At 64.3% G+C, this 56022-nt stretch carries 52 protein-coding genes and 2 tRNA genes (1 of these 54 only partly in view); 20 read left to right on the top strand and 34 right to left on the bottom strand.

Features of this window, described 5'->3' with window-relative positions:
• Window positions 1-565, bottom strand: partial view of a penicillin-insensitive murein endopeptidase gene (gene mepA, locus V7082_RS04300; protein WP_334146384.1) — the beginning only. The gene continues 722 nt to the left of window position 1, outside the view; only the first 565 of its 1287 coding nucleotides appear in the window; its start codon is at window positions 563-565; its stop codon lies beyond the left edge, outside the window.
• A gap of 107 nt (window positions 566-672) precedes the next feature.
• Between mepA and V7082_RS04295 the strand changes: the two genes are divergently transcribed.
• Window positions 673-1311 carry an alpha/beta hydrolase family protein gene (locus V7082_RS04295; RefSeq protein WP_334146383.1) on the top strand — a complete coding sequence of 213 codons (639 nt, stop codon included), beginning with the start codon at window positions 673-675 and terminating at the stop codon, window positions 1309-1311.
• 61 nt (window positions 1312-1372) lie between these two features.
• On the opposite strand, the gene V7082_RS04290 is transcribed toward V7082_RS04295, so the two are convergent.
• Together V7082_RS04290 and V7082_RS04285 are read right to left on the bottom strand one after the other, a co-directional pair.
• A complete protein-coding gene (locus V7082_RS04290) occupies window positions 1373-1786 on the bottom strand; it encodes a tellurite resistance TerB family protein (RefSeq protein WP_334146382.1) in 414 nt (137 codons plus the stop codon).
• A gap of 57 nt (window positions 1787-1843) precedes the next feature.
• Window positions 1844-2848 carry an alpha/beta fold hydrolase gene (locus V7082_RS04285; protein ID WP_334146381.1) on the bottom strand — a complete coding sequence of 335 codons (1005 nt, stop codon included), beginning with the start codon at window positions 2846-2848 and terminating at the stop codon, window positions 1844-1846.
• Window positions 2849-3160: 312 nt separating this feature from the next.
• On the opposite strand from V7082_RS04285, the gene folE reads away from it, so the two are divergent.
• The 3 genes from folE (at window position 3161) to V7082_RS04270 (ending at window position 5308) form a co-directional block, all read left to right on the top strand.
• Window positions 3161-3775, top strand: coding sequence for a GTP cyclohydrolase I FolE (gene folE / locus V7082_RS04280; RefSeq protein WP_334146405.1), 615 nt, complete (start codon window positions 3161-3163; stop codon window positions 3773-3775).
• Between the two features lie 68 nt (window positions 3776-3843).
• Window positions 3844-4662, top strand: coding sequence for an SDR family oxidoreductase (locus V7082_RS04275; RefSeq protein ID WP_334146380.1), 819 nt, complete (start codon window positions 3844-3846; stop codon window positions 4660-4662).
• Between the two features lie 229 nt (window positions 4663-4891).
• Complete coding sequence (locus tag V7082_RS04270; protein ID WP_334146379.1) at window positions 4892-5308, top strand: universal stress protein; 417 nt, start codon at window positions 4892-4894, stop codon at window positions 5306-5308.
• Here the strand turns inward: V7082_RS04270 and truA are convergent.
• The 4 genes from truA to def form a co-directional block, all read right to left on the bottom strand.
• Window positions 5305-6045: a tRNA pseudouridine(38-40) synthase TruA gene (gene truA / locus V7082_RS04265; RefSeq protein ID WP_334146378.1), complete on the bottom strand. Its 741-nt coding sequence runs from the start codon at window positions 6043-6045 to the stop codon at window positions 5305-5307. The two genes, V7082_RS04270 and truA, sit on opposite strands and share 4 nt — an antisense overlap.
• 66 nt (window positions 6046-6111) lie before the next feature.
• On the bottom strand, window positions 6112-6363 hold the full coding sequence (locus V7082_RS04260; protein ID WP_334146377.1) for a hypothetical protein: 252 nt from the start codon (window positions 6361-6363) through the stop codon (window positions 6112-6114).
• Between the two features lie 88 nt (window positions 6364-6451).
• Window positions 6452-7402: a methionyl-tRNA formyltransferase gene (gene fmt, locus V7082_RS04255; RefSeq protein ID WP_334146376.1), complete on the bottom strand. Its 951-nt coding sequence runs from the start codon at window positions 7400-7402 to the stop codon at window positions 6452-6454.
• A 54-nt stretch (window positions 7403-7456) separates the two neighbouring features.
• Window positions 7457-7975 (bottom strand): peptide deformylase, encoded by a 519-nt coding sequence (gene def, locus V7082_RS04250; RefSeq protein WP_334146404.1) that lies wholly within the window; start codon window positions 7973-7975, stop codon window positions 7457-7459.
• Between the two features lie 175 nt (window positions 7976-8150).
• Between def and V7082_RS04245 the strand changes: the two genes are divergently transcribed.
• The gene (locus tag V7082_RS04245) at window positions 8151-8630 is read left to right on the top strand and encodes an ATP-dependent zinc protease family protein (protein WP_334146403.1); all 480 of its coding nucleotides are present in this window, start codon (window positions 8151-8153) and stop codon (window positions 8628-8630) included.
• Between the two features lie 23 nt (window positions 8631-8653).
• On the opposite strand, the gene V7082_RS04240 is transcribed toward V7082_RS04245, so the two are convergent.
• The 4 genes from V7082_RS04240 to V7082_RS04225 all read right to left on the bottom strand — a co-directional run bounded on the left by V7082_RS04240 (window position 8654) and on the right by V7082_RS04225 (window position 13023).
• A complete protein-coding gene (locus tag V7082_RS04240; protein ID WP_334146375.1) occupies window positions 8654-9757 on the bottom strand; it encodes a glycosyltransferase in 1104 nt (367 codons plus the stop codon).
• Window positions 9758-9873: 116 nt separating this feature from the next.
• Window positions 9874-11247, bottom strand: a complete 1374-nt coding sequence (locus V7082_RS04235; protein WP_334146374.1) for an MATE family efflux transporter — start codon at window positions 11245-11247, stop codon at window positions 9874-9876.
• Between the two features lie 41 nt (window positions 11248-11288).
• Entirely contained in the window at window positions 11289-11894 is a 606-nt protein-coding gene (gene recR / locus V7082_RS04230) for a recombination mediator RecR (protein WP_334146373.1), read from the bottom strand.
• 46 nt (window positions 11895-11940) lie between these two features.
• Complete coding sequence (locus V7082_RS04225) at window positions 11941-13023, bottom strand: helix-turn-helix domain-containing protein (RefSeq protein WP_334146372.1); 1083 nt, start codon at window positions 13021-13023, stop codon at window positions 11941-11943.
• Window positions 13024-13221: 198 nt separating this feature from the next.
• Here V7082_RS04225 and V7082_RS04220 point away from each other — a divergent pair, with 198 nt between their 5' ends.
• The 5 genes from V7082_RS04220 (at window position 13222) to V7082_RS04200 (ending at window position 19734) form a co-directional block, all read left to right on the top strand.
• Window positions 13222-13719 (top strand): MarR family winged helix-turn-helix transcriptional regulator, encoded by a 498-nt coding sequence (locus V7082_RS04220; protein WP_334146371.1) that lies wholly within the window; start codon window positions 13222-13224, stop codon window positions 13717-13719.
• A 293-nt stretch (window positions 13720-14012) separates the two neighbouring features.
• A complete protein-coding gene (locus V7082_RS04215; protein ID WP_334146370.1) occupies window positions 14013-16190 on the top strand; it encodes a DUF1217 domain-containing protein in 2178 nt (725 codons plus the stop codon).
• Between the two features lie 499 nt (window positions 16191-16689).
• Window positions 16690-17412, top strand: a complete 723-nt coding sequence (locus V7082_RS04210) for a GntR family transcriptional regulator (RefSeq protein ID WP_334146369.1) — start codon at window positions 16690-16692, stop codon at window positions 17410-17412.
• A gap of 215 nt (window positions 17413-17627) precedes the next feature.
• The gene (locus V7082_RS04205; protein ID WP_334146368.1) at window positions 17628-18065 is read left to right on the top strand and encodes a TadE family protein; all 438 of its coding nucleotides are present in this window, start codon (window positions 17628-17630) and stop codon (window positions 18063-18065) included.
• A gap of 10 nt (window positions 18066-18075) precedes the next feature.
• A complete protein-coding gene (locus V7082_RS04200) occupies window positions 18076-19734 on the top strand; it encodes a pilus assembly protein TadG-related protein (protein WP_334146367.1) in 1659 nt (552 codons plus the stop codon).
• A 143-nt stretch (window positions 19735-19877) separates the two neighbouring features.
• On the opposite strand, the gene V7082_RS04195 is transcribed toward V7082_RS04200, so the two are convergent.
• The 3 genes from V7082_RS04195 to V7082_RS04185 all read right to left on the bottom strand — a co-directional run bounded on the left by V7082_RS04195 (window position 19878) and on the right by V7082_RS04185 (window position 24431).
• Window positions 19878-20645, bottom strand: coding sequence for an SDR family NAD(P)-dependent oxidoreductase (locus V7082_RS04195; protein ID WP_334146366.1), 768 nt, complete (start codon window positions 20643-20645; stop codon window positions 19878-19880).
• A 118-nt stretch (window positions 20646-20763) separates the two neighbouring features.
• Complete coding sequence (locus tag V7082_RS04190) at window positions 20764-22956, bottom strand: ethanolamine ammonia-lyase (protein WP_334146365.1); 2193 nt, start codon at window positions 22954-22956, stop codon at window positions 20764-20766.
• A gap of 41 nt (window positions 22957-22997) precedes the next feature.
• Window positions 22998-24431, bottom strand: coding sequence for an ethanolamine ammonia-lyase reactivating factor EutA (locus tag V7082_RS04185; protein ID WP_334146364.1), 1434 nt, complete (start codon window positions 24429-24431; stop codon window positions 22998-23000).
• Window positions 24432-24647: 216 nt separating this feature from the next.
• On the opposite strand from V7082_RS04185, the gene eutH reads away from it, so the two are divergent.
• Window positions 24648-25895, top strand: a complete 1248-nt coding sequence (eutH, locus tag V7082_RS04180) for an ethanolamine utilization protein EutH (RefSeq protein ID WP_334146363.1) — start codon at window positions 24648-24650, stop codon at window positions 25893-25895.
• Window positions 25896-26106: 211 nt separating this feature from the next.
• On the opposite strand, the gene V7082_RS04175 is transcribed toward eutH, so the two are convergent.
• Window positions 26107-26183: transfer RNA gene (locus V7082_RS04175), tRNA-Met, on the bottom strand.
• Between the two features lie 350 nt (window positions 26184-26533).
• On the opposite strand from V7082_RS04175, the gene pabB reads away from it, so the two are divergent.
• Window positions 26534-28387 (top strand): aminodeoxychorismate synthase component I, encoded by a 1854-nt coding sequence (gene pabB, locus V7082_RS04170; RefSeq protein ID WP_334146362.1) that lies wholly within the window; start codon window positions 26534-26536, stop codon window positions 28385-28387.
• A gap of 66 nt (window positions 28388-28453) precedes the next feature.
• On the opposite strand, the gene V7082_RS04165 is transcribed toward pabB, so the two are convergent.
• Complete coding sequence (locus V7082_RS04165; protein ID WP_334146361.1) at window positions 28454-28600, bottom strand: hypothetical protein; 147 nt, start codon at window positions 28598-28600, stop codon at window positions 28454-28456.
• A 197-nt stretch (window positions 28601-28797) separates the two neighbouring features.
• Complete coding sequence (locus V7082_RS04160) at window positions 28798-28974, bottom strand: hypothetical protein (protein WP_334146360.1); 177 nt, start codon at window positions 28972-28974, stop codon at window positions 28798-28800.
• A 323-nt stretch (window positions 28975-29297) separates the two neighbouring features.
• Between V7082_RS04160 and V7082_RS04155 the strand changes: the two genes are divergently transcribed.
• Window positions 29298-29570: a hypothetical protein gene (locus tag V7082_RS04155; protein ID WP_334146359.1), complete on the top strand. Its 273-nt coding sequence runs from the start codon at window positions 29298-29300 to the stop codon at window positions 29568-29570.
• 24 nt (window positions 29571-29594) lie between these two features.
• Here the strand turns inward: V7082_RS04155 and hrpB are convergent, their stop codons facing one another.
• Window positions 29595-32114, bottom strand: coding sequence for an ATP-dependent helicase HrpB (gene hrpB, locus V7082_RS04150; protein ID WP_334146358.1), 2520 nt, complete (start codon window positions 32112-32114; stop codon window positions 29595-29597).
• 235 nt (window positions 32115-32349) lie between these two features.
• Here hrpB and V7082_RS04145 point away from each other — a divergent pair, with 235 nt between their 5' ends.
• Window positions 32350-32847 carry a DUF2147 domain-containing protein gene (locus V7082_RS04145; RefSeq protein ID WP_334146357.1) on the top strand — a complete coding sequence of 166 codons (498 nt, stop codon included), beginning with the start codon at window positions 32350-32352 and terminating at the stop codon, window positions 32845-32847.
• A 190-nt stretch (window positions 32848-33037) separates the two neighbouring features.
• Here V7082_RS04145 and V7082_RS04140 read toward each other — a convergent pair whose 3' ends face one another.
• Together V7082_RS04140 and rpe are read right to left on the bottom strand one after the other, a co-directional pair.
• Window positions 33038-34282 (bottom strand): cyclopropane-fatty-acyl-phospholipid synthase family protein, encoded by a 1245-nt coding sequence (locus V7082_RS04140; protein WP_334146356.1) that lies wholly within the window; start codon window positions 34280-34282, stop codon window positions 33038-33040.
• A 35-nt stretch (window positions 34283-34317) separates the two neighbouring features.
• Window positions 34318-35010, bottom strand: coding sequence for a ribulose-phosphate 3-epimerase (rpe, locus tag V7082_RS04135; RefSeq protein WP_334146355.1), 693 nt, complete (start codon window positions 35008-35010; stop codon window positions 34318-34320).
• Between the two features lie 776 nt (window positions 35011-35786).
• Between rpe and V7082_RS04130 the strand changes: the two genes are divergently transcribed.
• On the top strand, window positions 35787-36263 hold the full coding sequence (locus V7082_RS04130; RefSeq protein WP_334146354.1) for an SRPBCC family protein: 477 nt from the start codon (window positions 35787-35789) through the stop codon (window positions 36261-36263).
• 17 nt (window positions 36264-36280) lie between these two features.
• Here the strand turns inward: V7082_RS04130 and V7082_RS04125 are convergent, their stop codons facing one another.
• From V7082_RS04125 to V7082_RS04110, 4 genes are all read right to left on the bottom strand, one after another.
• Window positions 36281-37210, bottom strand: a complete 930-nt coding sequence (locus V7082_RS04125) for a glutaminase (RefSeq protein WP_334146353.1) — start codon at window positions 37208-37210, stop codon at window positions 36281-36283.
• 256 nt (window positions 37211-37466) lie between these two features.
• Entirely contained in the window at window positions 37467-39125 is a 1659-nt protein-coding gene (locus tag V7082_RS04120; RefSeq protein WP_334146352.1) for an isovaleryl-CoA dehydrogenase, read from the bottom strand.
• A gap of 95 nt (window positions 39126-39220) precedes the next feature.
• Window positions 39221-40099, bottom strand: coding sequence for a phosphoribulokinase (locus tag V7082_RS04115; RefSeq protein ID WP_334146351.1), 879 nt, complete (start codon window positions 40097-40099; stop codon window positions 39221-39223).
• Window positions 40100-40168: 69 nt separating this feature from the next.
• Window positions 40169-41209, bottom strand: a complete 1041-nt coding sequence (locus tag V7082_RS04110) for a class 1 fructose-bisphosphatase (protein ID WP_334146350.1) — start codon at window positions 41207-41209, stop codon at window positions 40169-40171.
• 222 nt (window positions 41210-41431) lie between these two features.
• Between V7082_RS04110 and V7082_RS04105 the strand changes: the two genes are divergently transcribed.
• Window positions 41432-42466, top strand: coding sequence for a hypothetical protein (locus V7082_RS04105; protein WP_334146349.1), 1035 nt, complete (start codon window positions 41432-41434; stop codon window positions 42464-42466).
• Here V7082_RS04105 and V7082_RS04100 read toward each other — a convergent pair.
• A complete protein-coding gene (locus V7082_RS04100; RefSeq protein WP_334146348.1) occupies window positions 42416-43147 on the bottom strand; it encodes a proteasome-type protease in 732 nt (243 codons plus the stop codon). The genes V7082_RS04105 and V7082_RS04100 overlap by 51 nt on opposite strands.
• A gap of 402 nt (window positions 43148-43549) precedes the next feature.
• On the opposite strand from V7082_RS04100, the gene V7082_RS04095 reads away from it, so the two are divergent.
• Window positions 43550-43639 (top strand) — tRNA-Ser (locus V7082_RS04095).
• Between the two features lie 206 nt (window positions 43640-43845).
• On the opposite strand, the gene V7082_RS04090 is transcribed toward V7082_RS04095, so the two are convergent.
• The 6 genes from V7082_RS04090 to V7082_RS04065 form a co-directional block, all read right to left on the bottom strand.
• Window positions 43846-45561, bottom strand: a complete 1716-nt coding sequence (locus V7082_RS04090; RefSeq protein ID WP_334146347.1) for a recombinase family protein — start codon at window positions 45559-45561, stop codon at window positions 43846-43848.
• Window positions 45554-45973, bottom strand: a complete 420-nt coding sequence (locus tag V7082_RS04085) for a DUF2924 domain-containing protein (protein WP_334146346.1) — start codon at window positions 45971-45973, stop codon at window positions 45554-45556. Before V7082_RS04085 ends, V7082_RS04090 begins: the two co-directional genes overlap by 8 nt.
• 78 nt (window positions 45974-46051) lie before the next feature.
• Complete coding sequence (locus V7082_RS04080; protein WP_334146345.1) at window positions 46052-46393, bottom strand: DUF3489 domain-containing protein; 342 nt, start codon at window positions 46391-46393, stop codon at window positions 46052-46054.
• A 497-nt stretch (window positions 46394-46890) separates the two neighbouring features.
• Window positions 46891-47487 (bottom strand): hypothetical protein, encoded by a 597-nt coding sequence (locus tag V7082_RS21525; protein WP_442909750.1) that lies wholly within the window; start codon window positions 47485-47487, stop codon window positions 46891-46893.
• The gene (locus V7082_RS04070; RefSeq protein ID WP_334146344.1) at window positions 47460-47786 is read right to left on the bottom strand and encodes a SulP family inorganic anion transporter; all 327 of its coding nucleotides are present in this window, start codon (window positions 47784-47786) and stop codon (window positions 47460-47462) included. The genes V7082_RS21525 and V7082_RS04070 overlap by 28 nt, the downstream gene beginning before the upstream one ends.
• Before the next feature lie 11 nt (window positions 47787-47797).
• Window positions 47798-48784: a helix-turn-helix domain-containing protein gene (locus V7082_RS04065; RefSeq protein WP_334146343.1), complete on the bottom strand. Its 987-nt coding sequence runs from the start codon at window positions 48782-48784 to the stop codon at window positions 47798-47800.
• A gap of 1237 nt (window positions 48785-50021) precedes the next feature.
• Here V7082_RS04065 and V7082_RS04060 point away from each other — a divergent pair.
• The 3 genes from V7082_RS04060 to V7082_RS04050 are packed head-to-tail and all read left to right on the top strand — an operon-like array spanning window position 50022 to window position 53011.
• A complete protein-coding gene (locus tag V7082_RS04060) occupies window positions 50022-51269 on the top strand; it encodes a DUF3300 domain-containing protein (protein WP_334146342.1) in 1248 nt (415 codons plus the stop codon).
• Window positions 51270-51298: 29 nt separating this feature from the next.
• Complete coding sequence (locus V7082_RS04055; protein ID WP_334146341.1) at window positions 51299-52228, top strand: DUF2950 domain-containing protein; 930 nt, start codon at window positions 51299-51301, stop codon at window positions 52226-52228.
• A gap of 54 nt (window positions 52229-52282) precedes the next feature.
• Window positions 52283-53011 carry a DUF2092 domain-containing protein gene (locus V7082_RS04050; RefSeq protein WP_334146340.1) on the top strand — a complete coding sequence of 243 codons (729 nt, stop codon included), beginning with the start codon at window positions 52283-52285 and terminating at the stop codon, window positions 53009-53011.
• Between the two features lie 47 nt (window positions 53012-53058).
• Here the strand turns inward: V7082_RS04050 and V7082_RS04045 are convergent, their stop codons facing one another.
• The 3 genes from V7082_RS04045 to V7082_RS04035 form a co-directional block, all read right to left on the bottom strand.
• On the bottom strand, window positions 53059-54270 hold the full coding sequence (locus V7082_RS04045) for a TAXI family TRAP transporter solute-binding subunit (protein WP_334146339.1): 1212 nt from the start codon (window positions 54268-54270) through the stop codon (window positions 53059-53061).
• 60 nt (window positions 54271-54330) lie between these two features.
• Window positions 54331-55110, bottom strand: a complete 780-nt coding sequence (locus V7082_RS04040; RefSeq protein ID WP_334146338.1) for a bestrophin-like domain — start codon at window positions 55108-55110, stop codon at window positions 54331-54333.
• Window positions 55111-55264: 154 nt separating this feature from the next.
• On the bottom strand, window positions 55265-55720 hold the full coding sequence (locus tag V7082_RS04035; protein WP_334146337.1) for a cysteine rich repeat-containing protein: 456 nt from the start codon (window positions 55718-55720) through the stop codon (window positions 55265-55267).
• Window positions 55721-56022 lie beyond the last annotated feature (302 nt).

The raw sequence follows: 56022 nt of genomic DNA, 5'->3' as shown, positions 1-56022 counted from the left end.
TGTCGCCGACGAGCAGGCCCGGCCATTCCTTTTTGGCGGTGCTCTCGCGCGCCAGGCGCTCGATCAGCGCGACAAGTTCCGGGTGGCCCCAGTTGCGGTTGCGCGAGAGGCGCATGACCTGCCAGCCCGGCCCGTCCACGGCGATCGGCTTGCCGCCCGCGAGGCAGCCCTTGGCGTACCAGCCGACCGCGCGCGCCGCGAGGGGTGCCGGCGACGTCACGCTGCCGAAGAGCTGCTTTGCCGTCATGACCGGCTTCGTCTTGGCGCTGTCCTCGCCCTTGGCGTCTTTCGCGGCGGCCGGTTTTGCTGCCGCTTTCGCGGGCGTGCTCTCCGCCGGGCGCTGGGCCGGCTGCGGCAGCGGCGGGACGATGGCATCCTTCTGCGCCGCCTGCTTTGCGGCCGCTTCGGCGGTTGCGGCTGCGGGGCCCTGCCAGGAGTGGGTAGGCGCGACCGCAGTCGCGGCAGCGGCCGCACCGTCCCCCTCCGCGGCAATGGATCGCGCGGCCAGGGGGATCAGCAGCCCGACGAGCGCCAACCCGGTCATGGTGTGTGAGATGAGGGCCATGAGTCCCGCAGCAAATCAGTTGACGCATCTTAGCGCGGGGCGGGGTCAAATTGTGACCTTGCCGCCCGATCGCCGACAAAACGCGTCCAAAGGTATACAAAACGCCGATGACGGCTTTTCTTTCCGTGGGGCCGGTGAGGGCCGAGACGACGCTGCTGCTGGCCCCGGGCGCCGGCGCGCCGATGACAAGTCCCTGGATGGAGCGGGTTTCCGCGCTCCTCGCGGACGCAGGCCTCCGCGTCCGGCGCTTCGATTTCGGCTACATGACGGCGCGGCTTCAAGGCTCGCGGCGCCCGCCGCCAAAGGCCGAGGCGCTCATCGGAGAGTACACGGCCGCAGTCGAGGGCGCGCTCGCGACGATGTGCGGCGGAAGGCTTCTGATCGGCGGCAAGTCGCTCGGCGGGCGGGTTGCGAGTCTCGCTGCGCAACCGCTGTTCGACGCGGGGCGGATCGCGGGGCTCGTCTCTCTCGGATACCCGTTTCACCCGCCGAAGAGACCCGAGCAGCTTCGCACGCGCCATCTCCGAACCCTCACCTGTCCGACGTTGATCGTTCAGGGCGAGCGGGATCCGTTCGGCGGGCCGGCCGAGGTTGCGGGGTATGGACTCGCGCCTGCCATCTCCGTGCATTGGGCGACCGACGGCGACCATGATCTCGCGCCGCGCAAAAGCTCCGGGGCGACGCTGGAGGGCAATCTCGCCGACGCCGTACGTGCGATCGTCCGTTTTGCGGACCGGCTGGGGTGAAGGTCGTGCGCCGCGCGTGGCGGCGCGGCGCGACGCGCTGTCTGCGTGGCCATGACGACTGTCAGGCGCGCTGGTGGCGGGCGCGGGCACCGCGTTCCAGGGCGGCGCAGGCCGGCCCGTCGAGACCGAGTGCCGTGGCGAGCAGCCCCAGGAAGCGCGTCTCGTTGGCGTGCACCGCGAGATCCGATGCCGCGACCTCGGCGCAGAGGACATAGGCCGTCTCGTAGAGGCGCGGGGGCAGGCTGGTCTTGACGATCGCGAGCACGCGCTCGACGCCGTTCGGTGTCTTCAGCAGGGCGCCACACTGTTGTGCGGTGTCGGCGAGCCAGTTGCGCGTGAAGTCGTGGAACGGTGGCAGCTCGTGGACGATGGAGCCGATGCGGTCCAGCTCCTCCACGGAGATCGTGTGATCGGCGGCCGAGACCGTGACCATGGCGTAGATCAGCGCCTCGGGCGGCGAGATGCGGTCCGTCATGCGTTCGTCTTTTCCCTGCGGCAAGCGGCCTTCATGTGTCGGTTTGCAGCGGCGGATTCAAGGCGCGGGAAGGCGGCCAAGCTCGGCCAGGAGAGCGGCGTTGAACTCGCCGGGCTCCTCGATGTGCGGGGCGTGGCCAAGCTTCGGGAAGGTGACGAGGCGCGCGTTCGGGATGCGCCTTTCCGCGTCGCGGGCCAGCTCCGGATAGCGGCCGAGCGTGGCGGCGATCTCGGGCGGGGCGCGGTCCTTGCCGATGGCCGTCGTGTCGCGCTCGCCGATCATGAGCACGGTCGGCACCGAGAGGCGCGGGAACTCGTGGACGACCGGCTGCCAGAAGATCATGTCGGAGGCGCGGGCCTGCGAAAGGGCGGTGCGCTCGCGGTCGGGGCCAGCGTACATCGAGGCCAGCATGTCGACCCAGCGGTCGAACTCGGGACGCCAGCGGCCGTCGTAGTAGGTCTTCTGCTGGTAGGACCTGATGGCGGATGCGTTGGTCTTGCGCTCGCCTTCGAGCAAGGCGTCGATGGTGCGCCCGGGCACGCCCTTTGCGCTCCAGTCCTCGAGGCCGATCGGGTTGACGAGCACGAGCGCCGACGTGTCGTCGGGGAAGCTCAGCGCATAGCGGACCGCCAGCATGCCGCCCATCGAGTGGCCGACGAGGATCGGGCGGGTGATGCCGATCTCTCCGAGCAGAGACCGGGTGTTGGCGGCGAGCTGGTGAAAGCTCATCTGGTAGGTGGCGGGCTTGGTCGATTTGCAGAAGCCCACCTGGTCGGGGACGATCACGCGGTAGCCCGCCGCGGCGAGCGGCCCGATGACGCCTTCCCAGGTGGCGCCGCAGAAGTTCTTGCCATGCAGGAGGACGACCGTTCTGCCGTTCCCGGCGGCGCCGGACGGCGCGACGTCCATGTAGGCCATGGAGAGGGCCTGGCCCTGGGAGGCGAAGCTGTAGCGGCTCACCGGATAAGGGTAATCGAAGGCGCTCAGCATGGAATCGGCGCCGGCGTCCCCGGCGCCGATGACCAGCATGGCTGCGGCGCATGCGGCGTGTCGCCACTGCATTGAATGCGATTGCCTTGTCATGAGCGCTCCCGTGCCATATGGCGTCGCTATGGCGGCGTGCAAGGGCTTCATCGCGTTCCCATTAATCATGGCGCCCGGATGAAGCGTTCTTCCCTTCCCTACCCCGCCCACTATGTTAAGGGAAAGGCTTGGCTCCTTTTCCGACGGCCTTCTCCTCGCACGGTGGTTTCCCGCAAGATCGCCTGATCCGAGGCTCGGCCCGAACCGTACCGATAGCGGACGTTTCGAAGGCTGAGACGGCCCTTTTTTCCGAGGCTCATGAAGGTTCACGCGATGGCGCAATCGCCCCCGATGACGAACAAGCTGATCAAGGTTTCCGAGGCCGAGGCGGTTCGCGCCGTGACGGCACCCACGCGCGAGGAGGCGGAGGCTGCGGTACGCACGCTCCTCAGGTGGGCGGGCGACGATCCGGCGCGCGACGGCCTGATCGAGACGCCGAAACGCGTGGTGAAAGCTTTCCAGGAGTATTTCCGCGGCTATCAGGACGATCCCGAGGCGATCCTGCAGAAGACCTTCGAGGAGACCGAGGGCTACGATGAGATGATCGTGCTGCGCGGCATTCGCTTCGAAAGCCATTGCGAGCATCATTTGGCGCCGATCATCGGCAGGGCCTGGGTCGGATATATCCCGAACGGCCGGGTGGTCGGCATCTCGAAGCTGGCGCGCGTCGTCGAGGTTTATGCCAAGCGGCTTCAGATCCAGGAGAAGATGACGGCGCAGATCGCCAACGCCATCGAGACTGCGCTCAAGCCGCAGGGTGTCGCGGTGGTGATCAAGGCCGAGCATCACTGCATGACGACGCGCGGCATCCACAAGCCGGGGACGGACATGGTGACGAGCCGCATGCTCGGGATCTTCCGCGACCGCGCGATCACGCGACAGGAATTCCTGTCGATGATCGACTGATCCCATCGTTGCGTTCAACCGCACGCCGGGCTGGACCGCCCGGCGGCTTTATTTTGTGGAACGGGGTTTTGAGTACCGGAAAGACCGTCCTTATCACCGGGGCCTCGAGCGGCATCGGCCGGGCCACGGCGGAACTGTTCGCCTCCAAGGGCTGGAACGTCGCGGCGACGATGCGCACGCCCGAGACAAACGACCTCGGAAGCGTCTCCGACCGCATCGCGCTGTTCCGGCTCGACGTGACGGATCAGGGCTCCGTCGATGCGGCGGTCCGCGATGCGCTCGCCCGGTTCGGCGCCATCGATGTCGTCGTCAACAACGCGGGCTACGGCCTGATCGGGCCGTTCGAGGCGCAGACGGACGCGCAGATCCGCAAGCAGTTCGAATGCAACCTGTTCGGGGTGTTCAACGTGACGCGGGCTGTGCTGCCGCACATGCGCGCGCGCCAGCAGGGCCGCATCGTCAACGTGGGATCTGCCGCGGGGCGCATGACCCTGCCGCTCTATTCCATGTACAGCGCGACGAAGTGGGCGCTCGAGGGGTTCTCCGAGGGGCTCTGGCTCGAGCTTCGCCAGCATAACATCAAGGTTAAGATCATCGAGCCCGGCATGATCCGGACCGACTTCTTCGATCGCTCGCGCGAGATTGCGAAAAAGCCGGGGCTCACCGGCTACGATACGTTCGTCGACGGAGTGATGCCGAACATCAAAGCATGGGAGGAGGCGGGTGCGGAGCCGGAGATGGTTGCGCGCAGCATCTGGCGCGCCTCGACGGGTTTCTGGCCGCGGCTGCGCTATCAGCCGAACGCGAGGCTCGCGGTCTGGCCGCGCGGCTGGGTGCCGGGGCACCTTTATGTCCGCCTGATCCGCCGGCTCTTCAACGCGTGGTAGGCCTCGGGAGCGCGATTATTTTCCTTTCAATCAAATATTTTCCTTTCAATCAAACCATGCTCTAAGTTTTCCACGAGGCCCAGGAGCGAGGCTTCGGATGGGTCCGAAGCGACGTGGTCCGGGGGATGGGCCGGTACGCTTTCGCGGCCTAGGATTGATCTACGTCAATGTCAGCAGGGCCTTAGCGCTGTGAAACTTTCTTTCATGAACAAAACAACATGGGTGGAACATGACTAAAATTCTCTGCGCGATCGACGATACCGAGCACAGCCTCCCGGCCATCGACACCGCCGTCAAGATTGCCGACGCGTTCAAGGGTGAGCTGACGATCCTGATCGTCAACCAGCTCGTCGGCGGATACGGCCGCGGCGGTGCGGCGACGCTGGTCTGGACCGAGAGCGAAGTCGCAAGCGCGCTTTCGAAGGCTGCCGCCGAAGCGGAGAAGGAAGGCGCCACCAACGTCAGGCTGGTGGACGTGGAGAGCCGCGACCTGGTGCAGGCGATCATCGGTTACGCAGAGCAGAACGATATCAATCACATCGTGGTCGGAACGGGTGGCAAGGGCGCCGTGTCGCGCCTGATGCTGGGCTCGGTATCGCGCGACGTGGTGGCACGCGCGCATTGCCCGGTGACGGTGGCGCGCTAGCTGTAGTCCACAGCCATGAGATAAAGGCCAGCGGCCGGGGCAACCGGGCCGCAGGCCGTCCGGTCGCGTGCTTCGAGCGCGGCGCTGAGGTCGTCGCTCGTCCATTTGCCGTCGCCGACGCGTTTCAGGCTGCCGACCATGGATCGCACCTGATTGTGCAGGAACGAACGGGCTGAGGCCGTGATGCGGATCTCGTCGCCCTCCTGCGAGACGTCGAGCCGGTCGAGCGTGCGCACGGGCGATTTCGCCTGGCACTGGGCGGCGCGAAAGGTCGTGAAGTCGTGGCGGCCGACGAGCACGGCGGCGGCGTCGCGCATGGCGTCGAAATCGATCGCACGCGGTATCCACCAGACGCGGTTGCGTTCGAGCGCCGGAGGGGCGCGGCGCGCGAGGATACGATAAAGGTAATGGCGCCGGGTGGCGCTGAAGCGCGCGTCGAAGCCGGCCGGCGCGCCCGAGCAGGCCAGTACGACGACCGGCCTGGGCTTCAGGTAGAAGTTGAGGCCGTCGCGCAGCGTGTCGGGCGACCATTCCTTTTCGAGATCGACATGGGCGACCTGGCCGCGGGCGTGCACGCCGGCGTCGGTGCGGCCGGCGCCGCGCACACCCGGGGTTTCGCCGGTGAGCTTTGCGATCGCGGCTTCGAGCGCGCCCTGCACGGAAGCGCCGTCGGGCTGGACTTGCCAGCCGACGAACGGCGTGCCGTCGTATTCGATAGTCAGGCGATAGCGGGGCATGGCTTCAGACCGTTGAAGGACGGCCCCTGCCTAGCTTTTCCGGCGCAACACCTCAAGGGTGCGGGATCAGCGGCGATCGCGGACCAGCGGCACGCCGGGCTCGAAGACGTTGAGGCTCATAGGCGTGCGGTTGCCGGGATTGACGATCACGTGTCCATCCGCAGGCAGCGGACGGAAGACGCGGACGCCATGCTCGACGGTCACGGTCGCCCCATAGATGTTGTAGGGAAGGATGCGGGTCGTCGTAGGCTCCTCGGCCGCCGCGGAGGCGATGGTGAGAAGAAGGGCTACGGCTGAGGCGGCGAGCGTGCGGGTCATGGAGCGCTCCAAGCGGGTTTTGCCGCGACTTTAGGAGAGAACACCGCTGGTTTAGGGCGCGTTCACTCGGGATGCTTACCCGGGATGCTTAATCGCCGCCGCGCCGGCCGATGCGGGTGCCGCGGGGCAGGGCGAAGCCGCGCAGCAACTCCTCAGCCGTCATGGTGCGTTTGCCGGCACGCTGGATTTCGACGAGGCGGATTGCGCCTTCTCCGCAGGCGATCGTGAGCGCATCGTCGAGGATCTCGCCGGGCGGGCCGCTTCCTCGACCGAGCGCCGTGCGCAGGACCTTGATGCGCTCGGGCTTGCCGCCGGGCGGTGCGACCTCGAACCAGGCGCCGGGAAAGGGCGAGAGGCCGCGGATATGATTGTGAACCTCGGCGGCCGGCTTTGTGAAATCGATCCCGGTCTGGCTCTTGTCGATCTTGGCGGCGTAGGTCACGCCCTCGGCGGACTGGGGCACGGCGCGGAAGGTGCCATCCGCGAGTGAGCGGAGCGCGGCGACGATGAGATCGGCGCCGCGTCTCGCCAGCGTGTCGTGAAGCTCGCCCGCCGTCGTGTCGGGGCCGATGGGAACGGTTTTGCTCAGCCCGACGGGCCCGGTGTCGAGACCTTCCTCCATGCGCATGACCATGACGGCGGTCTCCGTGTCGCCGGCCATGATGGCGCGCTGGATCGGCGCGGCGCCGCGCCAGCGGGGGAGCGCCGAGGCATGGACGTTGAAGCAGCCGAGGCGCGGCGCGGCGAGCACGGCCTTGGGCAGGATCAACCCGTAGGCGATGACGACGGCGGCGTCGGCCTTGAGATCGGCGAAGAGCGTCTGCTGCTCGGGCTCCCTGAGGGAGCGCGGCGTGCGCACGGGAATGGCGAGTGCAGCCGCCTTCGCGTGGACGGGTGAGGGGCGCTCGGCGAGACCGCGTCCGGCCGGCCGGGGCGGCTGAGAATAGACCGCCAGCACGTCATGGCCCGCGCCATGGATCGCCTCCAGGGCCGGCACCGAGAAGTCGGGGGTTCCCATGAACACGATGCGAAGCGACATCGGCAGCCTCCGGCATTCCGGTGAGAGGTCCATCAGCTTTTCGGGCAGGCGGCGTCAGGCGGAGGTTTCGCGCGCGGCCTTCTTGAACTTGCGCACGATCCTGTCGCGCTGCAAGCGCGACAGGAAATCGATGATCAGCTTGCCGTTCAGGTGGTCGATCTCGTGCTGGAGCGCGGTCGCGAGGAGACCGTCGGCTGCAAGCTCCTGCGGCTTGCCGGCGCGGTCGATGTAGCCGATGACAAGGCGTGCGGGGCGCTCGATCTCGATCCGGAAGTCCGGGATCGAGAGGCAGCCTTCCTCGTGGATGTGGGTTTCGTCACTGTCGATCTTCAGGATCTCGGGATTGAACAGCGTAAGCGGGTTCGGCGTATCGTCCTCGTCGGCGACGTCGAGCACGATCAGGCGCTTCGGCACGCCGACCTGCACGGCGGCGAGGCCGACCCCGGGGGCGTCGTACATGGTTTCCAGCATGTCGTCGGCAAGCTTCAGAAGCTCCGCGTCGACGCGCTCGACAGGGGCGGATTCCTTGCGCAGCAGGGGTTCGGGCAAGGTGACGATCGGAAGTATGGACATGGCCTTGAAATAGGGAAGTCGGAGGGAGCGGTCAATGCGGTGCGGGACGCCGCCCATGTGCGCCCTCAGCGACCGTCGAGGCTACGTATGATTACCAGGGATCAAGAAACCGTCTGCATTCGTTACCAACTCTATTGTAACATTATGTAATAGTGCGGAGAGTTTTCGCTTGCCGATGCCGGTGCCGATGAAGCACGACCGCCAACCTCTGATCCTCGGCCGGCGCGAATGGGTCGCCTTGCCGGAGCTCGGGCTGTTCGCCATCAAGGCGAAGGTCGACACGGGCGCGCGGACGTCGGCGCTGCATGCCGAGGACATCGAGACGCTCGGTCCGCCCTCCGCGCCGCGTGTGCGGTTTCTCGTTCGCCCTCTGCTGGAAGCGCCTGAGCTCGTCGTCCGGTGCGAAGCCGACCTCCTCGGCGCGCGCGACGTCATGAGCTCGAGCGGGGAGCGGGAGTGCCGCTACATCGTCAGGACGACGCTGCGTGTCGGCGGCCGTGCCTGGCCGATCGAGCTCGGGCTCACGAACCGGCATGGGCTCGCGCATCGCATGCTGCTGGGGCGGCAGGCCATCCAGCCGGGGATGCTGGTCGATCCCGCCCACTCGTTCCTGCTGCCCAAGCTCAGCACCCGGCTGTACAAAGCCCTGGCCTGAGGGTCTCGCGTCGGGGTGAGAGGTCAGGCGACGCCGATGATGCGGGCGAGGGCGGCGTTCACGTCCTTGACGTCGAACCGGCGCTCGGCCTTGAGGCGCGCCGCGCGCGATCCCGTGGCCAGCAGGCCGGGGTTTCGCAGATAGCTCTCCATGGCGACGGCGAGGCTCGCCGCATTGGCGGGCGCGACCATGCAGCCGGAGACCTTCTCGTCCACCGTGTCGGCGCAGCCCGGCGCGTGCGTCGTCACGACGGGCCGGCCCGTGGCGAGCGCTTCCAGCACCGCGCGCGGCATGCCCTCGCCGTGGGACGGATAGACGAAGACGTGGCAGGCGGCGAGCGCCGGGTGAACGTCCTCGAGGTGGCCGAGGTACTCGACGGCGCCACCGTCGGTCAGACTGTCCGGCGCAACGGCGTCGGACGCGTCGCTCGGCTGGCCCGCGAAACGGAAGGTTGCGCCCGGCCACGCAGCCTTCAGTCTTTGGGCGGCGGCCTTGTATTCGAGCACGCCGCGGCGGCGCTCGAGCCGGCTCATCATGAGGAAGGCGAGCCCGCCGTCGAGCGGCGGAAGCGGCACGGCGGGAAAGCGCTTGAGATCGATGCCGCTGCCGGGGACGATCAGCGTCTCAAGATTGCGCGGCAGGAGGCCGAGCCGCGCCAGGGTGCGCGCGTCGTCGCGATTATGGAGCACGACCGCATCGCTGGCACGGATCGCATCGGCAAATCGCCGGCGCCCGACGCTTTCGACGCCGTCGCGCGGCAGGCCGTTGACCATGCTGATGACGCGCCGGACGCCGGCTCGCCGCGCCGCGGCGGCGGCGAGCGTCAGTGTGCGCAGGCCGACGGCGAGCACGATGTCGGGCTGCCAATCCTTGAACTGGGCCATGAGGCCCGCAATCGTCTGCCAGTCGGCCAGGATACGCAGCGCCGGCTGCGGCGGCTCGACGGCGCGGTGCTGGGCGCCGATGCCGCGCAGGATGCGGAGGTAGCGTCCGGGGCCGGGCGGGGTCATGCAGAGAACGCGGTGGCCCTTCCTGGTCAACCATTCGATGAGGTCGTGGCGCAGGATGGCGGCGGCCTCCAACGAGGGCGCGACGAGGGCTATTCGCTCCGATACGGGCTTGGTCACTCGCGAGGCCGATCCTGCCGATTCTGATGTCGCGAATCCTATCGTAGCCGTGCGGGGCGCAACAAGAACGGCGGGCGGGGCCGGCGCCCGCATGCACAGGTTCGGCGCGCGGGAGGCTAGCCGGCCGGATGGGCGCCGCCGAGCAGCCGGTCGAAGAGCCTGAGACAGAGCCAAACGGCGAGGCAGCCAAAGAGGATGCCGCCGGCCATGTGGGCCGTGAGAACCCCTTCGGCGCCCGCGAGCCAACTGCCGAGGTGCACGAGCGGGATGGTGCCCAAGGTCGCGCGACCCCAGTTCAGAAGCGTCGCATAGTGCGGGAAGTCGAGCGTGTTGAACACGGCGTTGACGACGAACAGAGCCCCCATGAACGCGAACAGCGGCGCGAGCCAGACGTTGAACAGGGTGATCAGGTCGGCCGCGGCGCCGGTGACGCCGAAGAGGCTGACGAGGCTCGGCGAGAGCAGGGCGAGCACGATCCAGGCGGCGGCGGTGAAGCCGACATTGACGGCGAGGGCGAGCTTGAACGCGTCCCGCACGCGGGCGCTTTCCTCGGCGCCGTAGTTCTGGCCGATGATGGGGCCGATGGAGGACGACAGCGCGTAGATGGCGCCGAAGGCGACGGGCAGAATGCGTCCGATGATCGCCCAGCCCGCGACGGCATCGTCGCCATGGGTGGCGATGGCGGCCGTGACGTAGGCGTTCGAGACCGGAGAGGCGATGTTGGTCAGGATCGCCGGCACCGCGATCGTGGTGAAGGTCGGGACGTCGGCCGCGAACGCGGGCAAGCGCGGCCGGGCGGTCAGTCCGTGCACGCGGACCACGCCGTGGAGGCCCACGGCCATGAATGCCAGGCGGGCGCCGACCGTCGCCCATGCCGCCCCGTCGATTCCGAGGCCGAAGCCGAAAATGAGAATGGGGTCGAGGATGGTGTTCACCACCGCGCCATAGAGTGTGACGTTCATGGCGCGGCGCGCGTCGCCCGCCGCGCGCAGGACGGATGCGGACGTCATGGCGAGCGCGAGCGCCGGCAGGCCGACGGTCACGATCATGAGATAGCGCGTGGCGAGCTCGTGCGTGCGACCGTCGGCGCCGAGGGCGGTGAGAAGCCAGGGGATGGTCAGGAACATGAGGGCCGCGGCGATCACGCCCGCGACGAGGCTCGCGATATGCGCGTTGACGGAATAACGGGCTGCGCGGAGCCGGCGCCTCTGGCCCAGCGTCCGCGAGACCATGGTGGTGGCGGCGATGCCGATGCCGATGCCGATCGCAATCGTGAAATAGAGGATCGAGCTCGCGTAGCCCACCGCGGAGAGAACGGCCCGATCGTTCAGCCAGGACAGGAAAACGATGTTGGCGAGATCGCTGAGGAAGATCGCGCCGAGGCCAACGCCGCCCGCGCCGCTCATGACGAGGATGTGCCGTAGCAGGGATCCGACGACGAATTTCGGTGGCGCGTGGGAGAGCGCGCCCGAATTCGGGCGGGTGTCCATCGTGATCCTTTCGGGAAACGGCCGTCGGGAGCGTGCCGTCGTCAGAGCCTCTTGCGCGCCTTGATGGCGGCCGCCAGCGTGCCTTCGTCCAGATAGTCGAGCTCGCCGCCGATGGGGACGCCTTGCGCGAGGCGGGAAACGACGACACCCGTCGGACTCAATTGCTCCGTCAGATAATGAGCGGTCGACTGGCCTTCAACCGTGGCGTTGAGGGCCAGGATGATCTCTTTCACCTCTCCCGCCGCCGCACGCTCGAGGAGACGCGGAATGTTGAGGCGGTCCGGCCCGATGCCGTCGAGCGGTGACAGATGACCGCCCAGCACATGGTAGGGCGCGTTGATCACCGCGGCGCGCTCGAGCGCCCAGAGATCGCCGATCTCCTCAACGACCACGATCGTGCTGCGGTCGCGCCGGCCGTCGCTGCAGATCGTGCAGGGCGACACCGTATCGAGGTTGCCGCAGGTGGGGCACTCGACAATGGCGCGGACGGCGACGCCCAAGGCGTCCGCCAGGGGGACGAGCAGCTCCTCGCGCCGCTTGAGTAGCGCGAGCGCGGCTTTGCGTGCGGAGCGGGGGCCGAGGCCGGGGAGACGCGCCAGGAGCTGAACAACCCGCTCGATCTCGGGGCCGGCTATTTTCTTCGACATTTGTGCTTCTTGCTGGGTGTGCGGATGGCGCGGAGCCAGGCGCAGCCTAAGCACGTCGGGCGTGCGTTGTCACACGGCGGAGGTCTGCGGGCCGCTCGAGGCCGTTTTCCGCGGTAAAGGCAGCGTTGGTCGGACGCGCGGCCGCAGGGCTCGCGGCATCGCCGGCCGCTGTCCTGGAGGCGATTAGCGCGGCCCGGCGCCTGTAGTCCGTCGGTGTTACCCCGAACCGCGCCTTGAAGCGGCGGCCGAAATGCGAAAGATCGGAGAAGCCCCAACTGAAGGCGATCTCACCGATATTGCGATGACATTGGGTGGCATCCTCGAGCGCGGCCCGGCTGCGCTCGAGCCGCCGTTCGGCGATGTAGCGCTCGATGGAGGTGTGCTCCTCACCGAGCAGCGCGTTGGCGTAGCGCACGGAGATGCCGGCTTCCGCCGCCACGCGCTCGGGCTTCAGATCCGGCTCGACCAGTCGCCGCTCGACGATCGCCTTGAGCCGCAAGAGGGCGGTGGCGCGCGCCGAGGAGAGGCTCGGAGCGCTACCGGCTCCGGTTGTGAATGCAAGCGCCACCAGGTCGAGCAACTGCTCCGCAGCCTTGAGGTTCGCAAGCTCGTCCAGGGAGTCGATCTTTTCGGACACGAGCTTCAGGTAGCCCATGGCGAGGGCCTCGATCCCGGTCGTCTCCGTGATCGCATGAGCCATCCGGCCGGCGAGGGTGCCGAGGCGGGCTTCGATCAGCGGGCGCGGGATGCGAAGGGCGATGTTGTTGCAGGTCGTGTGCAGCTTGATCTCGAACGGGCGCAGGGAATCGACCAGGAACATGCCGCAGCCGTCGATCGTCGATTCGACGCCGTCCTGGGCCACGCTCACGCCGCCCGCGTAGGTCATTCCGAGAAGGATATCGTCCGTGCTCGAGCGCGACGCATAGCGCTCCGACCGGTGAACGCGCCCGCCGCCGGCCCGGAACCTCGCCATCCCGATGGTGCCGCCGAGCACGCCGATCTCGACCGATCCATTGAAGGTGCCGGCGTCCTCGGGGTGGAAATCGTGCGCCACATAACCGCGTGTCGCGACTTCGACCCAGTAGGCCAATCTTTCCCGTGGGTGAACATCGTTGGTCGAAAAGATCATGCTTTCCTACCTCGAATCTCCCCTTGGTCGACACCTAGCGCCGTGTGGTGCGAGCAAGATCTTATCATTGCATTTAATAGAGTTTCTCGACTGAGGAGTCGACTGACGATTGCACGTCGGGCAGCGCCGGGCGGGTAAAGCGTCGTTTCCTGAGCTGAAAGTCCAACCGGTGCGTGCAACCGTACGGCGAGAACATCCATGACGCGAAATTCTGCAGATTCCGGTTTCGGGCAGTCGCCTCTGCATCTCTTTCATCGGGCGGTGCAGGTGGTCACGGAAATCTATCAGGCCGAAATGGCGGACCACGATCTCACGGCGCGGCAGTATGCGGTGCTCTTCGCGCTTGCCCACGCGGACGGGCTCAGCCAGAGCAAGCTTGTGGATGCGACCGGCATCGATCGTTCGACGATGGCCGATATCGTGCGGCGCATGCTGAAGAAGGGCATCATCCAGCGCAAGCGGGACAAGGACGACGCGCGCGCCTACGAGGTCAAGATCACCGACGAGGGTACGCGCCTGTTCAAGGCGGTCGCGCCGATCGTGCAGCGTATCGAGGAGAAGCTGCTCTCGGCGCTCAACGGCAAGCGCGTGGACGATTTTCTCGATAGCCTTGCGCTGATCGTGAGCGTCAGCCCGCCGCCGGCTGCCGCGACCGGCAACGGCCAGCTTCCGGCCGCGCTCGAGGCCCGCAAGTAGCCCTTGCGGGCAGGCAGGCCGGACAACAGGGCTCCGGCCGCCCCGCGCGTGCCCGTGTGGTCCTCAAGTTAAGGCTCCCGTTACCTCTCGTCCCTAAAATCACGGTTAAAATCCGTTCGCGCACGGCTCTGCGGTGCCGGCCGGTGTGAGCTTGCGGCCGATGGCCGGTCTGCCGGCAGGCTCACATAAGCTCCTCGCGGTAGCATGGAAGGCGTTGCCGGCGTCGGGTCGCGGCTCTCCGCGTCGCGGCGGCGCTGGCGGGTTTCGGGCGGGTTTCGAGCGGAGAGCCGGCGATGATTTCCACCTTCCTCTCTTACCGGATGTACACGGCCGACTACGGCAAAGCGGTGCAGCGGACGCTCGCCAATGCGCAGGTCGCGCGCGAGCAGGCGTATTACCGGGAGAACATCGGCAAGGTCACGTCGGTCGACGACTTCCTCAAGGATCAGCGCCTCTACGCCTATGCCATGAAGGCCTATGGCCTCGAGGACATGACCTACGCCAAAGCCTTCATGCGCAAGGTGCTGGAAAGCGACGTCACGGACCAGAACAGCTTCGTTCGCAAGTTGACCGACCAGCGGTATGTGGAATTCGCGCGTGCCTTCAATTTCAAGTCCGACGGGACCGTGAAGGCAGGGACCTCCGTCGTGCAGGACACGTCGGATCTGGCCACCCTCGTCGGTCTCTACTCGGAGCAGCGCCTGCGCAAGGGGACTGCGGTCACCGCCGAGGTCGAATACTATCAGGCTCGCATGGCGACCATCGCGTCGGCCGATCAGTTCGTCGCCGACGCGCGGTTGTTCGAGTTCGCGCTCACCGCCTACGGCATCGACGCAAGCATCGCGTCGGAGAGCGCGATCAAGCAGGTGATCAGCGGCGATCTCTCGGCCGTTGCCACCTCGCCGAACCTCGATAAGTACGAGAAGCTCGCGGCCGCATTCTCGTTCCAGGCGGACGGCAGCCTAGCGCTGGGCGAGCAGGCCCAAACGGGCGCGCAGATGCTGCAGACGGTCTATCTCAACTACGACGCCAACGGCGCCGCACGGTCGGCCTCGGCGGCCGCCTTCAATACCGGCGTCTACAATGGATTGATCGGCAGCCTGACGTCGGTCGACGATCTCGTCGACAACGACCTCCTGCGCGACTATGTCGTGATCGCGGCCGGCATCGATCCGCTCACGGTGTCCAAGCAGATGGTGCGCGATATCCTGACCAGCGATCTTAGCGATCCGGACAGCTACGCGAACACAAAGACGGAATACGCCAAGCTTGCGTCGATGTTCAACTTCAACACCGACGGCTCGCTCGATGCCGGCGTGCTCGCGCAGACGGAAGAGCAGCAGCAAGAGACGGTCACCGCCTATTACGCGAATTACGAGTCCGAGAAGCTCGCCACCGAGAAAAGCAATACGGAGGACTACAAGACGCTGATCGGTCTGGTCTCGAACGTCGATGATCTGATCAACGATACCCGCGCCTACAAGTACATCCTCGATGCCTTCGGCATCGATCGGAACTCGGTGACCAAAGCCACGATCCGGAAGGTGCTGACCAGCGATCCCAACAGCTCCACCAGCTACGCCAACCTGACCCGCGATCCGCGCTTCAAGGCGATGGCCGCGGCGTTCAACTTCGGTGCTGACGGAAAGGCGCAGGGCCAGCTGGTCGCGCAATATTCGTCCGCCCAGTCGAAGACGATCGCCCTCTACGAGGACACGCTCGGCCAATACGACTTTCAGAAAGAAGCCGGGCAGGTCGAGATCGACTACTACAGCTCGGTGTTGGAGTCCGTCGAGAGCGTCGATGATCTGCTCGCCGACAAGCGCGTCGTCACGTTCCTGAAGAAGGCCTACGGCTTCGAGAAGGAGACAAGCCCGCTGTTCCTTCAGACGCTGCGGGCTGCGCTGACGAGCGACGCGTCCGATGCTACGAGCTTCGTCAACAGGGCCGGGAACGAGCGCTTCCGCGAGATCGCAAGCGCTTTCAATTTTGCGTCCGATGGATCCGTGAAGCGCGTGACGCTCGGCTCAGTCCAGGATCCCAATGCACTTGTCGAGACGCAGGATCTCTTCCTTCGCCAGACGATGGAGGTGAGCGCCGGAGAGCAGAACGAAGGAGTCCGTCTCGCTCTCTATTTCCAGCGCAAGGCGGAGAGCATCACGTCCGGATACTCCATTCTCGCCGACAAGGCGTTGTTCGCTTTCGTGACGACGGCGCTGTCGCTTCCGGACGCGGTTGCGAACATGGATACGGATATGCTCGCAGCCCTCCTCGAGAAGCGCATCAACTTCGAAGACTTCAAGGATCCTGCGAAGCTCGACAAGTTCATTGCGCGGTTCACCGCTCTCTACGACATGGAGAACCAGCAATCGACGACGTCCATCCCGTCGCTGCTGCTCGGCCAGACGGGGATCGTCGACATCAGCCAGGATCTCCTCACCAGCGTTCAGGCGATGTACGCGCGGTTCTAGGTTGCGTCCTATCAATGTCCCACCCAATCATGAGTCCGCAACCTAGCCAGGCGGCTGGTTCCATTTGAGACCGGAGTCGCCCTCCAAGCTTCCGGCGTGTTCCGCTACTGCTGACGAGGTCTGACCCGATCGTGGGGCCCGCGTGTCTTCCCGCGAGCCGCCTCAACACCGGGATTTCTTCCGTTTTCCCGTTACATAATTTCAACTTGAGATTTTATTTGGCATGCAGGCGATGCCTGGGCACACCGCACCCGCCGCCTCCTAACTTGCAAGATAATCCATATGATTTATCGGATAAAAATTATCGTTCACTGATTGTGGCACTGTGCGTTTTCCCCAACTGTCTGGCCTTTTGTTATTCGAATATGCAATTTATGGTTGCATATTAGTTTTCTCACCATAATGCTCACTTCATCCGTCGGGAGAGCGTTGGTCGGATCCCGCGTTATGTCAGCACGAGGTCACGGGCCTCGTTCATCTCAAACCTCGGGGGAATAGCATGCCAGACTTGGAAACTCGGCTTGCGGCGCGGCCGCTTTATCTGCAGGTGCGCGATGTCCTGGTGCAGCGGATCGTGGTCGGTCACTGGAAGCCCGGGGCGACGCTTCCAAACGAGACGCAGCTCGCCCAACAACTCGGCATCAGCATCGGAACCGTGCGCAAGGCGCTCGATCTCATGGAGGTCGAGCGGATCGTGACGCGCCGACAGGGGCGCGGAACGTTCGTCAACGATTATGCGTCGGCCGAGACGACATTCCCGCTGTCGATGTTCCACAACTCCGAAGGAAAGCGGATCTCAGGCACGAAACGTGCCCGGTCCATTCTGCGCGAGCCGGCGGGTGCCGAGGAAGCCGCGCGGCTTGGGCTGCGGCGGGGCGACGAGGTTATCCGCGTCGAACGGGTGCGTACGCATCAGGAGCAGATCTTCATGACGGAGGTCTGCCTGCTTCCGACGAAGCTCTTCGGACGACTGCCCGAGGATTTCGGAAGCTATCGTCTTTCCGCGCTGGCTCAGCTCAATTCCATTCTTGTCGGGCGTGCGGACGAACGTGTCGACATCGCGCTCGCGACCGCGCACCACGCCAGCGATCTCGGCGTCGCCGAGGGAACGCCTCTCTTGCGTCTCGATCGCGTGATCTTCTCCGATCACGAGGACGCGCTCGAATGGCGTGTGGCGCACTGCTTCATGCGCAACGAGCGCTATCTCGTGCGATTCAATTGATACGTGTTCGATTCGATTTTTGATCGTGCGCACTTTAGGAATTTCGGTCCTGTGCAGGATAGAGAAACAACGAACCTCTCTATCCTGCATTCTGTTTTTCTTTAGGACCATAATAATCGTTCCGAGAAATGGCGCGCTGTGACGCGCCATTTTTTACGCTCGTATTCACGGTGCGCGCCTACGCTTCGGCCAGCTTCCACAGAGAGAGATTGGCCATGGGATGTCCGGATCGAATTGCTCCCCGCATTGCTGAGGACGCCGCCGGTGCGGCGGCGGTCGAGTTCGCGCTGGTGTTTCCGGTGGCGCTTATCTTCCTCTGCGGGCTTCTCGCCTACGGTATTTATTTTGCCGCCGCCCACTCCGTGCAGCAGATCGCTGCCGATGCGGCGCGCGCGTCCGTCGCCGGGCTCGACGACAGCGAACGGGTCTCGATCGCGACGCGCCATGTCGCTTCGAGCGCGAGCGGCTACCCGCTTCTGCGGCCGGATCGCATCACCGTTCTGGCCGGCGCGCTGGCCGCGGACGGCTCGCAATTCGAGGTGACGGTCGCCTTCAACTCCGAGGACCTGCCGATCTGGGTGCTCTCGGGCCTCGTGCCTCTGCCGCAGAAGACCATCGAGCGCACGGCGATCATCACGCGCGGCGGATATTGAGAGGTCGAACATGACATGCCGTTCACTGCTCTTGCGCGCGCGCTCGGCCCGGGAGGGATCGGTTGCGGTGCTGATGGCCCTGTTTCTCGGGGTTTCCATCGTCCTCTGCGCGCTTGCGGTCGATGTCGGGTCGCTCTATCTCGAGCGGCGGACGGCGCAAGGGGCCGCGGACCTGGCGGCGCTGGCCGCTGCGAGCGATCTCGACCGCGCCGAGCAGGCCGCGCGTGCGACGCTCACCGCCAACGGCTTCGGCGACGTCTCGCTCGCGGTGACCAAGGGCCGATATGAGGGTGATGCGGCCCTCGCTCCGAGCGAGCGGTTCGCGCCGGGCAAGACCCCCTTCAACGCGGTGCGCCTCGACGTAGCGACCGGTGGCCAGCTCCATTTCGCAAAATCGTTCATGGCGGAACCTCAGATCGCCGTCTCGGCCCTCGGTGCAGCGGATGCGCAGGCGACGTTCTCCATCGGCAGCCGGCTCGCTCAGCTCAACGGTGGAGCGGTCAATGCGCTCTTCGGATCGTTGCTTGGCGGTAACGTTTCCCTCTCGGCCATGGATTACCAGGCTCTTTTCGATGCCAACGTTTCGATCGCGCGCTTTCTGTCCGAGCTCGCCGTGGAGACCGGCGTCACGGCGGGCACCTACGGCGAGCTGTTGAGCGGCGAGGTCGCCGTCGGAGCGGTGCTGCGCGCCGTCGTCGAGGCTGCCAGGGCCGATGGAGAGAACCGGGCGGCAGAGGTCGTTTCGACGCTTCTCTCAGAGGTCACGGCGAATGCTACGGTCTCGCTCGATACGCTGGTCGACCTAGGGCCGCTCGCCAATGCGCAAATCGGGCAGCCGAATGCGGGCCTCGGGGCCGATGTCGGCGTGATGTCGCTCATTTCGGCTCTTGCGTCCGCCGCCAATGGCGGAAACCAGGTCGCCGTCAATCTCGGCGGCGCGATCCCTGGGTTGCTCAGCCTCAAGCTCGATCTCGCCGTCGGAGAGCGCATGCAGCGCTCCGGCTGGGTTACGGTCGGCCAACCCGGTGCAACGCTCGAGACGGCGCAGACGCGGTTGCGGCTGGTCGCGGAGGTCGGAGGGACGGGCGTGCTGGCCGGCGCGCGTGTCCGACTGCCGATCTACATCGAGGTTGCCGCGGCCGAGGCCCGGCTCAAGGCGCTCACCTGCACAGGCGCTGAGGCTGCAAACCGGGAGGCGGTGATCGAGGCGCGGCCTGCGGCGGTCAAAGCCTGGATCGGCGACGTGACTGCCGGCGGCCTGTCGTCGTTCGGGACGAGCGTTCCCGTGTCCGACGCGTCCGTCGTGCAGGCGCCGCTGATCTCCGTGTCGGCAAGCGCCTTCGCGCAGATGACGAACGTGGCCGCGACGGAGCTCAGCTTTTCGCAAGGTGACATCGACACGCATGTGATTAAGACGGCCAAGGTCCGCGATCACCTGTCGTCGCTGGTGTCCAGCCTGTTGCAGACCGCACGGCTCAACGCCAACGTCGCGGGGCTCGGGCTCAACGTCTCGGCGATCAAGGTGTTGGTGCTGTCGCTCCTGTCGCCGGTCGTCGCGGCGCTCGATCCGGTGGTGGAATCGTTGCTGGAGGCGGTCGGCGGCAGCCGCGGCGAGGTCGACGTCGAGGTCAATGGGCTGCGCTGCGGCGGCGCGGTGCTCGCCGGATAGAGCGGCGTCCGCCCTTCGCGGCATCGAAGCCGTTGTCGAGGTGAGGAGCTTGCCGGACGAGCCGGGTCCGGTGGCGCCTTGGATGTGGCGCCCTGGATTATGGATGGGAGCGTATCGGCTGCAGGACCACCTACGCCACAGCGTCAAACCGCGGTGAAGCAATTGTCGACGAACAGGTGCGCGCCATTGATGAAGCTCGCCTCGTCGCTGGCCAAGAAGAGCGCGGCCCGCGCAACTTCGTCGGGCTCGCAGAGCCGACCCTGTTGAGTGGCGATCGCGGCGTCGGACACATCGACACCGAGCGCCGAGAGTTCCTTGACTTCCCGCAAACCGTGAGGAGTCGCGACGAAACCCGGACAAACCGTATTGCAGCGGATCTTGCGATCGCGAAACTCCACGGCGATCGACTGCGCGAACATATGGCAGGCGCCCTTGCTCGCGTTGTAGAGCACCTCGGAGGGCGTTGCCGCGACCGCGGAAATCGACGAGGTGCACACGATCGCCCCGCCGCCAGCGTCGATCATGCCAGGAAGGACGGCCTGGGTCATGAGGAACATGCTGGTGACGTTGACGCTCATCAGCCAGTTCCATTCGTCGAGCGAGCATTCGAGGAACGGCTTCACGATGATGGTGCCAGCATGGTTGAACAGCACGGTGATCGTTCCGAACTCGCGCGAGACCGCGTGCACCGCGGCGTCGACCTCGTTCGGCTGCGACACGTCCGCTTTCGCGAAGACCGCCTTGCCGCCTGCAGACTTGATTTGCTCAACGATGGCGCGGCCGGCGTCCTCGTTCTTGTCGACAACCCCGACTTTTGCGCCTTCGGACGCAAACAAGAGCGACGACGCGCCACCCATGCCCGTCGCGCCTCCCGAAATGAGGGCAACCTTCCCCGCCAAGCGTCCGGCCATGTCGCCCCTCGCGTGTCTTATCTCGCCGAGCCAGCGGCTCGGTTGATGTTTGATGTGGCCAAAAGGGTAAGGGTGCGGCCCGGTCTTACGGGGAGGCGAGGCCGCATCCACGATCGTCCTAGGAGACTCGGCGCACCATCGCGCGCTCCAAACGGTTTCCTGCCGCGCGGTGAGCAAGGATCTGTTTGGCGCGCTCGGCGATCAAGCTGCCGGCCTCGACCGGGGGCATGCCTTGCCGATAGATGTTCGAGATCACCGTGTATTCATACCGTATATCATCGTTGCCGCTGAAGGCCCGCGCCGCCTCTTTGGTCTCGTCATCGTCCAACCTGTAGGCGAGATATGCGGACATGCTGCGGGACGCCATGGCATCGCCGCCGGGGCGCTCGCCGATCAGATTGATCACCAGCTTCGGCCTCAGCCGTTCTCCGATCTCCTCGGCGAGCTTGACGCGGCCATACGGCGCGAGGATCGGCTTTCCGACGCTGATCTTCTGCTGCGTAAGACCGTCAATCAGAACGGGCAACAGCTCGGGGATGTTGTGATGCACCGCTTCGGCGCTCAATCCGTCCGAGATGAGCACTTGAACGTCGACGTCTTCCGGATTGAGGAGCTGAAGCTCCTGATCGTTCAGGCGCGAGCCGATATCCGGATTGTTGAGATGATCGCCTTTGGTCGATGCCTTGGTCGCGACACGACGGAACTCGATATGACCGAGACGCTCGGGCGCGATTTCCGCGTAGATGGCCTCGCGGGCGGCGGCCAAGTTCGCCTTGATGTCGCGAGAGACGGCGTTCGCCGGCCGCGGGCCCGCGTTGTCCCAACCGTAGGCCGCGGGCAGACTTTCGCGGAGCCGCTGGAACTCGACCTCGGAGCTGCAGAAGATCCGGGGATTGCCCCAGTTCGGTCCGCGTTCCAGCTTCCCTTCCTCGTCGCGCTGGAAGATTCCGCGTTCGATGGCCCATTTGGTGTAGTCGGGCGCCGGCTCGAGGCCGTGGATTTCCCGCAGGGTCTGGTCGTCGTGGGAACAGGTGTCGAAGTAGGCCAGCATGCGGTCGACGCTCAGATAGACGTCCATGAAGAAGTTCGCGCCGGCTGCGGTCAAGAGCTCCGTGGCGATCTGCTGCCCTTCCATGACGATCTGGGAGTGGAGCGTATAGCAAGGTGCCATGCCCATCGGCAGGCCCATGAGCTTGCCCATGAAGTGGTCCTGAAGGTTGGACAGGATCATTTCGTGGTTGGTGAGATGTGTTTCGGGTCCGATGAAGCCGGTGACGTTATTGACCATGAAGGGATCCCAGCGGCGCGCCAGTCCGTAGCAGAGCGCTTCCGTGGTCGTCATGTCGATGCCGTTGTGCTTGCCGTAAGTGACCTCGCTTCCTTGCCCGGTCTCGAAGTACATGAACTGCTTGGCGTCGGGGGCCAACGGCCCCCGTTCCGCCATGGTGCGATAAGCCGTGTCGATGAGATCGACAGTGCAGTCGAATTCCTCGGTCAATGTGCGGTCCGTGCCGGCGAGGCTTTGGAACATGATCTCGACGGGCGCGCCGTTCTCGAGGCAGGAGAGCTGCGTCTTGATGTGTGAAAGAACGCAGATCTGCGTCGGCGCGCCGGTCTGGCGCCGAAGTTTGTCGAGGTGGTGCAGGATGGCGCTGATATTGTCGACCGTATCGATGGCAGGGTTGAGCCCGAACAGGGCATCCCCCGAGCCGAGGCTCAGGCCGGTGTAGACCAGCAGCGTGACCGTCGATAGGTCGTCGGTGGGATGGTTCGGCTGGAGGCGTGACGAGAGCGTCCCAGGCAGCCCGACAGTCGTGCGAGCCGTGGCCGACCGCTTCAGTTTTTTCGCGGCAAAGACCAGCTCATGCACGTCCATGAGCTTGGCGATTGCCGCCGCCATCGGTCCGGTCAGTGCGGATCCGATCCGCTTCGCGGCGGCCGGCTTGCTCTTGAGAATTGCATCCTTGACTTCGCCGACCGTTTTATCGGCGAGCTCAGCAAACACCTCGAGATCAATGTCGTAGTTGACCTTCATCACGCTGTCGACGCGCCCCGCGTCGTCGGTCAGGGGGCGATCGTAAAGGTGCTGGAGCGTCAGCTTGGAGAGCAGCCCGCGCGCGGCTTCTCTCTTCACTTCGTCTTCGGCGCACAAGCCAGACAGGCGATCGCCGGATTTTTCGAAATCCGCAGCGCCGAGCAGTGCCTTCAGTCCCTTGAACGAATAGGTGCGCTCGAAGAGCCGCGTTTCGTAGACCTCGTCGGGCTTCGGTGCGGGGACGCGTATTTCGCTCAGAGGCTTAAGTTCAATCATCTCCCGTTCCTCCCACATTTTTTGAAGTAGCTGATTATTCTCTAATTCATTCCATAAAACGAAACTGGCACGACGCCGTTGCGCATCCGCCCCAAATTGACGAAGTGGGCCTTGCGCTCGGGTATTTCATCAATAATCATAAGCTTGCGGTCTGTTGTTCGCCACGCGGTGGCATAGTTGCCGAGAGCCTTGCCGACGTTGGCCGTGGTCAGGATAACGATCGAGGCGTCCTGCGGTAAATCTGCCTCGTCCAGGGCCGACGACATGGCAGTGCCGAGCCGCTTCACGGCTTCGAACGAGGGATGTGAAGTTGGCCAGATGAGCTGCAGGCAAGCGCCGCGCCGTGAGCGGCCGGCAAGACGGAGCGCATCGCGCAAAGCCGGCACGTCCGCGTCCGCTGCGAGCGTGGCAACGACGGGCAGATCCCGGAGAGGCAGCGTTTCGCCGCCGCTGAGGAACAGTGTCGTACCCGATATTTCAGTGTTGTTGAGGGTGAGGCCCTGAACGGTGGCGCGCCCCCGGTGCTCCGGCACATAGTCGCGTACATCGCGCGAAAGCCGTGGGTGGGCCAGAATGGCCAAGGCGAGATCCACGCCCAGGTCTCCATAGAACGTGGTGTTCGGCACGGGGTTGCCGGCTGCAATGGCGTACACCAGTTCGCCAACGCCGCCGGAGAACGTGAGAGTTGCTGACGCGGCGCGGGAGCTCTCAAAGGGGGACTGCTCGATCAGGCGCCCGACCGGGGTGTTGAAGAATGTCCTGTCACCGTCGGCGATGGCGCAGAGCGCGCGAACGAAATAGCCCGTGATGCTGTGAACTTCGCCTTCGCAGAGTTTGCCCCCGACCGCCATCTTCAGTCCGAGATGCTCGAGGATGGCCGCGCCAAAGCGCGAGACACTGCGCAGCTCATAGCCGCCGGGGACGAACTCGAAGTGCCGAGCTCCGACGAAATGGCAACCGGTTTCCCGGACGTTTCCATTGATGCCGAGGGCGGGGTTGGTGGTTCCCCCGCCGATGTCGAGATTGAGAAAGGCTCGCTCAGGGTAGGCTCGCGACAGGGCCGCGCTTCCGCCCATGAACGCCAGCCAGGATTCCAGCCTTGGATCGTCCGCGGTGGCGACGACGGCCTCACCGAGGAGGTCAACGATCAGTGACGTGAGGGATTCGGCGTTTTCGCGCTCTGCGGCCAAGCCCGTGACGATGGCGCCGCCGGCGAAGATTTCATTTGTGTCGATTTTGCTCTGGTTCAGCCACGTCGAGACCTGTGCGCGGACCGCATCCAAGTCGATCTTCTGGCCGCGAAAGGGCGTGAAGATCGATTCCGGCCGGTGGATGGCTTTTGCACTGCGGAATTCCATACGGCCGGTCGCGCAGTTGTTTGCGAGGTCCGCCTCCACGGCGAGCATGCTGGAAGTGGTGGACCCGAAATCGAGCCCGACCAGCGTGACTTTCTCTTGCTGCTTACGACCAAGCATTCGGGCCTGCCCTCGTTGGAAGACTGTACATCGACCAATTAACTGTGTCACTCAAGGAGAGCTCCAGGCCAAGCAAGGAGCTGGGCGGCCGTCGATCGGGGAGGGTCAATTCGTCAGAACAACTGAGAGCTGCGGTTGCCTTCAGCGTAATGTTTCGCAGAAAAGAGCTTGAATGTAAGACGTCTCATTTCACTGCAGAAAAATTTGTGCGGGGAAATGGACGAAAATAACGAACATACCGGGAGTGGAAATATGGCTCAGATAGGTAATTTCGTCATTTACATAATCATGGCCTGCGCTGTTGCTGGCGCCATTGCTTCGGCATTTGATCAAGAGAAGGGACTCGGAAAGGAATTTCTAGAAGGCATCTACAGTATCGGTCCGATTTTTGTGCCTGTGGCCGGTATTATGGCTGCAAACCCCTACCTGTCGAAGATCATCGCGGCCGCGTTCGGTCCGCTATTTGCAAGCGTCGGCGCGGATCCCGCAATCGCCGCAACGACCATCATCGCCGTCGATATGGGCGGCTACCAGCTCGCCAAGGACTTGGCGGCTACGCCGGAAAGCTGGATCATGGCGATGATGGTCGGCTACATGGCCGGCGCCACCATCGTGTTCTCGATCCCGGTTGGGTTGTCGATGCTGGAGCGCCAGGATCATCCGTACCTGGCGCTTGGCGCCATGGCGGGCCTCCTGAGTATTCCGATCGGCGTGTTGGTTTCGAGCCTGCTGATTTCCGGTTTCGAGCCGCTGGTCCGAGGCGAGATCTCCACCAATGCCGAGGCGACGACGGCTTTGTCGCTTTCGGCTTCGACGATCTTCGCGAACCTCGTTCCGCTGGTCGCGGTCTGCGTTGTTCTGGCGCTCGGTCTCCGGCTCTTCCCCGACCGCATGATCGCGGGCTTCCTGTGGTTTGGCTGGCTCCTCACCGCAGCGTTGCGGCTGATCCTGGTGTTCTCGATCGTCGAATATTTTACGGGCGTGTTCACGACCGTCTTCGGTGCCTGGGGCTTCGATCCCATCATCGCTGATGAGAAGGATCAATTCCGTGCCCTCGAAATCGCGGGCTACATCGGAATCATGCTCGCTGGCGCTTTCCCGATGGTCTACCTGATCAACAAATACCTTGGCAGACCGATGGAAGTGTTCGGTCGGCGGATCGGGGTCGATGCGAAAGGCGCGGCTGGCCTTCTTGCGGCCGCCGCGAACGTCCTCGCGATGTTCCATCTCATCAAGGGAATGGCGCCGAAGGAGAAAGTTCTCTGCATTGCCTTCGCGGTTTGCGGCGCCTTCATGTTCGGTGATCATCTCGCGTTCACCGCAAACTTCCAGCCGAACCTGATCCCCGTGGTCATGGCAGGGAAGCTCGTCGGCGGAATCAGCGGCTTCCTGCTGGCGTACTGGCTCTCGGTGCCTCGCGCCGTCTCTCTCGAGCAACGGCCTCTCCAAGAGCAAAGCGTCTAAAGCTAGAACACGCAAAAAAACGGCCCGGTTTCGGGCCGTTTCACTCTTGGGACGTCCCGCAACTTGCCGCGTGGATTGATCGGTCTGGACTGCAGACTACGTTCGCGAACTGGCCATGGAGGTCCGCATAACGCCTCGGGGCCGCGGCTGGCCCCCAGCCATCCGGGACATCTTGCTTCGTTGATGTAGCCCGAGGGCACTTTGGCGTCGTTGGTTGCGGGGATAGGATTTGAACCTATGACCTTCAGGTTATGAGCCTGACGAGCTACCGGGCTGCTCCACCCCGCGATACCGACACATATACCGACCTGACCTGGCCTCATGGGCCTTGTCCTGTCGTCTCGAACGATCCGGCCACCCGTGTGGTCTTGGGGCTGATCTGGGCCGCCTCGTCCTTGCCGGACCGGGCCCGTTCGAAAGGAGCCGCCGGGGCGGCTCGGCGAGGTCTATAGCACGATTTTCGGCTTTGTGAAGCCCACTCCCGCACGGCGGCCGGCATCGGCTTCGATTCCTCACGCGCGATGGCGCGCGCGGGTGTTTTTGTATGCCGGCACGCCCCATCGGCCGAGAACTCTCGTATAAGGTCGGTGTCGAACACCCCGTCCTCTTTCTCTCTGCCCACGCGAGATCCCCAACGCATGACCGCAGCCGACCCGAAACGAGCCGAGCAAGCCCAGACTAAACATGTGGCGGCCGGACTCGATGAAACGTTCGTTCTGCTCGACAACAGCACGGGGCGTGGGGCGCCGACGCTGCTCTTCTCGGAGCCGCTGGACGTCATCTGTGCCTGGACGCCGGAGGAGGTGCCCGGCGCGCTCGCCCGTCTCGAAGCCGGGACCGGCGCCGGACACCATGCGGCCGGCTTCTTCGCCTACGAGCTCGGCTACGTGCTCGAGCCGAAGATCCGCGACCTCTTGCCGGAACGGCGGAACGTGCCCCTCATGTGGTTCGGGCTCTATCGCGCGCCGCGCGAGATGAGCGAGCGCGAGGTCGATCAATGGCTCGCGACCCACACGCGCAGCGGCTCTTATCAATTCGCGTCCGTCACCACGGCCTGGAGCCAGGCCGAGTACGAGGCGCGCTTCTCGGCCGTGCAGGACAAGATCCGGGCCGGCGACATCTATCAGCTCAATCTCACGTTCAAGGCGCGCTTCCGCCTCGAGGGCTCGCCGCTGACGTTCTATCGCGACATGCGCCAGCGCCAGCGCGTGGCCTATGCAGGCATCGTCGATACGGGCGAGGTGACGGTGCTCTCGGCGAGCCCGGAGCTCTTCATCGCCAAGCAGGATCGCGTCGTCGAGACCCGACCCATGAAAGGCACCGCGCCGCGGGCCGGGACACCGGAAGCGGACGCGGATGCGCGGCGCGTGCTTTCAAGCGACGTCAAGCAGCGGGCCGAGAACCTGATGATCGTCGACCTGATGCGCAACGACCTCGGCCGCATCGCGGAGGTGGGCAGCGTCAGCGTCACGGACCTGTTCACGGTCGAGACGTTCCGCACGCTGCACCAGATGACGTCGGGCGTACGCGCGACACTCAAGGACGGCGTCGGCCTCGCCGACCTCATGCGCGCGATCTTTCCGCCGGGATCGGTGATCGGCGCCCCCAAGATTCGCGCCATGGAGCTCATCCGTGACTACGAGACCGAGCCGCGCGGCGTCTATTGCGGGGCGATCGGCTGCATCTCGCCCGAGGGAACGGCGCTGTTCAACGTCGCCATCCGGACGCCGGTGATCTTCCGCGACGGGCGGGGCGAGATGGGGATCGGCTCCGGCGTCGTTTACGATTCGGTGTGCGCCAAGGAGTACGCCGAGTGTCTGCTCAAGATGAAGTTCCTCACCGATCCGCCGAAGAGCTTCGAGCTGATCGAAACGCTGCTCCATGAGCCGGGGACCGGGTTCTGGCTGCTCGACGGGCATCTGAGGCGCCTCGCGGCGTCGGCGGCCTACTTCGGGTACGCATACGACGAAGCGCGGGTGCAGGCTGCGCTCTCCGCTGCCGTGGCCGGCCGGACGGACGAGCGGCTCCGCGTGCGGCTCCTGCTTGCGGAGGACGGCAGCGTGACCGTCACGGTAGCCGAGCAGCCGGCCCAGGCGCCGGGCTCGGTCATGCGCTACGTAATCTCGGACACGCGCCTCGACAGCACCAACGCGTTCCTGTTCCACAAAACGACCCGGCGCGAGCTCTATGATCGCGAGTGGCAGCACTATGCGGAGACGCTCGCGGCCGACGAGGTGCTCTATCTCAACGAGCGCGGTGAGGTGGCCGAGGGGAGCCGGACCAACGTGTTCATCGAAAAGGGCGGCAAGCTTCTGACGCCACCGCTGTCGAGCGGCCTCTTGCCGGGGGTGCTGCGCGGCATGCTGCTCGCGAGTGGCCGGGCGGAGGAGGCCGTTCTCATGTCGGACGATCTCGCCCGGGCCGATGCCGTTTATGTGGGGAACTCGGTGCGGGGGCTGGTCAAGGCGATGCCGATCCGCCCTCTCGGGTGATGCGACGGCGCGTAAGCCTCAATCGTAGGGGCTCCGCGATGTTCGATGCCAGACCCGGCGTCACATTCAGTTGGGCGTATTGACGATGCCTTGCTCGGGCGTGGCGATGGATGCCGTCTCGTTGTCCGGGCCGCGCAGCGCGGACAGGACGAACACAAGCGCGGCCAGCGTCAACGCAACGGCCACGGCGATCTCTCGAACCGATCGGCGCATGCGTTCTGCCATGGGACCAGACTGAAATCTTTGCATCATCATGCTTATCACTCTGCGCAATCCCGTGCGCGATATCCAGAGCCTGGAACGCCGCGCGACAGATCCGCGCAGGGTCCTGCCGCAGCATCAGTCATGTCGCGTTTTTGGGCATGGCGGACACGGACGACCCCCTCGGCCTCCGGGTTGCCGAGCATGCCTCAGAGACCCCGCATGACGCAGCCAAAGATCAGGATGGCCTGCGCGATGACGAGCACCCAGAATTCCTGACCCGTAATCAATGGAATCGACGCGCCGAAGAAATACGTGACGAGCGCGAGCACCGTCAGGATGACCGACACCATGTAGGTCAGGATGCCGGGTGCTTTCAGTGCCATGGCTGCGTCTCCCCTCGAAGCGTCGCATCAGGCGAACCCGCCGGCTGCTCGAGGCCCGGCCGACTCGCCGCTAGGCTGGCTTATAGCAGCCGCCGCCGGACCTGGCTTGGGCTTGAGGGCCACACTCGCCGAGCCAGCGGCGTTAAGACCCTGGAACAATTCGCCTCGTTTTGTTTTGTCCATCCAATTCACTATGTTGTCCGCGTTCCCTTTGAAGGAGACGGAAAGCGGGATACCGCATTGTATCGGGGACTTTTCCCCCGGTTCCTCGAGACGGCGCCCCCATGGGACGCCGAGGGCGAGGGACTAGTGAGGAGACTGCAATGTTACGTGTGTCTTCGGCTGTCATCGTTGTTGCCGCCTGGCTTCTCGCGCCCGCGAGCGCGGCCGCCTACGGGCAAAAGGTGCGGAAGTTCTGCGCCAACGATTACATGGACAACTGCCATACGCACCGGCTCGGCACGCCCGAGCTCCGGGCCTGCATGCGCAAGGCGGGCGCGAAGCTCACCCCGAGCTGCGTCAACGCGCTGATCGAGGAAGGCGAGGTCTCCGCGGCCGAAGTTGCGCAGCGCCGGGCGGCGGCAGCAGGCAAATAGGGGATCCGTCCCCGGGACCCTTAATCACGACCCGCGCGGCTTGGCGCGGGCGGTGGGTGCGGCGTCCGCCGGATCGTCCGGCCAGGGGTGGCGCGGATAGCGGCCTTTCATCTCGGCTTTCACGGCTGCCCACGATCCGGCCCAGAACCCTGGCAGATCGCGCGTGATCTGGATCGGCCGGTGCGCCGGCGACAGCAGATGCAACGTGAGCGGCAGCCGCCCGCCGGCGATCGACGGATGCGTCTTCAGGCCGAATAGCTCCTGAACGCGGACGTGAAGCGCGGGTGCGCCGGCGCCTTCGTAATCGATCGCATGCCGGTGGCCGGTCGGCGCCTCGAAATGGGTCGGCGCCTCCTCGTCGAGGCGGCGCTTCAAAGCCCAGGGGAGGCAGCCGTGGAGGGCCTGACCCAGGTCGTCGGCGGTGAGGTCGGCGAGGCGCGTCTTTCCGGTGAGATAGGGTCCGAGCCAATCGGAAAGAGCGGCTGTCAAAGCCGTATCGGAGAGATCCGGCCACTCGGCGCCGCCCGCGGCGCGCAGAAAGGCCACGCGGTCGCGGAGCTGGAGCTGCGATTTGCTCCACGGCAGCTTGCCGGTGCCGAGGGACGCGAGACCGCCGGCGAGGGCGCTCTCCGTCTCCGGGCCCGGCTCGGCCGGACGCGGTTCGCTCGCGAGCTCGATGGCATCGAGACGGCGCACGCGGCGGGCGCGCACGCTCGCGCTTTCCCGGTCGAACGTCAGCTCGTCGTGCTTGGCGATGCGATGGCCGGCGATGCGGAGGATCTCGGCTTCGCTGGTCTCGGCGGCGAGTACGATGCGCGTGGCCGCCGCCGTGCCCTGCATTTCGGCGACGACGAGGAACGGGGCGCGGGCGAGCGCATCGCCCGGGTCGAGGCTGGCGCCGCGTCCGTTGGCGAGCAGGTACTGGCCGCGCGCGCCGCGGGCTTTGGCGATGCGCTCCGGATAGGCGAGCGCGAGGAGTGCGGCCGCGGACGGCGGCGACGCTTCCCCGCCCTCGTGTGGGGAGGGAGACGTGGGGGATGTCGAACGGGCCGTGCGGACCCAGCCGGCGGCGAGGCGGCGCATGTCGGTCGCGCGGCGGGACCGGTCGCGGCGGAAGGCTTCGAGACGGTGATCGAGAGAGGTATCGTTGCCGCCGAGGCCCCGCTCGACGAGCACGGCGGCGATCTCAGCGGCCTCGGCTTCGGCGCCCGTGCTCGCGGCTTCGATCAGCATGGCGGCGAGGCGCGGCGGCAGGGGCAGCGCGCGCAGGCGGCGGCCGGCGTCCGTCAGGCGCCCTCCGGCGTCGAGCGCGCCCAGAGCGTGGAGCTCGTCGCGGGCGGCTTCGAGTGCGGCCGGCGTCGGCGGATCGAGCCAGGCCAGCGTGCGCGGATCGGTGACGCCCCATTCGGCGCAATCGAGCACGAGAGGCGCCAGGTCGGCGGACCGGATCTCGGGCTCGCTGAAGGCCGGGAGGCTTGCGGTTTCGGCCTCATCCCAGAGGCGATAGCAGACGCCGGGCTCCGTGCGCCCGGCGCGACCGCGGCGCTGGTCGGCGGATGCGCGCGAGACGCGGACGGTCGCGAGCCGCGTGACGCCGACGTCCGGATCGAAGCGCGGCACGCGGGAGGTGCCGCAGTCGATGACGACGCGCACGCCTTCTATCGTCAGCGAGGTCTCGGCGATGGAGGTCGCGAGCACGACCTTGCGCGTGCCGGGGGGCGCTTTTGCGATAGCCGCGTCCTGCGCGCGGCGGTCGAGCGCGCCGTAGAGCGGGGCGATGATCGCGGCGTCCCGATCGAGGCGATCGCGCAGGCGCTCCTCGGTGCGGCGGATCTCGCCCTGGCCGGGAAGAAACGCCAGGATGGAGCCGGGCTCGGCGCCGAGCGCGCGCTGGATGGCGTCGGCCATCCGATCCTCGATGCGCTGGGTGGAGCTCCTGCCGAGATAGCGGGTCTCGACGGGGAAGCTCCGCCCCTCGCTCGCGATCACGGGCGCGCCGCCGAGGAGGTCCGCCACCGCTTCGGCGGCGAGCGTCGCCGACATGACGAGGAGGCGGAGATCGCCGCGAAGGCTCCGTTGCGTATCGAGGGCTAGGGCAAGGCCGAGGTCGACATCGAGCGAGCGCTCGTGGAATTCGTCGAACAGCACGGCGCCGATCCCTTCGAGCGCTGGGTCGTCGAGGATCATGCGCGTGAAGACGCCCTCGGTCAGGACCTCGATGCGCGTCGCCTTGGAGACGCGCGTCTCGAGGCGCGCGCGCAGGCCGACGGTTTCGCCGACCTCCTCGCCGAGGGTCTCCGCCATGCGCCGCGCCGCGCCGCGGGCCGCGAGCCGGCGGGGCTCCAGGAGGAGGATCTTGCGGTCCTTGCGCCAGGGCGCGTCGAGAAGGGCCAGGGGGACGCGCGTCGTCTTGCCGGCCCCGGGCGGAGCGACGAGGACGGCCGATGGGGCCCCCGCAAGCGCGTCGGCGAGGGGGCTGAGCGCCGCGTCGATCGGAAGCGCGGGCGTGAATTTCCGTAAGGTTTGCGGGCAGGGCTCGCTCATCGTGGCGGGCTTAGAACGCGATCATTTTTGATCGAATCGGGATCACGCTCTATCTCTTTGATGAGACCGATTTTCCACACGTCAGGCTGACAGGGCCTGAAGTCATGCTGGTCTAGCACGCCGCGTCGGCGAATATGAAGTGTTGCGACGCACCGCCTTTACAACACCATGCTGCTGGCTGATATCGAGGTCGGGCGGCGCGGAGGGCGGGTCGTCAGCTTGCGGGGATGATCTCATGCGACGCTTTGCGGTTCTGCTCGGGCTTCTCGGGGCCGGGCTTGCGTCCGGCACGTCGGTCGGGGCGACGGAGCTCGATGGCTTCTGGATGGATTCGCACGGCGAGGTGGTGCTCGAGGTGCAGCCTTGCGGCAAAGAGATGTGCGCGAAGGTGGTGTGGCTTCGGCTGCCCTACGGCCCCGACCGCAAGCCGCTCAAGGACTACCGCAACTCCGACGCGGCGCTGCAGAACCGCAAGGTGTGCGGGCTGCGCGTCATCTCGGGCTTCACCAAGCAGCCGGACGGCACCTGGGGGGGCGGCGACGTCTACGTCCCCGATCTCGGCATGAGCTTCAAGGGCTACGCCAAGGTGTTGAGCCCGACGCAGATCGAGGTGCGCGGTTACGTGCTGCTGCCGATGTTCGGTTCGTCCGAGGTGTGGAGCAAGGTTGCGAAGCCCGCCTACCACTGCGAGAGGGACGGTGTGCCGCCCGCGCCGCCGCTGCCGAAGGATTAGACCTCGGAAAGACTCTGGAGTCTTTCCGACTTGGTGGAAATATGGCCTTGCGAGCAATCAGCGTGTCTGGATCCCGGCCTTCGCCGGGATGACGTTTTAGGTGTGGGACGGCAGTCCAAACTGGAGGTCACCGGAGTCCAGACGCGGTTCCGCATACTGAGCCGCTGTTTCCACCTGAAACGGAAAGACTCTAAGCGGGGCCGATACCGCGGTTGGCTTCCAGCTCGGCATAGGCGCGCTGGGTGTCGGTGATGTAGTCGCGCACGATCGGGACCGCGTCGCGCGTCTTGGCCAACTGCATGTGGAAGACGAGCTGGCTGCCGGTGCGGAACATCATCTCGGCGCTGATGAGATAAAACTCCCACATACGGCAGAAGCGTTCGTCGTACATCTCGGCGACCTTGGCGCGGTTGGCCTGGAAGCGGCTGTCCCAGTGGGCCAGCGTCTTCGCATAGTGGAGGCGCAGGAACTCGAGGTCCGTCACCCACAGCGAGTTCTGCTCGACGGCGGTGAACACCTCCGACAGCGCGGGCGAGTAGGCGCCGGGGAAGATGTACTTCCTGAGCCACGGACTCGCGGTGCCCGGCGGGCTCATGTGGCCGATCGAGTGCAGGAGCATGACGCCGGTGTCGGAAAGGAGCGCGTTCACCTTGGCGAAGAACTCGCCGTAATGGTGCACGCCGACGTGCTCGAACATGCCCACCGAGACGATGCGGTCGAAGCGCTCCGTCAAGTCGCGGTAGTCGCGCAGCTCGAAGCGGACACGGTCGGTGAGGCCGAGCGCTTTCGCCTTCTCGTTGGCGAGCTTGCACTGCTCCTTGGAGAGCGTGACGCCGAGCACCTTCACGTCCGCCATGCGGGCGAGATAGAGCGCCATGTCGCCCCAGCCGCAGCCGATGTCGAGAACCTTCTGGCCGGGCTTCAGATCAAGCTTGGCGGCGATGAGGCGCAGCTTGTTCTGCTGGGCTTGCTCGAGCGTGTCGTCGTCGCTCGTGAAGTAGGCGCAGGAATATTGCATGCCGCGGTCGAGGAAGAGGCCGTAGAAGTCGTTGCCGATGTCGTAGTGATGGGAAACGTTCTTCTGCGCCTTGCCGACGGGGTTGGCCTGCTGGAAGCGCTTCATGCCGCGCGAGACGGTGCGGAGCGCCTTTTGCAGCGGATAGGAGCCGAGGGAGAGACGGTTGACCGAGAACAGGGTCAGGAAGTCGCGCAGCGTCGAGTCCTCGAAGCTCATGCGCCCGTCCATGTAGGCTTCACCCGCGGCTAGCTCGGGGTTGAAGAAGAGCGAGCGGTAGAGCGTGGGATCGGTGAGGCGCATGGTGACGTCGGGGCCGGGCTGGCGGCCGCCGAAAACGTGCACGCGGCTTTCGGCGTCGATCACCTTGAGCGTGCCCAGGCGGACGAAGGACTTCAGCATGTGCGAGAGTGGAAACATGGAGCCTCGCTATCTGGCGCTTGGGGACGTCCGGCCTACGCTGCCGGCTTGGCGGCGCGGGCGCTCTCGGCCGCCCTGCGGATGGCGGCGATATTGGCAGCGTAGCTCTCGCGGGTGCCGCCCTTGAAAACCGCCGATCCGGCGACGAGGACGTTGGCACCGGCCGCGGCCACGAGGCCCGCCGTCTCCGGCGTCACGCCTCCGTCGACCTCGAGGTCGATCGGCCGGTCGCCGATCATCTCGCTCACGCGGCGGATCTTGTCGAGCTGCGCTGGAATGAACGCCTGGCCGCCGAAGCCCGGATTGACCGTCATCAAGAGGACGAGATCGAGGCGGTCGAGGACGTGCGCGAGGGCGCTTTCATGGGTGCCCGGATTGAGCGAGACGCCGGCGCGGCATCCGGCGGCGCGGATCGCCTGCAGCGAGCGGTCGAGATGGGGGCCCGCTTCCGCATGCACGGTGATGATCTCGGCGCCCGATTTGGCGAAAGCTTCGATGTACGGATCGGCAGGGGCAATCATCAGGTGGCAATCGAAGGTCTTCTTCGAGCTCGCGCGGATGGCGGAGATGACCGGCGGGCCGAAGGTAATGTTGGGGACGAAATGCCCGTCCATCACGTCGAGGTGGATCCAGTCCGCGCCCGCGGCGTCGACAGCGGCAACCTCCGCGCCGAGTTTCGCGAAGTCCGCCGACAGGATCGAAGGCGCGATGATGAGGGGCCGGGGCATCGGATGTCCGCCTCGCGTTCGGGTTTCGAGCCTCTGCCCTACACGGCGCGGCGTGGCCGGGCAAGGGTTCCCGGGGCAAGACCTGGGGGCAGATGGCGCGCGGGCAAACGGGATCGCCCCCCGCGCAACGATTTGCGGGGTTTGGATGACTTTATCGGCTCGTAGGTCCCGGGAAGCGGGGCGGCGAGGCCGTAGGATTAGGAGGGATGCGGCCTCGCCGCCCCACCGCTGCTCACGTCACCGCGCAATTTTCGCAACGACGCAACCTCCACCGGCACGAGACCGCTGACGGCCATCCCAGCCGCTTCGCGTTTTCCGGAGCCCCATCAAGACCACCGTCCGTCTCGTGCGCTTCCGGCCTAGTGTCCCGATTCCGAAGTTCGCTTGAGTTTGCGGCTAGGTCCCATAGCGAACTTCGGAACCATTAAGGGACATTAGAAACATGGACTTGCCAGTGTGATTCAGATCGAGAAATTCGCTCGGGAGCACGCCGCTTGATAGGGCGAATTTCTCGATCATCACACTAGCTGATGGATACCAGTCTTAAGGGGAGGCGCAGCTCCCATCTCGTCATGCTGAAAGCATGCCTCCGGCATGACCGCCCAGCTCGCGCCAGTCCCCGGATGAGCAGGATGCCGACAGCGTAGACCGAGGCCAAGCGGGCGAGGATAGCTTCCGTTGCGTGTCGGATCCGGCGCGGAGCCAACGTCTTCCTGGCAGAGGGTGGAACCGCCACGCCCGGGCCCCCGTTCGAAATCGAGAAAGGAGCATGGCCCATGTCCCAGGAACAGGTATCGAAGAGCGCCGCGCACGGAAACGCCGTCCGTCTGCACCGCGTGCTCGCCGCCCGCCCCGAGAAGGTCTACCGGGCGTTCCTCGAAGCGGATGCACTCGCCAAGTGGCTGCCGCCCAACGGCTTCACGTGCACGGTCCATCTCCTGGAGCCGAAGGTGGGCGGGACGTTCCGGATGTCGTTCAAAAACTTCACGACGGCAAACAGCCATTCGTTCGGCGGCACGTATCTCGAGCTCGTCCCGCACGCGCGCATCCGCTACACCGACAGCTTCGACGATCCGGCCCTGCCCGGCGTCATGCAGGTGACGGTCGCCCTAAAGGCCGTCTCGGTCGGAACGGAGATCGACATCGAGCAGACCGGCGTGCCCGCCGCGATCCCGGTCGACGCCTGCTATCTCGGCTGGCAGCAATCCCTTGCCCAGCTCGCGCTGCTCGTCGAGCCCGACATCGGGGAGTAAGGGGCGGTGCCGTCTCGTCAGGCTCCGAAAATGGACCAGCCCATCCGCTTGGTCAGCGCTTCGAGCGCGGCCCGGCCCAAGTGCGAATTGCCGGCCGCGTCCAATCCCGGTGACCATACGGCGATCGAGGCCCGTTCCGGGGCGATGGCCAGAATGCCGCCGCCGACCCCGCTCTTGCCGGGAAGTCCGACGCGGTAGGCGAACTCGCCCGACCCGTCGTAGTGGCCGCAGGTCAGCATGATGGCGTTGATGCGCCGCGCGCGCTCGGAGGAGACCACGCGCGCGCCGGTCGACGGATTGAGGCCCGCGTGGACGAGGAAGCGGCCGGCCATGGCGAGCTGGCGGCACGTCATGGCGATGGCACAGTGGTGGAAGTAGACGCCGAGCGTGAACTCCACCGGATTTTCGATCACGCCGTAGGATTTCATGTAGTTGGCGAGGGCTGCGTTGCGGAAGCCCGTGCGCTGCTCCGAGGCGGCCACCGCCTTGTCGATGGTGATGGTCGGATCGTCGGCGAGGAACTGCATGAAGCGCAGGATCTCGCCCAAGGCTTCGCGCGGCTGATGCCCGGAGAGGATCAGGTCCGTCACGGCGATGGCGCCGGCGTTGATGAAGGGATTGCGCGGGATGCCGCATTCCCGCTCGAGCTGCACGATGGAGTTGAAGGAGCTGCCGGACGGCTCGCGGCCGACGCGCCGCCACAGGCGGTCGCCCACCTTGCCCAGGGCGAGCGTCAGCGTAAAGACCTTGGAGATGCTCTGGATCGAGAACGGCGTCTCGCTGTCGCCTGCCACAGCGATGTTGCCTGTGGCGTCGATCACCGCGATCCCGAATGCGGCCGGGTCCACGCGGGCGAGCTCGGGGATGTAGGAGGCGACCTCGCCCCGCTCCGTCCGCCGGCGCATCTCGTCGGCGATTTCTTTTACAACTACGTCGAGGCTGGGCACGGCTGCAATCGGCTCTTCAAAAGGAGGTTTGCGGGCGACACTACTTGCAGTCGGCGCCGGGCGTCAGCCCGCAAAGCGTCGCCCGTCGGTTGGCGCGCGGGCCGCATAGGCTCCCCTCGCGGGCCGTGGGGTTCAGAGGCGGCGGAATCGTGAGATTTCTTTAGAGACGGCGTGAGGTTAAGTCGGCGGCGGCGCCTCGCATTTGCACCTGGAATCAATCTTCCGATCGCTTCCACTTCACTCTTCCCGGGGAAATCTAAGTCTGTGGCGAAGCACGCGCGAGGATCGTCTCCGTTTCCGCGTCCTCGATGCCTTGCCCGTAGGTTTGCCGTAGCGGTCCGGCGAGACGCGTGCGGATGAAGGCATCGGCGACCTCGGCGGGCGCGGTTTCGTACAGGAGCGCGCCTGCAGCCAGAAGAGCGAGCTGCTCGGTCAGCTCGCGGGCGCGTGCCTCACGCGTTGAGGCATCCCCCCGCAAGGCCTCGACGCGGCTGTGGGCGGCGGAGAGGCGGGCGTCGCAGGCGGCGGTCTTGGCGAGAGCGTCCATGACAAGGCCGGTGTTGTCCGGCTCGCGTGCGAGGACCCGCGTCACGTCGAGCGCCATGACGTTTCCCGAGCCCTCCCAGATGGCGTTGACGGGCGCTTCGCGGTAGAGGCGCGCCAGCGGGAATGCCTCCGTGTAGCCGTTGCCGCCCAGGCATTCCATGGCCTCGCAAACGGCTCTGGATGCGATTTTGCACACCCAGTATTTTGTGACGGGAGTCATCAGGCGGCGCCATGCGCCGGACAGTGCATCGCGGCCGTCGAACGCGTGCGCGAGACGGAATGCGAGCTTGGTCGCGGCTTCAACGTCGAGGGCGAGATCGGCGAGGACATGACGCATCAGCGGGTGCCCGATGAGCGGCTTGCCGAAGACGCGGCGGCCCTCGCAGTGGTGGATGGCGTGGGCGAGCGCCGAGCGCATAAGGCCGGCCGAGGAGACGGCGCAGTCGAGGCGCGTCCATGTCACCATATCGATGATGGTCGCAACGCCGCGGCCTTCCTCGCCCACGAGCCACGCACAGGCGCCGGGGAACTCGACCTCGGAGGACGCATTGGCGCGGTTTCCGAGCTTGCTCTTGAGCCGCTGCAGGTGGATGGAGTTGACCGATCCGTCGGGTAGAAAGCGGGGCAGGAAGAAACAGGAGAGGCCGCCCGGCGCCTGCGCCAGCACGAAGAAAGCATCCGACATGGGGGCCGAGAGAAACCACTTGTGTCCCGTCAGCACGTGGCTACCCTCCGGTCCACCCGGCACGGCTCGCGTGGTGTTCGATCGCACATCGGTGCCACCCTGCTTCTCCGTCATGCCCATGCCGAAGGTGACGGACGACTTGGCCTCCCTGGGCGCGAACGTCGGGTCGTAGGTGCGGGAGAGGACCTTCGGCAGCCAATCCCTGGCGAGATCGGGCCGTTTGAGCAGCAGGGGCACGGCCGCGTTGGTCATGGTGAGCGGGCAGCAATGGCCGGGCTCCATCTGCGCCGCCATGTAGAGACCGGCGGCCCGGGCGACGCAGGCGCCTCCGCGCCTCTCCGCGCCGGGCTCTGCGAGATGCTCCCAGGCGGCGGAATGCAATCCCGCGTGCATGCTGGCCGTCATGCAGGCATGGTAGGCGGGGTGATAGTCAACACCGTCCGCGCGACGGCCTTGGGCGTCGTGGGACTTGAGCGCGGGCGGACACTCGTTGGCGAGGCGTCCCCATTCCAGGCTTTCCGCGCTGCCGCACAGCGCGCCAAATGTCTCAAGCTCCGCCAAGGCATCGCTGCCGCCCTCGCGCGCCAGCACATCCCTGAGGATCGTGTCGGACGTGAACAGGTTCACGTTCTCGAACGGCGTCGGTTGGTTCAGGACCTCGTGGGTGGACCAGGTTTCGGACATGGTGCCCTCGCAGGGTTCGCAGCAGCTCTCCGGTCAGGTCAGGCACAGGATGCGACGCAAATAGGACATCCGCGCGACACGTGTGCGCCGTCGCCTCAGAAGAACGTGCGGCGCTTGCGCTCGATGAGCTGCAGGATCATCGGTGTCAGGATCAGCTGCATGGCGAGGTCCTGGCTTCCGCCCGGAATGACGATCGAGTTGGCGCGCGACATGAAGCTGTCGTTGATCATCGACAGCAGGTAGGAGAAATCGATGCCGCGCGGGTTCTTGAAGCGGATGACGACCATGGATTCTTCGGGCGTCGGAATCCAGCGGGCGATGAACGGGTTCGACGTGTCGACGGTCGGGATGCGCTGGAAGTTGATGTCGGTCTCGGTGAACTGCGGGCAGATGTATTTCACGTACTCCGGCATGCGGTGCAGGATGACGTCGGTGATCGCCTCGGAGGAGTAGCCGCGGGTCTTCTTGTCGCGATGGATCTTCTGAATCCATTCGAGGTTGATGACGGGGACGACGCCGATGCGCAGGTCCGCATGGCGGGCGATGTTGACCTTGCCTGTGACCGCGGCGCCGTGCAGGCCCTCGTAGATCATGAGGTCGGTGCCGTAGGGGATCTCTTCCCACGGCGTGAACGTGCCGGGCGGAGCGCCGTAGGTCTCGGCATCGACGTGGTCGTGCACGTAGTGACGGAAGCGGCCGGTGCCGATCTCGCCGTAGGTCCTGAACAGAAGCTCGAGCTCCTCGAGCAGGTTGGCGTCCTCGCCGAAATGACTGAGATTGGGATTTCCGCCGGCGGCCGCTTCCGCCATGGCGGCGGCCATCTGACTGCGATCGTAGCGATGGAAAGCATCTCCCTCGACGAAGAGGGCGGAGATCTTCTCGCGGCGGAAGATCTGCTCGAAGGTGCGGCGCACGCTGGTCGTGCCGGCGCCCGAGGAACCCGTGACGGAAATGATGGGATGCTTGGCGGACATTTCTTCTTTTGTTGTCTTGTTTCTCGTTGTTTCGGTGCGGTGGATGCAACTCGGCTCGAGCGGCTTGGATCAGGTCCTGAATAATCCGCGGCGCCCGAACAGTGGCGAGCGCTCTCCGGCGCCATACGGGTCGTGGTGAAGGCGCACAAGATACTCCACCTCCGTCTTCGATCCGGCCATGAAAGGCGTGCGTTGGTGAAGAGAGGATGGTTGGACGCCCAGGATGCGCTCGCGTCCGTTGGTGGCGGCGCCTCCGGCCTGCTCGATGATCCACGCCAGCGGATTGGCCTCGTAGACGAGGCGGAGGCGGCCCATGGTGTAGTGCTCGCGCAGGTCGCTCGGATAGAGAAAGATCCCGCCGCGGATCAGCAGGCGGTAGATGTCCGCCACCGGCGAAGCGGTCCAGCGCATGTTGAAATTCTTGCCGCGCGGGCCATCGAAGCCGCGCATGCAGTCGTCGATGTAGGTGCGGATGGAATCGTCCCAGTGACGGTAGTTCGAGGCGTTGATCGCATACTCGCGCGTCGTGGCCGGGATCTCGACCGCGGGGACGGCGAGAAGGAACCGGCCCGTCGAACGCTCGAGGGTGAAGATGTGGGTTCCCTCGCCGACGGTCAGGACCAGAGACGTGAAGGGTCCGTAGACGGTGAAGCCGGCTGCGAGCTGAGCTTCCCCGGGCTGCAGAAAGCTCGAGGTGTCGACGCCGTTGGCGCGCGCGGGAAGGACGGTGAAGATGGTGCCGATCGATATGTTGGCGTCGATGTTCGACGATCCGTCGATCGGGTCCACGGCAACGGCGAGCGGGGCGCCGGGGTTGATCGGCAGCGCCCATTCCAGCTCTTCCGAGCCGAGGGTTGCGACGGGTGCTTCCTTGAGGGAGGCCACGATCAGGTCGTTGGCAAGTACATCGATCTCTTTTTGCGGGTCGACGCCGCTCTGGCGCCCGGTCTCCGCCCCGAGCGCGCCGGCCAAAGGCCCGAGATCGACGAGACTGCCGATCCGGCTGCACGCCTCCGACATGCGAACGACGGTGATGGCGACGTCGGCCCGCTTGGGGTTCCCCTGGGCCCAGCGATCCAGAAAAGAGCCCAGATCGATCGGGTCTGTCATGCGGCCGTGCCCTCCCTGGCGCGGGGCTTCAGCGACGTCGCCGGCGGCTGTCCGGGCGAAGCTTGTTTTCTGTGTACATTCGAAGGCGAGCCGGATCTTTGCGCAAGGGCAACCTCGCGCGGATGGTGGGAAAACCTCGACGCGATGATGATTTGTTAGCACTCATACGTATATCCTTTGGCGTGTATATCACGTTATTTACACGTTTAAGGTGTGACGGCCATGACTTTCCCGATGGTTTGCCGTCCACGCGGGCTTTTCCTCCGCGTCGTCGTTTTGTCTGGGCTGCTCGCGCTGCTGCAACTTTCGACGTCCTTTTACATGCTCATGATCTACGATCGGGTCCTTCCGTCCGGAAGCGTGATGGCGCTGGCGGGGTTGACGGGCCTCATGGTCGCCCTGCATGCGGCGTTCGCGGGGCTGGACGCGATCCGCGCGCGCATCGTGTGCCGGGCGGGCCTCCGCATCGTCGAGCATCTCGACCGCGGTCTCCTGGCGGCACTCGGGGCCGGGCGTCGCGATCGCGCGCTTTCCCTGCTCAACGATGCGGAGCGGGTGCGCGGCTTTCTGATCGGTGCCGGCCCTTGCGTGGCGTTCGATCTCTTGTGGCTACCGGCCTTCGTTGTGGCCGCGTTCTTTGTTCACCCGGTGCTCGGGGCGTTCGCGGTGGGCGGCGCGCTCGTGCTCGCCAGTGCAACGGCGTGGAGCGAGCGGCATGTGCGTCTCGCCGGACGCCACCTGCATGAGGCGCGCCATCTGCGGCATGTGCTCGCCTGGGATCTCCAGGCCGGGCCGCCCGGAGCCGGACGGCGCGCGCGCTCGCAAGGTGCCACCCGGTCCTGGGACACCCTTTCGCGGCGCTATGACGAGACGACGTTGCACACCGCGGTGCGCACTCACACGGCTCAAGCCGTCGGCAAGGGGGTGCGGCTCACCCTTCAGTCGGCCGGGCTCGGGCTCGGTGCTCTCCTGGCCGTGGAGGGCCTGCTCAGCACCGGAGGTCTCATCGCATCCTCGCTGATCTTCGCGCGGACGTTCGCCTGTCTCGACGGGGCGCTCGTTCACTGGAGCCGGTTCGTGGCCGCCCGCGAAAGCTACCAAAGGCTCGTGCGCGCTGCCGGGGAGGGGAGCGGTGTTGCGAATCTGGTGGGCCGTGCCTGCCTTTCCGCAACGGCCCGTCCGGCCGGGCGGGGATCCGGAGCGCTCTCAGATCTTGAACTCTTCGATGTCGCGGAACGCCGCGCGCAGGGCGTCTGACCAGGACCGCGATAGCGCCCGGAAATACTCGTCATCCTGGGAGATGCGCCGCTCGCGCCGGACATCGAGACTGTCGCGCTCGTAGAGCAGGATGTCGATCGGCATGCCGACGGAGAGGTTCGAGCGCAGCGTCGATTCGAACGACAGCAGGAGCAGCTTGGCGGCCTCTCCGAGTCTCATGTCGGGCCGGGCGACGCGGTCGAGGATCGGCTTGCCGTACTTGTGCTCGCCGATCTGAAGGAACGGGGTGTCGTCGGTCGCCTCTATGAAGTTGCCTTCCGAGTAGATCTGATAGAGGCGGGGACGTTCGGTGCCGATCTGGCCGCCGAGGATGAAGGACGCGGAAAACCCGGCCTTGGTCATCTCGAGCGCGTCGCCGTCGATGCGGCGCACATCGCGCACCGCGTCGCCGACGAGACGCGCGGCGCGGAACATGGACGGCACGGTAAAGAGCGTTGCGCCCGTCGCCTCCGTGGCTGCGAGCTGCTCGTTCAGATTGCTGACGACGGATTGCGTGACAGCGAGGTTGCCGGCCGAAAGGAGAACGATCACGCGGTCGCCCGGCTGGCGCCAGAAATGGAGCTTGCGGTACTGGGCAATGTTGTCGACGCCGGCGTTGGTCCGCGTGTCGGCGGCGAACACGAGGCCGCGGTCCAATCTCATCGCGACGCAATAGGTCATCGCGAGCATCCTTCGTTATCGGGGCAGCTCTGGATCGCTGCCGCTGTTGCTGACCGCCTTGCTGCGCAACTTCGACCCTGACGTCAAGGTCTCATCCGAGACGCCTCTCGGGATGGCGCGGGGATTGATGCCGCGGAGGCGGCTTCGATGCCTCAGCCGAGGCGGGATCGCGCTCCGTCCGGCACATGCCGTGGGCGGCATCGTGGCCCGGCCGGATCGCGTGAAGGCACCGGAAATCAGCCGTCGAGGACGTGATCCCTCAGGCTTTGCCGATCGGCCGGCGGGGGGTGGTTTGGAGGCTTGCCAACGCGGCTGGGTTCGATTATCCAGCGGGGCCTCCCCGTTCCACCAGAGCGACCACAGCGGGGCCTCGCCGGGCTTGCCCGACAGGCGAGAGGGCTTGGAGAGGTGGCAGAGTGGTCGATCGCGCCGCACTCGAAATGCGGAGTACGGGCAACCGTACCGGGGGTTCGAATCCCTCCCTCTCCGCCATATCTTATTGATATTTCTACATAAAATTATATTCTTTGCTGTGGCCGGGATTTCTCGGGCACTGTCCGCGACTTAGCGGCGGACGTCCCTCGGCAAGCGACCGGAGAGACGCACGTGGTGCCAGGTCCACGGACCCTTGGCGCCGAAAGTCTCCTATCGACTTTGAGGTGGTACCGGTGCGCGTGCACCTTCGGGCGAATTCGGCCTTATTTGAATCCGAGTTGGCGATGCTGGTCCGGCCAGGAGGAGCTCAGCGCGCCGACCTGCATCAGCTTGTTGGCGGTCAGCTCTGGATGCTGGCGGCCTTGCAGAATGGCAGCGGTGATCTCGGGGGCGAGGAAGCTCAGTCGGAACACCCGAGTGAAATAGGATCGGGTGACGCCAGCCTTTGCGGCAAGGTCCGCGACGGATGCGTCCGCGTTTTGAGTGATCATGTTGCCGAAGCGGCGGGCTTGGCCGAGCAGGCGCAGCAGGCTGCGGTCCGGCTCTCGGTGTCCTGACGGAGCGCCGTCGATCAAGAGCTTCGTCTCCATGCCGGTGCGCCGCACACATGCGGGAATCGTAAGGACTTCGATGGGACTCGTTGGCTGCGCGGGGAGCTTCTGGATGTCGAGAGCCGGATTGGTGACGTTCGCGAGCATGCCGATGCAGATCGAGATTTCCACCGTGTTCGGCCGCACGTCGATGCGTGTGACAAGCGCGCGAATGATGGCTCGCCTGTGGGAGGCTGAGAGTGCTGGCCAACGGTGGGCGAGATTGGCGGCCTGCTTGATCAGGGCTTTTCGTGCTGAGAGAGACGCAGATCCAGCAGCATCAAGAATGAGCGCCTTGTTCTTCAGCAACGCGCGGACGCGCTCTTCGATGAGCGTTTCGAGATCGGCTGCGGGGATACGGCAAGCTATGTTCGATGCGGAGCGGCGGCTCCGTTTGATGAGGGTTTGGCTGACGTAGTAGCGGTAGCGCACGCCTTTCTTGTTGGCGTGGGTCGGAGACATACGCTCGCCGGTGCCGTCGAAAACGAGGCCGGCGAGCAAACTCGGATCAGACGCCGTCGAGCGAGTGATCCTCTCCACCCGGTTCTCGGCCAGGGTCTTCTGGACTTCATCCCAAAGTGCGTCGTCGATGATGGCTTCGTGAAGGCCGGGATAGACGTTGCCCTGGTGAACAATTTCGCCGCGATAGATCCGGTTCTGCAGCATCTGATAGAGCGCGCCAGGTGAAATCGGAACACCGCCCGGCCTCTGGCCGGCGCGGACTTTGCTCACAATGCCAGTGGCATCCAACTCCTCTTTGAGGGCGCGAACGGACTTCAGGACCGCGTAGCAGCGGAAGATGTGGCGGACCGTGTCGGCCTCCTGCTCGTTGATCAGAAGCTTGCGGTCGTCGACGTCGTAGCCGAGAGGTGTGACGCCGCCCATCCACATGCCTTTCCGTTTCGAGGCGGCAATCTTGTCACGGATGCGTTCACCCGTGACCTCGCGCTCAAACTGCGCGAAGGATAACAGCATGTTGAGCGTCAGACGCCCCATCGAGCTGGTTGTATTGAACTGCTGGGTGACGGAGACGAACGATACGTTCCTGGCATCGAAGGCGTCGACGATCTTGGCGAAGTCGGCCAAGGAGCGCGTCAGGCGGTCGACCTTGTAGACGACGACGGTATCGATGAGGCCGGCCTCGATGTCCACCAGCAGGCGCCGGAGGGCCGGCCGATCCATGCTGCCGCCGGAGTAGCCCCCATCATCGTACATCGCCGGAATAGCCGCCCAGCCAGCGGCCTTCTGGCTCTTGATATAGGCTTCGCAGGCTTTCCGCTGGGCATTGAGCGAGTTGAATTCCTGCTCGAGGCCTTCTTCGGATGACTTGCGCGTGTAGATCGCGCAGCGATGGCGTATGGGTAGATTGGTGGCGCCTCGGCTACGCATCGACGTCCCGATCTTGCTTTGAGACTTTCCTGCCAAGCCCGAAGAACCGCGGCCCTGACCAGCGGGTGCCTGTCATCTCGCGGGCGATGACCGACAGGGAGGACCAGGTCTTGCCGTGCCAGACGAAGCCGTCTTCCGTAACCAGGATCTCGTGCGTCTGGCCACCCCAGTCCCGAATGATGCGGGCGCCGGGCTTCAAGGTTGTGGTCCGCGGTTGGGCGAAATCGGCATTCGTTGACATCGTCCGAGCCAGCTCGTCGAGCCTGCGCCGGTTGGCGGCGCTCAAACCACCGTGCGTGCACTCTTGCAGTTTCCAGGCGATGCCAAGCTCCAGAAGTGCTCTGCTGAGCTTCTTCGGCGCGGGATACCGAAAGTGCCTGCGCCACGCTGTCTGCAGGTCGCCGTGCGACATGTTGGTGACGGTGCGATCTCATTCGCGAGACTGGCGGCTGCATCGGATGCAGCCGCCATAACCTTCCGGTAGGCCATGTCAGCGACCGCGCTGCGCCTCGATCCGATATCGGCGTTCACCGCTTGCCGTCTTCGACGATGTCAGTGTCAGGCCGAGCTTCTTCTTCACCGTGCCGGCCAGGAAGCCGCGCACACTGTGCTGCTGCCAGTCCGTTGCCTGCATGATCTCGTCGATGCTTGCGCCGCCAGATCGGCGCAAGAGTGACAGCACCTGCTCTTGCTTCGAGGTCTGCGGTTGATCCTGATGCGAAACAGGCTTCTTCGCCTTGCTCCGGCTGACCGCGGGAATCTGAGCTGTTGCTTTGCGGTGATTGTTGGCGCGCTTGGATTTGGACGAGGTCTCAACAGTAAGGGATGACATGATTTGGACTCCATGGTTGGGAACGTCAGATGCGACGTTCGCACCACTAAAAGCCCCGCGCGTTGCGAGGCGAGCCCTAGGACGGCGCCTATGGCCGTCACGCCCCACAGCAATGCGTCTTTGGTGCGAGAAGTCCAGTCGGTCTTGAGGGAAGTCTGAGTCGGTCACGTTCGCGGTTAATGACGTGCCTGCTTCGAACACTCAGCGTCCCACACTGCATCTCAGTCCGAGTGCGCCCATGACATCGGTCTCTCCGGCGCCTCGATAAGCACCACTCCGTCACTCTCCGTCATCGCACGCGACCCGAACACCTCGCTCCGCACTGAGGGCCAGACGTCCTCATCGGCGCGCGCCGCTTCGCCCGCATGAATAAAAGGCCCATCGCCATCGCGACGGCATATCGACCGGCCGCGTGCCTGTGCATTTTTCCATCGTTGAGTCTCCTCTGATGTGCTCTCAAGCAGGTTTTGTAGCCGCCGCGCCAAAACACTACGTCGTCAGCGGCTCCAATGCCTGGCGATGCGCGCTTGACCACCGAGGGCGTCCCGATCCGCCGGGCAGTGCGCGGATCGCGCCGCCCGCCGCTCGGAAACAGGCCGGCTTCCGTCAATGTCCGCCAAACCTTGATGGGAAACATAAGCGTCTGCAAACGCAGGATTAATGCGTGCACGACGCTGACGGTGTCGACCACGTGCAGTCCCCAGCCACTTCCAAAAGCCGATGTCAGGGTCCGAGAGCCGGTCGTGGTTGTTCGTGTAAGCATTTGCAATGCAACTGCTGCCCGGAGTGACCCGGTCGATACCGCCCTCGAAAAGCGGCTGCAGGAAAACGGTCAACGTGCCGGGAGCACCGGTCTTGGCGGCATCGATCAGCTGTTCTTCGGTTCTGACTTGTCCGGCGGCGATGAAACTCTGGACGTCCGTGACCACCAGGGGAATGACGGTCCAGGGAACAGAGGCGCACGTCACCTGACGATCCTGCGGGCGATCCGGCCTGACGACAGGCGGAGCCTCATCGACGCATTCAAGGATGCCGCGCCCGAGTCGATCTATACCCGCTTCTTCACTTACAAGAAGAGCGATGCAGGCAGCCAAGCGGTGATGCGCGGCAGGATCACCATGATGGCGAGTGTTGCTGCTGCGACGGCGAGCGTGGGCCAGTGGATGTCTCCCACTCCGCCCGCGATTTCGATGATGCGCGGCAAGACCCGATCTTCATGCAGGGCAAACCCGAAAATCTTGTCGTCCTGGCCGAGAATGATCCAGAGCGCGACGCCGTTCAGGAAGCCGATCAGAATGGGCTTCGAAAGGAAATCCGCAATGACGCCGAGGTGGAGAAAGCTCGCCGCGATGCACATCGCTCCGGCAAGCGCCGCAAGAGTGGGTGCAGGCATGGGTGGCGAACTCACAGTTTGCGGCGCCGGCCTCGGCTCAGCGTTTCCGATGGCAGCTCGCCGAAGCAGTCGAAGTATAGTTTTGAGAAATGCCCTGGATTGCTGAACCTGCACGCACTCACGACCGCGCTCACGGTCGTGTCCGCTCCTGGCTCGGAAAGAAATTCTCTCGCACGCCTTAGGCGAACATGGCGAACGAAAGCCATCGGCGAGCACCCGCGCGCCTTTCTGAACGTGGCAAAAAGACTTCGCGCGCTGACGCCGGTTATCTCCGCAAGCGTTTCAATCGAGAGCGGCCTGTCCCAGTTCGCCTCGATGAATTCCATGGCGCGAAGCACCTGCCAGGGTGCCGCTGAAAGTGACTTCGCGTTAAGCGACTCGCTATAGTTGTGCTGATTTGCATAGAGATAGGCGACAATCAGCGACTGGCTGAGCTCGGCCAGGCAAACCGCAGGAAGCGCCTCCGCTCCGCGATCGAGCTCCGAAATCACGAAGCGCAAGAGCCGGAGCTGTCCCGCGAGGGCCGACGGATCGTAGTGGCCATCGAGTGTAAGAGGGCGGCTGCTGGGATTTCCGAGCAGGGCGGATAGCTTACGATGGAGCGCCGCCGGGTCGATTCTCAAAAAGATGTGCTCGAGGCCGGCCCGATAATCGAGCTGCGCCGTTGCGCCCGGTCCGGCCGAGCCGCCCCTTCCTCCTCCAACCTTGAAGACCTTGCCGTCACTCGTCGCCTCGCCGGATCCGCGAATGCCGAACCCTTGCGTAAAGAAATCGGTGTTCACCAGCCGGATCCGGACCGGCGCGCCATAGCGGGCAAAGCTGACGCCGACGTCCTCGAGCCGACAGTGATTGAGCGTCGCGTCGAAACCGACTTTGCGGCGCGGCAGATCAAAACTGCTGACCGCATAGAGGGGTGAAAGCCGCTCGTGCAGCTCGTCGGGATTGCGGGTTCGGAGAACGTTGTAGATCTCGAGAGGGTCGCGCGAGGAGCTTGCCATGGGCGGCTGCGGGCCTACTGAGGCCCCTTCTGGGAAAAGGGTTTCGGGCGTAGAACGAGGGTATTATTCATTACACTGATACGCCGCTTTGACGTAGGGAGCAACCGATCCAAACGTGAGCCTTAACTTCGCTGCAGCGGCAGTCTATGCGCTCATTGTATATTTGGCGTGTGCTTGAGACGCGGAAATAAATCATTGCGCCCTTGCGTTGATCACTGCGATCGATCGTTTGCACGGAGCACCATCAAAATCAAAACGTCATGCCAACTCGCCACCGTGAAGCGCACGTGATCTACTACCTCTTCAGAAACTTCTTTACCTGTTGTGGCTTACGAAATTCGATAACGATACGTTCCTCCGCGCCCTTTGGGTGGATCGCGTGATGGTGCACGTCTTTGCAGGCGCGACGCTGACTTCCCTCGTAGGCTACTCATTGCTTGCGTGGATGCCCCCCTTTCTCATCCGTTCCCATGGTTTGATGGTCGCCGAAGCAGGCGTCTACATCGCCGCAACCGCTGGCGCTCTTGGAGCGGTGGGAACGTGGCTCAGCGGTTATCTCACCGAGCGTCTGCAGCGACGGGACATCCGCTGGGCACTGTGGCTATCGGCGGCAATATTGATCGCGATCGCCCCGCTTGCCGTCAGCTCCTTCCGTACCCGCCGCATTCGGCACTGCGTTTGCCGGACCCTCTCTGGCCGTTGCCCATAACCGGGTTCGCCCCCATCACAGGCCCGTCGCCTCCGCTGTGCTCCTGCTCTCAGTCAATTGTATTGGTCTTCTCCTGGGTCCCTTCGCCGTGGGCGCGCTAAGCCAATACGCTTTCTCCTCTCATGGCGTAGACTCCCTAAGGTTAAGGTATGCCCTGGTGATCATCGAGCTCGTTTCGGTCTGGGCGGCTTGCCACTTTCCGTGGGGAGGCTCGCTGCTGGCGTTGGAGAAACGGAAAAATTTTGCACGGAGAGGTGAGCTTTCTGAGAACACCCTCTGACCTCTGCCTCGACTTGTGAGTAGTTCCGTTGGAAACGACCTCAAACATTGAAAATTCATGACGTTCCGATCGAGGCTATATAAAAAGTGCATCGGCTGGCATCTAGACGCATTCTATCATTTTCATTCGCACCCGATTGATTGACCAAGAGAAAGCGCATAATAGTTTCTAGACAGCGCCCCTTCTAACAGCCTTTATCCGAGCGGGGTGGACCTGCCGATATTTGGTTCCGAGTTGGGGACGCCGTTATGTTGCACCGGTTCGTCGCGTGGACCTTTTCAGCCCTTGCAGTTGCGCTCATTGCGGGCGCCCCGGCTCTGGGAGCCGACGACAAGCTCAAGAAGGAGGAGCTACAGCAGCTTCTGGCGCCGGTCGCACTCTATCCCGACCAGCTTCTGACGAGCGTCCTGATCGCTTCGACCTATCCGCTCGATGTGGTGCAGGCGGCGCGATGGCGCGCCGAGAAAGCCAATACCAAGCTCAAGGGTGAAGCGCTGGAAAAGGCGCTCCAGAGCAAAGGATGGGATCCCAGCATCAAGGCACTGGTGCAGTTTCCGGATGTGCTGCGGAATATGAGCGACAAGCTCGAATGGACGCAGAAGCTCGGAGACGCCTTCCTTGCGCAGCAGGAAGACGTCATGGACGAGATCCAGTTTCTCCGAAACAAGGCGTACGAAGCCGGCAACCTGAAGAGCAACAAGCAGCAGAAGGTGAAGCAGAGCAGCTCGGGTAGCCAACCGGTTTACGTCATCGAGCCCGCGAGCCCGGAAACTGTGTACGTACCGGTCTATCAGACAACTGTCGTTTACGGCGACTGGTGGTACCCGACGTATCCACCTTATGCGTGGACCTATCCCGGATCATCATTCGTCAACGGTTTCTGGTGGGGCGCCGGAGTGGCCGTTGCCTCCGGAATATGGGGTTGGAACCATTGCGACTGGCATCACCACGATATCGATATCGATGTCGACAAATGGAACAACATCAATATCGATCGCGGCAGGCTCGAGAATTCGAAGTGGCAGCACCGGCCAGAGCAGCGAGGCTCCGTCCCTTACCGCGATAAGGATGTGCGTGAGAAATTTAAGCAGGCCGACCGGACCTCGAAGGGCAAGGACGAATTCCGCGGTCGCGACCGCGCCGAGATCGAGAAGCGGCTCAAGGACGCGGATCGCCCCCGGTCGGAAAGCAGGGCCGGAGATGCAGGCAACAAGGTACGCAGCGAGGCGGGAGACCGATCGGGCGGGAAGAGCAAGGATCGAACGAGTGACCGCCACACGCCGCGCGACGCAGACCGCAAGGCGGCCGGCCGTGATCGAGCAAAAGTCAACAACCCAACTCCGGGCGCATTCGACGTCAAACGCGGTTCCGATGTGCGCCGGGATGCCGAACGGGGCAAGGCAAGCCGCAGCACCATGAAGCCAAGCGCCAGGCCGCACGGCGGCGGTCATCGCCCTAGCGGCGGAGGCGGTCGCGGTGGCGGCCGACGGCGATAACCCGCTAGCCCAATCGGGACGAGGATGAGATGACCTATCTCGGCAGACAGAAAATGCGCGCCACCCTGGCGTGGACGCTCGTGTCGATCTTCGCCGCAAGCTCACCCGGCATGGCCACGCAGGCCACGTATGTTTCGCCGTCATCGGCAGTGGATGCGCTGGTTGCGGCCGTGCGATCCGGAACGCTGGAAGATATTCTCGACGTTCTGGGAGCAGATGGAAGGAAGATTGCCAGTTCCGGGGATGCCGTCGCCGATGCCGATACGCGCGAACGCTTCGTTGCAGCCTACGACGAGACGCACGAAATCCGCCAGGTCGGCGAGGGGCCGACCATTCTCTATGTTGGCCATGAGGATTTTCCCTTTCCGCTGCCGCTCGTATCCGAAGACGGAAAGTGGCGCTTCGATACTCAAGCTGGAGAAGAGGAAATTCTCGACCGGCGTATCGGCAGGAACGAGCTTGCCGCAATCGAAGTCCTGCGCGTCTATGCCGATGCACAGCGCGAGTATGGTGAGATCAATCATGACGGAAAAGGCCTCCAATACGCGCGCAAGCTCGCGAGCAGCAGAGGCAAACGCGATGGGCTCTATTGGCCGACCACCGAAGGCGAAGCGGAAAGCCCGCTTGGACCGCTCGTGGCGGAAGCGCACGCCGAGGGATATCGGCGCGGCAAGACTGGGCCGACACCCTATCACGGCTATCTCTTCCGGATCCTGACGGAGCAAGGCCCCAAAGCTGCCGGCGGTGCGCGCGACTACATCGTGAAAGGGCGCATGATCGGTGGCTTTGCTATGATTGCAACCCCAGCCGAATATGCAAACTCCGGCGTGAAGTCGTTCATCGTCAATCAGGACGGAGACGTATTCGAGAAAGATCTGGGCGAGGATAGCGCTCGTGTCGCGGACAGGATCGCAGCGTTCAATCCGGACGCTGGGTGGACCCCCGTCTTGGCGCCATAGTCCGTTGCCAATGACATAAGGACTATCGGCAACGCGCTCGAGCAGGAAATCAAGATGCGCTACCGGCTCATTCTCGCTTGCGTTGCCATCTGCATGCCTGCCCTTGCCGTGGCTGGGCACGATCAAGCGACCGACGATCTCTCTGTTACAAAACTGGAGAGCCTCGGCCCGTTGAAGAGCATGCGGGACTATTTTGCGCAGACCAGCGAGCTTGCCTTCAAGACCTCGTTTCGGGAGACGAGCGACCTCGCGAGCCTGGGGCGAAGCGGGTCGGCGAAATTCTACATCAGGCGGCCCAGCAGCTTTCGCGTCGAGTTGTCCTCGACCCAAGGCGACTACGTCTTCATCTCGGACGGCGCCACGTTCACGATCGTGCGGCCCAAGAGCGGAAAATTCTCACGCATGTCGGCGAGTGACTCCATTATCGGAACAATGTATCTGGCCGTCGGCCTGCTCGGGTCCCAGGCCAAGTTCCTCGATTTCATTTGGGCGGTGGAGTTCGGCGAGCTGCATAGCGTGACGCCGCATGGCGAGGACACCGTAAATGGAAAAGCGTGTGACCGCTTCGCCATCCAGCGCTTCGACCAGAGCTGGGATATCTGTCTCGACCGCAAGCCACCGCCGTTGCCGAGGAAGGTCGTGAGCCGGGCCTTGGCTTCGAACGATCGGTCCATGCAAACCAACGAGTTCGAATGGATCGAGCCGGCAAACCTGGCGCCTGGCTTATTTTCTTTCGTGCCGGCTCCAGGTGCGCGAGAGGTCAGGCCGTCTGAGCTCGAGTAAGTCGAGCCAAGACTGCGAGCACAGCACGAAAGCAATTCCCGCTTGGCTCAATCCGAGCTTCTGAAGGGCGGAGGTGTCTTATCCCAATGCTCCGGACCATCCCCATGTCCGGTAGGGGGCGAAAGACTTGGAAGCGCGTTCGGGTCCTCTTTGGCCGGCGGGATTTTGGGCGACGACAGCAGGGGAACCGTTTGTGCTGACGTTGGGAGTCGGAGCACGGGATTCTTCTCCGGATTGCTTCCCAAATTGCCGGAGGGCGCTCCATCACCGTTTGGTCCGACCCATCCCGCCTCGCGGTAGTACCGAAGCGCACCTGGATGAAGCGGAGCAGTGAGCCCGTGCGATATCATCGTGCGCTCCCTCAAGTCCGAGAACGCTGGATTTTGCGCGCGAATGTCAGGCAGGGCTTGGAAGAATGCCTTTACGAGCGTGTAGACGAGATCATCCGGAACGGACGCCAAGGTCACCATCGTGGCTACGACGCCCAGCGTGGTCACCGGATCTGGATTGCCCTGATAGGTGCCGGCAATCGTTACTGCGGAAAAGTAGGGCTTGTTTTTAGCGATGCGAGCCACCGTCTCGAGGTCGAGCGAGACGAGACGTATGGAACAGCTCTTGCTGATTTCAGCAATATTGTCGGACGGATGACCGATCAGGTAGGCGGAGGCGTCGATCTCTCCTGAACAAAGAGCATCACGGATCAAGCTCGGATCGGTATGCGAGATGAATTTCCTGTCGAGCTCGGACCAGCCGAGATGGTTGATCACCTCCTCGCCAGTATTCAACGTTCCGGTTCCGAACGGGCCGAGGTTCAGGCGCTTTCCACGAAGTTGATCGAACTCGGTAACCGGAGAATCCGATCTCACCACCACGGTGAACGCTTCCGCATGCAGCGAGAAGAGAGACCGCAGGTTCTCCGATGCGCCGATGAAGGCATAGGCGTCGTGACCGTGCGCGGCTTCGAACTGCACGTCGGATTGCACGATACCAAACTGGATTTTCCCAGGATCGAGCGTCAGAATATTCGAAGCGGATCCCCTTGTAGAGGCGACCGTACATGGATACTTCGCGAGCTTCAAAACCGCATCACAAACCGCGATGCCGGCACTGTAGTAGAGGCCTGACGGAGAGCCCGTTCCGATGGCTACCGGCTGATTGGCCGACGCGCGGTTCGAGATCAACATGACAGCGGCAAACGCAATCGCTACGAACCCCGAGCTGGCATTCCTGCGACCGCTCCAACCGACAACGCCCGCCATGACTGTACTCCCCTGAAAGTCGGCCTGCTTAATGCAGCTTTCTCCAGCCGGGCCGGTGCGTCAATGCATTCGCGCGAGCACGTCACCCAGAGCATGGTCGAAGTCGACCCTGACAAAGCCGAGGCGCGGAAATTCAATGTCGGTTATGACGTAGAGTGTGATCGCGAGCGCGCTGGAGAAGATCAACATGTGCGGCCAGCTTCGCGAGTTGGTGATCCCCATGCCATACCCGGCAAGGAGAGCGGCACCGAGCGCCAATCCCAAGAGCATCGCGTAGACTATTGTAGGTGGATGCTTATCGTTGATACCGGTGCGAAGCTGGGCCGATTCGAAGGCATTGTTGATCGCCGGCAGGATCAGAATGCAGGCGGTGGCATCGGGAGTGGCCCCGCACGACGAAACTGCATGATCCCAAAGTTTCATCTTAAGCGCCTCGATCTTCTCTTTTTGATTGCTCGAGAAGATCTCCCTCCGGTCCGATATTGAATAGTCGATCGGTAATCGAAATAATTCGATGCGATGTTCCAGATAGATCTGGAAGTCCCTGCGGAGTGGTGTGCGAGCACTTTCAGGAAGCAGGTTCAGTCGAATGTAGGCCGTGCCGATGGCATTGGCTTCCTGCAGCGCCAATTGACGGCGCTCATCAAATCTTTGCAAGGCACCCGAGAGGGTGAAGGCCAGCAAAAGGCCCATCAGCGCGAAAACAGCACCTTCGACGGTGCTGAGGCTAGCCGCCATCCCCGCTTTCTCAGCAAGACGCTTGGCTCCCAGGCGCCGGCCGTATTCCATGAGGACAAGCGAGCCAACCAGAACGCCAGCCGCAACTCCGAACGCGAACAAAAAAAAATCATCGTTGTCCGACCGAACGCGCTCGCTTCGGTTTAGCGCAGCTCACGTGAGTGCGGCGCGCCCGAGCGCAATAAATCGTCTCCCGTGAGATCACTTGTGGCTACACACTAAAACACACCTGCGTTACCCAGGTCAGGCTCGCTCTCTAGTTTTTTCGCATACGTCCCCGAAACCCATCAACTTCGGACCGGCAAGCGGACGAAAGCTCGGCGCTCTTATCAATGAGGCACTGCATGATACGTCCTCCGCCGGGTGCAACGGAGCCACAATGCGACGCGATATCGGCTTCGCAGATCTCTGCGGCTCGCCCGATATTGCTGACCGCAAGATCGATGCGCTCTGCAGCATCAAACAGGGCGCCGAAGCACTTGTCCGAAAGCTTATCTTCATGCGCCAGCATGCAAAGTGCGATGCGGCCCTCCCCAGGGGAAACGTTGCTGCAGTAGGATTTGAGATCACTCTCACATTCAGTTTTCAGCGTGGCGATCGCGCCTTCGACCTTGGCAATAACGTCCTTGGAAACTTGCGTTTCCGCAGAGGCCGGCGTCGTCGCCACTTGCAGGGAGACCAGAAGCGTACCCAGACCAAGCAGTAGTTTCATGTGCCTCAACCTCCCCGTCACAAACGCGTAGATCGGCGCACTCATATGCGCCTTCAACTCAGACGTCAATCGCGCAGAAAAATTTCGTATCGATTCATCTCGCCACTATTTTCTGCAGTTTCTGTACATGCGCAGAAAAATAGAGCCGAAATTTCAAGCAGCGATCAAATGCACAAACCGGCGTCGAACTAGCCGAACAAAATCCCAACGTGACCTTGCCCTCCCGGAAGGTACTCGCTTATAAATTGTGATGTGACCCCCGCAATTTAGTCCAGACGGCGCTAGAATCCGGCCCCTAGAGA

The sequence above is a fragment of the Hyphomicrobium sp. genome (assembly GCF_036833075.1).
In the GTDB taxonomy this organism is placed as follows: Bacteria; Pseudomonadota; Alphaproteobacteria; order Rhizobiales; family Hyphomicrobiaceae; genus Hyphomicrobium_C.
Note: the sequence above shows the minus strand (reverse complement) of the source record. Positions and strands in the feature narration are given on the sequence as shown.

Excerpts from the sequence above, each read along its gene's own strand:
- rpe (WP_334146355.1), bottom strand. The coding sequence starts at position 35,010 with ATGCCCCGGCCCCTCATCATCGCGCCTTCGATCCTGTCGGCGGACTTC.
- V7082_RS04080 (WP_334146345.1), bottom strand. The coding sequence starts at position 46,393 with ATGTCATCCCTTACTGTTGAGACCTCGTCCAAATCCAAGCGCGCCAAC.
- V7082_RS04060 (WP_334146342.1), top strand. The coding sequence starts at position 50,022 with ATGTTGCACCGGTTCGTCGCGTGGACCTTTTCAGCCCTTGCAGTTGCG.
- V7082_RS04190 (WP_334146365.1), bottom strand. The coding sequence starts at position 22,956 with ATGATTGAACTTAAGCCTCTGAGCGAAATACGCGTCCCCGCACCGAAG.
- V7082_RS04065 (WP_334146343.1), bottom strand. The coding sequence starts at position 48,784 with ATGGCAAGCTCCTCGCGCGACCCTCTCGAGATCTACAACGTTCTCCGA.
- V7082_RS04285 (WP_334146381.1), bottom strand. The coding sequence starts at position 2,848 with ATGCAGTGGCGACACGCCGCATGCGCCGCAGCCATGCTGGTCATCGGC.
- pabB (WP_334146362.1), top strand. The coding sequence starts at position 26,534 with ATGACCGCAGCCGACCCGAAACGAGCCGAGCAAGCCCAGACTAAACAT.
- V7082_RS04055 (WP_334146341.1), top strand. The coding sequence starts at position 51,299 with ATGACCTATCTCGGCAGACAGAAAATGCGCGCCACCCTGGCGTGGACG.
- V7082_RS04115 (WP_334146351.1), bottom strand. The coding sequence starts at position 40,099 with ATGTCCGCCAAGCATCCCATCATTTCCGTCACGGGTTCCTCGGGCGCC.
- V7082_RS04045 (WP_334146339.1), bottom strand. The coding sequence starts at position 54,270 with ATGGCGGGCGTTGTCGGTTGGAGCGGTCGCAGGAATGCCAGCTCGGGG.
- V7082_RS04130 (WP_334146354.1), top strand. The coding sequence starts at position 35,787 with ATGTCCCAGGAACAGGTATCGAAGAGCGCCGCGCACGGAAACGCCGTC.
- V7082_RS04155 (WP_334146359.1), top strand. The coding sequence starts at position 29,298 with ATGTTACGTGTGTCTTCGGCTGTCATCGTTGTTGCCGCCTGGCTTCTC.
- V7082_RS04105 (WP_334146349.1), top strand. The coding sequence starts at position 41,432 with ATGACTTTCCCGATGGTTTGCCGTCCACGCGGGCTTTTCCTCCGCGTC.
- folE (WP_334146405.1), top strand. The coding sequence starts at position 3,161 with ATGACGAACAAGCTGATCAAGGTTTCCGAGGCCGAGGCGGTTCGCGCC.
- V7082_RS04295 (WP_334146383.1), top strand. The coding sequence starts at position 673 with ATGACGGCTTTTCTTTCCGTGGGGCCGGTGAGGGCCGAGACGACGCTG.
- V7082_RS04235 (WP_334146374.1), bottom strand. The coding sequence starts at position 11,247 with ATGGACACCCGCCCGAATTCGGGCGCGCTCTCCCACGCGCCACCGAAA.
- V7082_RS04100 (WP_334146348.1), bottom strand. The coding sequence starts at position 43,147 with ATGACCTATTGCGTCGCGATGAGATTGGACCGCGGCCTCGTGTTCGCC.
- V7082_RS04090 (WP_334146347.1), bottom strand. The coding sequence starts at position 45,561 with ATGCGTAGCCGAGGCGCCACCAATCTACCCATACGCCATCGCTGCGCG.
- V7082_RS04270 (WP_334146379.1), top strand. The coding sequence starts at position 4,892 with ATGACTAAAATTCTCTGCGCGATCGACGATACCGAGCACAGCCTCCCG.
- def (WP_334146404.1), bottom strand. The coding sequence starts at position 7,975 with ATGTCCATACTTCCGATCGTCACCTTGCCCGAACCCCTGCTGCGCAAG.
- V7082_RS04050 (WP_334146340.1), top strand. The coding sequence starts at position 52,283 with ATGCGCTACCGGCTCATTCTCGCTTGCGTTGCCATCTGCATGCCTGCC.
- V7082_RS04140 (WP_334146356.1), bottom strand. The coding sequence starts at position 34,282 with ATGTTTCCACTCTCGCACATGCTGAAGTCCTTCGTCCGCCTGGGCACG.
- V7082_RS04215 (WP_334146370.1), top strand. The coding sequence starts at position 14,013 with ATGATTTCCACCTTCCTCTCTTACCGGATGTACACGGCCGACTACGGC.
- eutH (WP_334146363.1), top strand. The coding sequence starts at position 24,648 with ATGGACGAAAATAACGAACATACCGGGAGTGGAAATATGGCTCAGATA.
- V7082_RS04290 (WP_334146382.1), bottom strand. The coding sequence starts at position 1,786 with ATGACGGACCGCATCTCGCCGCCCGAGGCGCTGATCTACGCCATGGTC.
- V7082_RS04260 (WP_334146377.1), bottom strand. The coding sequence starts at position 6,363 with ATGACCCGCACGCTCGCCGCCTCAGCCGTAGCCCTTCTTCTCACCATC.
- V7082_RS04035 (WP_334146337.1), bottom strand. The coding sequence starts at position 55,720 with ATGAAACTACTGCTTGGTCTGGGTACGCTTCTGGTCTCCCTGCAAGTG.
- V7082_RS04070 (WP_334146344.1), bottom strand. The coding sequence starts at position 47,786 with ATGCCTGCACCCACTCTTGCGGCGCTTGCCGGAGCGATGTGCATCGCG.
- V7082_RS04245 (WP_334146403.1), top strand. The coding sequence starts at position 8,151 with ATGCCGGTGCCGATGAAGCACGACCGCCAACCTCTGATCCTCGGCCGG.
- V7082_RS04200 (WP_334146367.1), top strand. The coding sequence starts at position 18,076 with ATGACATGCCGTTCACTGCTCTTGCGCGCGCGCTCGGCCCGGGAGGGA.
- V7082_RS04205 (WP_334146368.1), top strand. The coding sequence starts at position 17,628 with ATGGGATGTCCGGATCGAATTGCTCCCCGCATTGCTGAGGACGCCGCC.
- V7082_RS04185 (WP_334146364.1), bottom strand. The coding sequence starts at position 24,431 with ATGCTTGGTCGTAAGCAGCAAGAGAAAGTCACGCTGGTCGGGCTCGAT.
- V7082_RS04165 (WP_334146361.1), bottom strand. The coding sequence starts at position 28,600 with ATGCGCCGATCGGTTCGAGAGATCGCCGTGGCCGTTGCGTTGACGCTG.
- V7082_RS04220 (WP_334146371.1), top strand. The coding sequence starts at position 13,222 with ATGACGCGAAATTCTGCAGATTCCGGTTTCGGGCAGTCGCCTCTGCAT.
- V7082_RS04145 (WP_334146357.1), top strand. The coding sequence starts at position 32,350 with ATGCGACGCTTTGCGGTTCTGCTCGGGCTTCTCGGGGCCGGGCTTGCG.
- V7082_RS04225 (WP_334146372.1), bottom strand. The coding sequence starts at position 13,023 with ATGATCTTTTCGACCAACGATGTTCACCCACGGGAAAGATTGGCCTAC.
- V7082_RS04110 (WP_334146350.1), bottom strand. The coding sequence starts at position 41,209 with ATGACAGACCCGATCGATCTGGGCTCTTTTCTGGATCGCTGGGCCCAG.
- V7082_RS04195 (WP_334146366.1), bottom strand. The coding sequence starts at position 20,645 with ATGGCCGGACGCTTGGCGGGGAAGGTTGCCCTCATTTCGGGAGGCGCG.
- fmt (WP_334146376.1), bottom strand. The coding sequence starts at position 7,402 with ATGTCGCTTCGCATCGTGTTCATGGGAACCCCCGACTTCTCGGTGCCG.
- V7082_RS04085 (WP_334146346.1), bottom strand. The coding sequence starts at position 45,973 with ATGTCGCACGGCGACCTGCAGACAGCGTGGCGCAGGCACTTTCGGTAT.
- recR (WP_334146373.1), bottom strand. The coding sequence starts at position 11,894 with ATGTCGAAGAAAATAGCCGGCCCCGAGATCGAGCGGGTTGTTCAGCTC.
- V7082_RS04120 (WP_334146352.1), bottom strand. The coding sequence starts at position 39,125 with ATGTCCGAAACCTGGTCCACCCACGAGGTCCTGAACCAACCGACGCCG.
- hrpB (WP_334146358.1), bottom strand. The coding sequence starts at position 32,114 with ATGAGCGAGCCCTGCCCGCAAACCTTACGGAAATTCACGCCCGCGCTT.
- V7082_RS04160 (WP_334146360.1), bottom strand. The coding sequence starts at position 28,974 with ATGGCACTGAAAGCACCCGGCATCCTGACCTACATGGTGTCGGTCATC.
- V7082_RS04210 (WP_334146369.1), top strand. The coding sequence starts at position 16,690 with ATGCCAGACTTGGAAACTCGGCTTGCGGCGCGGCCGCTTTATCTGCAG.
- truA (WP_334146378.1), bottom strand. The coding sequence starts at position 6,045 with ATGCCCCGCTATCGCCTGACTATCGAATACGACGGCACGCCGTTCGTC.